The organism is Bacillus cereus group sp. BfR-BA-01430 (genome assembly GCF_022663115.1).
Lineage (GTDB): Bacteria > Bacillota > Bacilli > Bacillales > Bacillaceae_G > Bacillus_A > Bacillus_A cereus_BD.
In genome coordinates, this window is the sequence record NZ_JAKUEW010000011.1 from 57,672 (window position 1) to 115,342 (window position 57,671).

Sequence of the window (57,671 nt, forward strand, 5' to 3'; positions counted from 1 at the left end):
GAAAAAGGGGCTACTGAAAAAATAGAGTCTTAAAAAGCATCAGGTGATGATGCTTTTTCTTTTATCCTGCTATTTTAGTGCAGTAAGGCTCCCATCTGAGCCTTACTGCACGATTGGTGAGGGTTCATAATCAGTGGGGATGAAAAAACTACTAATTAAAGTTTCACTTTATAACTTAATTCCATATATGCCATACTGTAAGAAGAATACAAATAATTGGGGTGAAGGAAATGTCTATCAATGAAAAGGTAGAGCTTGCGACATTTGCGGGAGGTTGCTTTTGGTGTATGGTTTCACCATTTGAAGAAATGGAAGGGGTTATAAGAATCGTTTCTGGTTATACAGGGGGACATAAAGAAAATCCAACTTATAAAGAAGTTTGTTCTGAAACGACAGGACATTATGAAGCAGTTCAAATTACATTTGACCCAGATAAAATGCCGTACGAAAAATTATTAAATATGTATTGGAGACAAATTGACCCAACAGATGTGGGTGGGCAATTTCATGATCGTGGGCAATCATATGAAACAGCTATCTTTTATCATAATGAAGAGCAGCGGAAACTAGCTGAAGCATCGAAAAAGGAACTTGCTGAGAGCGGGCATTTTTCTAAACCAATTGTTACGAAAATTATTCCAGCATCTACATTCTATCCGGCTGAGGAGTATCATCAAGATTATCATAAGAAAAATGCATTCCGCTATGCATTATATCGCCAAGGATCAGGACGTGATGCGTTTATTAAAAAGCATTGGCCAAAAGATAATGCACATTTAAAAGAACGATTAACGGAGAGGCAATTTTATGTAACGCAGGAAAATGGGACAGAACCTCCGTTTCAAAATGAGTATTGGGATCATAAAGAAGAAGGGCTATATGTAGACATCGTGTCTGGTGAACCGCTATTTACTTCTTTAGATAAATTTGATAGTGGCTGTGGTTGGCCGAGCTTTACAAAGCCTGTTATGTCAGCCAGTGTAAAAGAAAAAATTGATCTTAGTCATAACATGACGCGTACAGAAGTGAGAAGCAGGGAAGGCGATTCACATCTTGGTCATGTTTTTCCAGATGGACCAGGTCCAAACGGCCTTCGCTATTGCATTAATTCAGCAGCGCTTCGATTTATTCCAAAGGAAGACTTAGAAAAAGAAGGATATGGAGATTTCCTAATCTTGTTTCATCAAAAAAAATAACCTCGCGATTGCGAGGTTATTTTACTGTTTTCTTTCTAAATTTGCTGAGCACTTCATATACAATTGGAACAATGAGAAGTGTTAGTAATGTTGAACTTGTCAAGCCGCCAATTACTGTTACTCCAAGTCCTTTCGAAATTAAGCCACTACCTTCAAATCCAAGTGCAAGAGGTATTAAAGCACCAATTGTTGCGATTGCCGTCATTAAAATCGGTCGTAAGCGCGTTGAACCAGCTTCTAATAATGCCTCACGTGTCGATAGGCCTTCTTGTTCCTTATGAATGACACGGTCGATCAGCACGATTGCATTCGTGACAACAATACCGATTAACATAAGCGCACCAATCATTGCCGATACACTTAATGTTTCACCTGAAATGAGTAGAGCAACAAGTGCTCCGATAATTGTAAATGGAAGTGAGAATAAAATCGCAAATGGTGCAAGTGCGCCGCCAAATGTCACAACAAGAACGAAGTATACAATGGCAATTGCCGCTAACATCGCTAATCCAAGTTGTGAAAAAGATTCTTGAATATCTTTTGTAACACCGCCCATAGAAACTTCTACGCCAGAAGGAAGGTCCATTTTATCTACTTCCTTTTGAATTGCCGCAGATGCTTTAGAAACGTCATCAGATGTTACTTTTGCGCTTACGGATGCGTAAATACGACCATCGCGATGTGTAACTGTATTGGAAGTTTCGCCCTCTTTCACAGTCATAACGTCCTTAACAGTTACTTCGTTACCAAGTGGTGTTTTCATTTTACGATTTGTTAAATCATCAATTGCTTCATAATCATGTTTGTCTGCTTCTACATAAACATTGATATCTTTACTATCTTTTTTAATTGTCGTAAGGACAGGACGATCATGTTGATTAGAAAGTTCCATGCCAACTTGAGCAGCAGTTAGCCCCATTTTACTTAGTTTTTCTTGATCTGCGACTAACGTGTATTCTGCATATGTTTTGGCAAGGCTAGAATCGATATCTTTCAAATCGTTTTCTTTTTTCATGATATTTTGAATATCTTTTACGACAGGTTTAATGTCTTCTAAGCGATCTCCGTATACGTATAGCTTAATTTCATTACTGCCTCCGCTATTTCCGAAGTCTTGGCTTTTCCATTCACCTTTTCCTGTCATCTTTTGTAAATCTTTAATCACTTGTTCTTTTTCTTTCTCAAAGTTTTTTGTGTCATTATCGTATTGAACAAAGAACATAGCTTGATTTGTTTTACCTGGACTCATTGGGTTTTCTCCGCCTAATGAGAACTGAATTGTTTTTACATCTTTTTTATTTTGAAAGTGTGTTTCTGCTTTTGTTGCGATTGTTTTAACGTCTTCTAATGTTTGCCCTGGATCAGGGTTATAGGTTGCAATCATCATTTTTTCTTCTTCAGCTGGTAAGAAGCTTACGCCGATAACTGGTACAAGTGCAAGACTACCAACTAATAGAAGAACAGCGATACTAGATGTAATGATTTTATGGTTGAGTGCCCAATTCAGCACGCGTTTGTAGCCATTTGCTAATTTACTTGGTTTCTCTTTATGGTGTACTTCTTTTTCTCTCATACTTTCTTTTTTAAATAGAGAATGAGCTAACATCGGTACAATGGTGATGGCTACAAGTAACGAAGCGAGTAATGCAAATACGATCGTTAAGGCAAATGGTAAGAACATTTCACCAATCATACCTTTTACAAGCCCAAGAGGTAAAAATACCGCAATTGTTACAATTGTCGAAGACATAATAGGAATAAACATTTCTTTTGTTGCTACGCGGATTAAGTCTTTTCCGCGTAATGGTTCTTCTAATAAAGACATGCGGCGGTAAATATTTTCAATTACAACGATTGAATCGTCGACAACGCGTCCAATCGCAACTGTCATTGCTCCAAGTGTCATAATATTGAGCGTAATGTCCATTTGCTTCAATACTAAAATAGCAATGAGTAAAGAAAGCGGAATGGAAACAACAGAAATTAATGTTGTTCGAATGTTTCGTAAGAACAACATGATAATAATGATAGCAAATATGGCACCAAATATCGCTTTGCTAAGCATTGTATCAACTGATTTTTCAATCGGTGTACCTTGATCAAATGTCGAGATAATCTCTAAATCTTTATATTTTTTTTCAATATCTTTCACTTTATCTTTTACAGCATTTACGACATCAACTGTATTTGCATCAGCTGCTTTTACAACTTGAATACCGATCGCTTCTTTACCGTTTGTACGAGAAATGGATTCAGCTTTCCCAACTTCTTTCACATCAGCAATTTCTTCAAGTTTGACAGTTGGAATACTAGCAGTCATGGCTGGATTCATTTGCGGTGCTTCTGTTTGAAGAGAAGAAGCTGCTCCGGCACCACTTTGGCCGCTTGCTGCTGAAACAGTAGGGATTTTCATTTCTTTCAATGCTTGAACTGTCGTAATATTTCCATCTACAACAACTGATTTTTCGCTATCTTTAAATGTGTATAGGCCAAGTGGCAAAGATACATCAGAACCTTTAATGATATTTTTAACTGTATCCTCACTTAAGCCTAATTCTTTCATTTTATCTTTTTTAAAGACTAGTTGCACTTCATCTACTTGTTGTCCTGAAATTTGAACAGAGGCAACACCATCAAGGCCTTTTAACCCTGGAACAATACTTTTTTCAACCTTTTCCGTTAAAGTAGCTAAAGGTTCGTCTTTACTCGCCGCACTTAATGCAATAACAGGAAAGGCATTAAAGTTTATGCGAGAAACCTTTGGGTCCTTTACACTTTCTGGTAGTTTTACATTAGCGATTGCTTCTTTTACTTCCGTTTCAGCTTTCTCCATATTTTTATCAAAATCATATTCTACTTGAATAGAAGATGCATTTTGATAAGAGGAGGAACTTACAACGTTCACGCCGTTTAAATTTTGCAGTTGCTCTTCCATCGGCTTCGATATTTTATCCGCTACTTCTTGCGGAGTAGCCCCAGGATAAACCGTTGTTACTGTTACGACAGGGGTTGTGATATCAGGAATTGTTTCTAATTTCATATTTAAACCAGAGTAAATTCCCGCTGTGGTAACAATGATGGTTAATAGCCAAACTGCGAACTTATTTTTTAACGAAAACTTAATGATTTTGTTCATGTTTGCGCTCCCTTATTATGTATTGACCAATCGGTCAGTCTAACACATAATATAACTGACTGAGTGGTCAGTCGTCAATGAAAAGAGATGTTATAATACTGTTAAGATAAAGTGAAAATAACAACCGCAATGTAAAATTATGTTGTAAAAGTCTATTAGGAGAGAAAATATGAAAGAAAAAGAACGCTTAATTATTGAAATAGCAATGAAGTTATTTGCAGCAAAGGGTGTGAATGCAACATCAGTGCAAGAAATCGTAACAGCATGCGGGATATCAAAAGGAGCTTTTTATTTATATTTCAAATCAAAAGATGAATTGCTTCTAGCTACTCTTAAATATTATTATGAAAAAATTCAAAGTAAAATGACGAAAATTGAAAAAGAATCATTACTACCACGCGAAAAATTTATAAAACAATTATATTGTCAGTTTCATGATATACAAAAGCATAAAGAATTTATTATTATGCATGCAAGGGAGAATGCGATTCCATTTAATAAAGAAGTAGAAGCATTTATGAGGAACATGAAAATGGAGTCACATGCATTTTATCGAAATAGTATATTGTCTATTTATGGTGAAAAGGTCACTCCGTATTTGTTAGATCTTGTAGTGATAGTAGAAGGGATTTCCCGAGCGTATTTAGAATTAATCATTTTAAATGAAACAGAAATTAATTTAACTCATGTTTCCACATTTATTTTAAAAAGAATGGATGACATTGTAGAAGGTCTTGTAAATTCTGGTGAGGAACCTGTTTTGCATGAAGAACAATTAGGGCAACTTCTTTGTAGTTCAGACTTAATAAAAGAGCAAGTGAAGGAACAATTTCTACAGGAAATTATTATGTTTAAACGTAATTTAGCTGATGAATTAGAAAATGATGAGTTATTAGTTACATTAGATGTTTTAGAAGCAGAAATGAGAGTAGCAAATCCAAGAATGCCAGTGATTCAAGGGATGTTAGCGAATTTAAAGCGTTATGATAATTTAACAGATTTTCGACTTCGATTAGCGACATATTATGAGGTAGATGTAATCTAAAATAAATAGAGGTGAATCTGTTATGATCCACCTCTATTTATTATTTGTTAGCTTGCGCCCATTCTTCTACATTCCAAACTTTTGTTACCCAATCTTGGTAAAAGTCTGGTTCGTGACATACAAGAAGAATCGTTCCTTTGTATGCTTTCATTGCTTTTTTTAGTTCCTCTTTTGCTGTTACATCAAGGTGGTTTGTCGGCTCGTCAAATAGTAACCAGTTACTTTCTTCACCCATGAGCTTACATAAACGAACTTTTGCTTGCTCGCCACCGCTTAATTGATTTAATGGGCGCGTAATATGTTCGTTTTTTAAACCGCATTTCGCTAACATTGCTCGAATTTGATGTTGATCTAAATTCGGGAATGTATTCCAAACATCATCGATAGGTGTTATATGATCAGCTTTTACTTCTTGTTCGAAATATGCTGGCTCTAAGAAGTCACCAAGGCTTGTTTTTCCGCTTAATGGTTTAATTTTACCTAAAATTGTTTTTAATAATGTTGATTTCCCAACACCATTACATCCAACAATTGCAATTTTCTCACCGCGTTCAATTGTCATTGTTAGTTTCGGCAATAGTGGATGTGTGTAACCAATTTCTACATCTTCTCCTTCAAAGACAAAGCGGCTACTTGCGCGAGATTCTTTGAAAGAGAACTCAGGTTTAATCGCTGTTTCTGGACGATCGATTCGCTCCATACGATCAAGCTGTTTTTGACGGCTTTTTGCTCGGCCTGTTGTAGAATAACGAGCCTTATTTTTCGCGATGAAATCTTCTTGCTTTTTAATAAATTCTTGTTGTTTTTGATACGCTTGTAAATGTTGATTTTTATTGATTTCAGCTAGTTCTAAAAACTTCTCATATGTCGCTGTATAACGCGTCATTTTTGAGAATTCTAGATGGAAAATGACATCCACACATTTGTTCATAAACTCTGTATCATGAGAAATTAACAGGAATGCATGTGGGTATTCTTTTAAATAGTTTGTTAACCATTGAATGTGCTCAACATCTAAATAGTTAGTAGGCTCATCTAGTAATAATACTTGTGGTTGCTCAAGCAGTAACTTTGCAAGCAATACTTTTGTACGCTGCCCACCACTTAATGCAGAAACATCACGATCTAGACCAATTGCATCAAGACCAAGGCCACGCGCAGCTTCTTCCACTTTAATATCTAGTAAATAGAAACCACCAGCCTCAAGAGCATCTTGAATATTAGCCATTTGGTCTAAAAGCTCTTCCAATTCTTCCGGTGTCGCTGTAGCCATTTTTTCTGTAATCATATTTAATTCTTTTTCTTTCTCAAATAAAGGTAAGAAGGCATCCGTTAAAACGTCACGAATTGTTCGACCAGGTGTTAAGATTGTGTGCTGATCTAAATAGCCATAATGTGTACCAGGCGTCCATTCGATGCGCCCTTGGTCATGAATAAGTTGTCCAGTAATAATATTCATAAATGTGGATTTTCCAACGCCATTTGCGCCGACTAGTCCAACATGTTCATTCGCTAATAAACGCATGGATACATCTTTAAAGAGAGTACGATCACCAAATGTGTGTCCTAAATTTTCAACTGTTAATAAACTCATAGTGTCCTCCGTCCATTTCAAAATAGTATCTTGAATCATGATACTAAATTCTCGAATATAATGCTATCCTTTCGAAATGTATAATTTTGAAAGGAAAAGGTTGTGTATTTTATAAAAGGAAGTATATATGAAGAAAAACGGTATGTAGAGATTAGTATAGTAAAAAGTTACTCCTAGATGATATAGAAGTAACTTTTCCTTTTTCTTATTAGACTGTTTGTTTTACTTCACTTACTTTTTTCTCTGCCACAATAAAATGTGGTCTGCGCTTTGTTTCATAGTAGATACGGCCAATATATTCACCAATGACGCCTAAGAAGATGAGCTGGATACCACCGATGAATAGTATAGCGGAAATTAAAGTGAAGTAACCGGGTACATCAATTCCATCAATAATAATCTGTATAAATGTCGTGATTACGTATAAGATTGCTAAAAGAGTTGTTAGTAATCCAAGGTATATAGATAAGCGTAATGGTTTATTATTAAAAGAAATAACGCCATCTATTCCGTAATTCAACAACTTAGAAAAAGTCCATTTACTTTCTCCATCAGAACGTAATACATTTTCATATTCAATGATTAATTCTTTAAATCCAATCCAAGAGAATAAACCTTTAGAAAATCGATTGTATTCACTTAAAGAGAGTAATGAATCTACGGCTCGTCTACTTAAAAGTCTAAAATCGCCGATACCATCGACTAATTCAATATCAACAAATTTATTCATAACTTTGTAGTATAGACGTGAGATGAAAGACCGTATAGGTGAATCACCTGTTCTTGTTCTTTTTGCAATCACTTGGTCATATCCGTCATTGTAACCTTCTATCATATCCTTTATTAAAGAAGGCGGATGCTGCAAGTCAGCATCCATAATAACAACCGCATCGCCTGTAGCATATTTTAAGCCAGCCAACATGGCAGCTTCTTTTCCAAAGTTTCTGCTAAATGATATATAGTGTACAGCTGAATCGGAATTTGCTAAATCTCGTAAAATATTCAATGTATCATCTTTACTACCATCATTAACAAAAACAAATTCATAATCGGTATCTAATTTATGTACTTCAAGAGAAGTTTCTGAATAAAAAGATCGAAGTACTTTTTCTTCATTGTAACAGGGTACTACTATTGAAAGAGTCATTTTTGACCCTCCTTGTTTGTGATAGTGCTATGGATTCAGGCTATTCCTTATTAGATAAGAAGGAATAGCCCTAACTGGATGTATGTTTACTTATTGTTGTGTAAAAAGGTAAGCTCATTATTTCCCTTTTTGCGCCCAAAAAATAACAAAGTGGAGCAAATGATGAATGAAATAATGGATATAATCAAACCTAATTTGAAGTAAGGTGTAACATAATTCATTTCAATTACATGTGATCCTTTTTGAATTGGAACGCCTATGAACGCAGAGTTTACTTTCGTAAATTCTGTCTCTTTCCCATCTACCTTTATAGTCCAACCTTTACTATATGGAACAGACAGGTAGAGTAATCCATCTTTACTTGAGTTAACTTGACCTTTTAAATAGTTATTTTTATAAGAGATATTTTGGAGTCTATTTTTAGTTAATTTTTTAGTTTTTTCTTGGATGCTTTCATAATTCACAATGTTGACTTGCAAGTCTTGTAACTCATATTCATCTGGTCCAGGGATTTTATCAGTAATAGAAATCGTCAATTCGTTTGGATGGTTGTTCTTTCCAAAATTATAAACAAATCTCTCTAATGGGTATGCATATGCACCTGCATCATTTCCTTTACTCATGTCTTTCCCATTCACAATCGCATGGAAGGAGCCTTTATTTTTAATTTTTAATTCCACAAGAAGGTCTCCTACAACATTAGGTGGATCGATAGGCACTATTATACGACCATCTTCATGAACCGTAAGCACATTGTTATTGTTTTCGATGTTTTCGAATTGGATCTGCTCGGTTTTAATCGGTACTGGCTTGACATCAAGCCTCTTTGTATCAAAATGTTTTAATGAAAAATCTTTTATGTTATCAACGACTACAGCATCCAACAATAATTGATCCCGCTCAGCAAAGTTTAGTTTAGAAAACTCTTTATTATCTATCCCTGATTCATACACATATCCTAATGGTAACGCATATTCATTTTTATAAATTTTATATGGGCCTACTTGTTTTAATTGTTTATAGCCATAAGGAATGTTAGCTGCATCGACATCTGCATGTAATATGTAATATTTCACACCTAACATATTCTCAAGAAGGAGCCGATTATCTAATTGGAAAAACATGGATGGTGTATCGAATCCTTGAAAAACATTGTATTTATTTTTCATAAAGTCATGAACATAATAATTGATTAGGCTATGATAAGCACTTGCACCATGATATTCCTGAAGCATTGGTGTATTACGGAGGCTGCCCGGATTAATAATACGGTAAAAGTCTTTATCATGATTTTGAATATAGCGAATGGCAGCAATTTCTTCTTGATTATCATATCCAGGTGCATGTAAAGATTCTTTTGTAACATTTCGCTGTCCAAAGGGTTTACTTAGTACATTTTCTGAATACATGTAATTGATAAAAACTACATTGATAAGAACATTTAGGATTACTAAGAACTGTAAGAAAATTTTAGACAGATAGCGCCATAGACATATTGTAAGAATAGAAATTACGATGACACTTATCAGCATATGATCGACTTCGTCTAATGGCTGATCATTGATGTTTACCTTTCTTATGAACGCATAAATGAAAAAGCCAGTAGCTAACAATGCGCTTATGAGGTACATCAATTTATTCTCTTTTTTATGAAGGAGCATCCAGTCTAAAATGTATGCGACCGTTTGGGCAATTATAAATGCGAATAAATAGTACCAGCGATATTGAATAGCAGAAAAACCATTAAAAACAGAATAAGTATATGGAATCATGTAAAGAACAAGCATAAAGAATGTAAATAATACTTTATTCAATACGAATTTATCACGTATAAATAATCCGATTACAAGTAAGAATAAAACCAAGACAGGAAATGCTAATTGATAGTATTCTGCATTATTGATGAAGAAAACGCTTTCTAGCAAATTTTTATAAAATGTATTTTCAAAGAATAAAGGAATATCGAATTTCTTTGTGAGTCGATCGGCATTAAATACAGCATTTACAGATGGAAGAAAGAATACGGCTGATAAACCAAGTGATAATCCATATAAGAAAGCAATCCTAATATAGTAAGTTAGGAAGGATCGAATCGTTTTATTTTGCTGTGTCGTAAAGTATTGAAAAAATGCATAAATGTAAATGAAAATACTTGTTATAAAAGCAAAATAAAAGTTAGACGCTAGCATTAAAGCGGTAGCAAATAGAAATAGTCCTTTTTTTCTTTCTATAATATATCGATCGAATCCCCATAATACGAGTGGTAGAAAAACGATAGCATCCGCCATAAAATCCCAAAGTAAAGAGTGACGAATAAAAGTAATACATCCACCGTATATAATGGCAGAAATAAAAGATGAAAAGATTGTTTTATGGTGATAACGCAAAGAACCGTACATAAAGAGCATCGCTAAAAAACTTTTGAAAATGCTCATATATAATTTCATATCATAGATTTGTTCAATATTTAACTTAGGAAGCAATAATGTAATCCAAAAGAATGGCGCCGTACTATAGTAATAACTGAATTCTCCAAATAAGTCGCCGCCTAATCCATAATCCCAGGACCAAAAGAAATTTCCATCTTTAAAAGCATGTTGTAGGAGAAAAGTAAAGAATCCGAATTGGGATAATGCATCTCCTGAGCCAGAAAATATTTGAGCTGATGTTAAAAAGAAATAATGAAAAACAAAAGCACATAGTAATAACAATGGAATGATAATAAGAGTGCTTTTATGGAAAAAGGTCTTATTGTCTTTTTCAAAATACATGAAAATTCAAGTTCCTCCCTTTAAATCAAAGTCATTTCATATCATATTTAATTGGCATCAATTATGTAAAAACACACCATTTATGGAAAAGGTGTGTTTTTAATTTTTTACATGAAAAGATATATTTTATAATCATTGGTTTATGATGGTTATCTGTATTTCAGTATAAATCATTCTCAGAAAGTAAGTCAATTTAACCTAGAAGTTAGAAGCATCATTACAGTGACTTTTCTGTTATTCGTGGACAGTCAGACATCGCTAATATGTATGAGAGAAAATAAAAACTTCAATGTCCTTTTCACATCATAAGATGAATAAAAGGACATTGAAGTTTAAATTTCTTTACGAAGTACCTTTTTATTTACAAATCCTAAAATTAATTTACGTATTTGTGGATCAATAACAAGTCCAATCATACCAAATAATAAGCCTGTAAGTATGAGAGCAACTAATGACGGTAGAGTAACGAATAGCATACGATATGCACAATAGCTAATAGCAAAGGCTAAGGAGTTAAAGAGAATACCTTTGAATAGAAGCTCAATACCTTTATGAACAAATAGAGTAAATCCTATTAATAAGGTAACTTCTGTAAGAATAGCTGCAGTGGCAGCCCCCATCATTCCAAATTTACTACCTAATACAATATAGCTAATGATGGCAACGACTAAACCAATTGCCATTGTTAATGTACGCTTCCATTGTTGACCAATCGTTGTTAAATTATCAGCAAGTGGATAGTTAATGGATTGTAAAATAACCATAAATGCTAAAATGGCGAGGGCATTACCAGCTGGTGCATACTCTTCGCCCAATAGGCTAACAATCCAAAAACTTGGATCAGCAATAAATGGAATCGAAATCCCCATTCCTAAAAATGACATCAACTTTAATTCAAAATGTGATAGCTTTCGATGTTCTTCCACATTTTTCTCATTTCCAAAAGAAAATAGTTTCGGATAAAATGCTGCGGCGATAACACCAGGGATTTGGTAGAGAACAGCTGGGATTTTGGATGCAGCACCGAAAAATCCAACCTGTTTTAATGTTGATACCTTTTCCAAAATAATCGGACCAAGCTGCGGTAATAGCATAATAATAATGCCATTAATTGTGAAAACGAGCAGTTGATCTAAAATTCCAGAGTTCCACCCCTTATGAATCGTTGTATAGCGAATAACCATTATAAAGGCAATCAGCCCTGTTACAAGACTTGATGCTCCATACATTGCTGCAACCATCATAAGTGACCACTTAAAGCTCATTCCTAGTAAAAGTGCTGCGGCTGCTGTTACACCTTGTAATACAGAGATAATAGCAGTAAATTGCATGCGTTCTGTTACTTGGAAGTAAGCCATTCCGACGCCTTGTAAAGTTGCTCCAAACATTGTTGGCAATACGACTAAATATACCATTGCACGTAAATAAGCATTATCATAGAAAAATTGTGCGAAAATGGCAAAGAGAATCGAAATAATCACGGCTAAAATGAAGCGAACGCGCAGATAACTACTAATAAGCTCGCTAATATTAGCACCTTGCTTTGTCCCCTCGCGCATAAAAGTATGTGTTAAACCAGCATCTGTAAAGTAACAGATGACAGCAGAAACAGCTAATGCAGCTGTAAACATACCGTAATCATGAGGTGAAACATATCTTGCAAAGAGAATGGTTGCAATCGCAAGTACAAACCGAACGATAATATTTCCTACAAAAAGATAGGACGCATTTTTTAGGATTTTATTTGTTTTCATTGCAAATACCTTTCTATTCTTTGGACTCTATTTGTCCAGTTTATAAAATGGAAAGAATGTGTAGCATGGTCCCGTTTTAAGAAAATAGAAATTTCATTCGAACAAACCAAAGCATTGCATATAATTTTTTGCTTCGTTTTCCATTTTTAGAATAAATTTTACGGCAATATTTCTTTATATCCCGTTTAATCAATTGAACCTGTGACTTTTCTAGCTTTGTATTCTCTTTAATATAAATACAAGCATTATTGATAACAGTATATGGGAATAGATATGTCTCAATCATTTGAATAAGTTCCTCAGAGTCTTTTGTTATCAAATCTGAAGATTTTTGATGAATCCAGTCATTCATTCGATGAAATACTTCTAATTCTTTTGTTGTTTTTAATTCATAATCTTTATATTTAGAAGATAGATTTCCTTCTGATAAAATTCGATAATAGGTTAAATATTCATCTACATAGCACACGTTTGTAACACTCATGAGCTTAAATAAAAATTCTAAGTCTTCTCCCCAACTGCAGCCAGGTGTAAAACGGATATCATGATCCATAACGATAGAGCGTTTAAAAATCCACGTACTTGTTTGGGCAACAACTTGATGTGTTAAAAAGGATTTTGTCATATCACCTTTAATAAAGTTGGTCACATGCGCTACCTTCTCACCTGTTTCTTCATAGAAGTTCATATAGCCGCAATAACAAGCATTCATATTGTTTATATGCATACTTTGTACTTGTTTTTCTATTTTACTTGGATGCCATAAATCATCGCTATCAAGAAAAGCAACATATTCACCATTAGCGTGCTCAATTCCTGTATTACGAGCAACTGATACACCTTGATTTTCCTGATGGACATAGCGAACTTTCTCTGGATGTTTTCGCTGAAGTTCTTTTACAATTATAGGTGATTGATCTTTACTACCATCATCTACAACTACAATTTCAATGTTTTGATACGTTTGATTTAGTATAGATTGCATCGTTTCTTCGATATACTTTTCCGCATTATATAGCGGGATTACAACAGAAACGAGTTGTTTTTGTTCCATCATAGCGTTTTATCTCCTCTAGTTTTTTATGTTTTGTATCATATATACAAGCCTTTTATAAAGGAAGAAGATTACAAGAACATCTGTATAAGTTTACCGCATATAAACTTTGTAAATCAACTTTCTAATTATTATATCTTGTTTAAAAGGTTGGATGTTATATAATAGTAATAATTTGAGTGGAAATGTAATTTGCTCTTTTGTAATAAGGAGATATACGTATGTAACTAAAGGAGGATTTCTATGTTAGACCAACCGACTCAAAAGGTAAAATGGGCCCTTTTGAGTATGATTTTGTTTATAGGATTTTTGTTTCGCTTTTTGACCTTAACAACGTATGGTGTAGACTTAACAATTGCTAGTGATGATATAGGTTATCAAAAGAGTGCAAAGGTTTTATTGGATACTGGTATGCTAACATATCATGACCCAGCTAAACCAACTATTCATATTATGCCGGGGCAATCGATGTTATTAGCCTCTATATTTTATTTTTTTGGTAGTGGGGATAGTGGACTATTTATAGCTAAATTCATAATGATGCTTTTTGGTGTAGCTAGCATTTATATGACTTATAAAATTGCCACGTACATCTTAAATCCAGCAGCGGGATTCATAGCTGCGTTTCTATTAGCTTGTTATCCTCCCGAGGTAGTAGTGGAAAATTTAACATTAACAGAGGGTCCATTTTTATTTTTTTCACTTGGTTTATTATATTGGAGTTTAAAATTAGCCAATACTCACGCAATGAAAGACCTTTTCATTGTATTACTCTTTTATTTTTTCGCTTTGTATTTTCGGGTGCAAATTGCATTATATCCGATTTTACTCTTTGTTTACCTTTTAATAAAGCGCTATCCATTTCGTATTATGATGAAGCAAGCGATCGTTAGTTTCGTATTATTATGTATCATTCTTGGTCCTTGGTGGGTTCGCAATTATATTCAATTTCATCAGTTTATTCCTTTAACTGGTGGAGCAGGAAATCCTTTATTACTTGGAACTTATCAAGGAGAAGGGTATCCAAAAGAAAAGGGTATGGATGAAATTGAAGCGGAATTACATGAGAAATATCCTCATATTGAGGCGCATGAACTTATGCAAATGGAAAAAGAGATTGCAGTGGATCGTATGAAGGAATGGTGGCGTACAGATAAAGAATCTATGCTAAGAAGTTATCTTGTTTTAAAACCAGAAATTTTGTGGGAAAAGCCTTATTATTATCCGGGGCATAATATAAAGATATTTGATATTTCAGGGGAAAATATGAAAGGATTTTTTGAATCTATTAAACAATTATTTTTCATTTGTACAATTCTTTCATTCGTATTATTTTGGAGAAAATGGAGAGAGTATGTATTTTTATGGGGTCTTCTTCTTTTTCAAACATACTTTACGTCTTTATATGTTGCCTATGAACGTTACGCGCTACCGTTAATGCCACTTTTATTTATTATAATAGGAATAGGAATTACAGTAGCTATAATGAAAGTGAGCAAACTCTTTTTAAAGAAAGAGTTCATTGTGAAAGGTTAATAAAACCCCCTTCTATTTGATGGAAATAGAAGGGGGTTATTTAAATTTGGAAATAAATTGTTTATTGTTCGTTTAAGCGAGATAATTGTTGTTCTTGGCTTTTTAATTGTTGTTCTTTATGCTCTAATTGTTGTTTTAATAATGCGTAATCTTGCGTTAATGTGACAAGTTGATGATGAAATTTAGAAATCTTTCGCGTTAAGTCAAAAATTAACACAAAACAGAATAAAAGACCAAATAGAAATAAGACGGATGGAGGATACTCCACTTTTAACAACTGGCCAATCCAATTTATAATCTTATCTGTAGAGCTTAAAATAGCCATAGAGATACAAACAAAAATCCATAAAATAGAGTATTTCGTTTCCAAAGTTCCCTGACGGATAGAATTAATAATTAGAAAAAATAATAATAGAATAAAGATAAATGAAAAGGTAACTATAGGCATTCATGATCAACCTTTCACGATTTTTTGCATTAAGATAGCTAGACTTACTTTAATCATGTAATATGCGGATTTAAGAGGTGTAATAGAAGATTGTCCACCTTGTCTTTCTTGCATATTGACAGATATTTCGTTAATGCGAAGTTTTTTCTTTTTTAAGTGAATAAGAACTTCGGGTTCTGGATAATCTTTTGGATAATTATGTGCAAAAATTTTAATCACTTCACGATTAATAGCACGGTATCCAGAAGTTGGATCCATAAATGTTTGTTTTGTTAATAGTTTTAATAAGGCAGTGAAATAGAAAATACCAATTCTTCGTGAAATACTACCTTTATATGCTGTTTTTTCTGTAAAGCGAGAACCTAACACCATATCACATTCATCTTCAGCAATTGGTTTGATAATTTTGTATAAATCATCAGGATTATGTTGCCCATCGGCGTCGAACTGAATGGCAATGTCATATCCATTTTCATAAGCATATTTGTAACCAGTTTGTACAGCGGATCCAATCCCTAAGTTGTATGGTAAATTTACAAGATGTACAGGAAAATTTTTTACGATATCAGATGTTTTATCTTTTGAACCATCATTTATGACACAAATACTTAGTTGTGAAAAATGTTGTTTTAATTTTAAAAGTCTAGTTAACGTATCAGCGATTGCTTCTTCCTCGTTATAAGCAGGAATAATAATCAATGTTTTTGGTATTGAAATTGGCACCTCAACAGACATTATCGCACCATCCCTTGTATATTTAATATAGTATAGTTCTTTTTAAATGCACTTTATCTAATATACCATTAATAGTATACCAAAATAAAGGACAAGCTGAAGTGGAATTTGTAAAGAAAAGGAGATACTTTCTGTTATTTTTAGCTGGTAAGACTTCACTTCAACATTCTGTGAAAGTAAAGAAGTTAAATGGGTGGAGAGATATAAAGCCTTAGGATAAAGAAAATTCTACTTCATCAATCTTGATTTCATGTATTATCACTTTATTGAAATAAAAAAATACACGCAAAGAAAAGGAATCATCTTTGCATGTACGAGAAATTATATATTCCACGGTTTATTTAAAGTTAATACTTCAGCCATTTCTTTACTTTTCAAACGCCCTTTTTTACGATTTTCTGCACGCTCTGCACCAGTTGTATAGAGCCAATGTTCTTCATCAGTTTCCGGAAGTACTTGTGGCACAGAGGATGGTTTGCCGTCTTTTAGTGCAACGAATGTGATGAAACAAGTGGCAGCAATACGACGTTCACCAGATAATAAATTTTCTGCAACGACCTTTACGAATACTTCCATGGAAGATTTCCCTGTGTAACATACAAACGCTTCATAACAAACAGAATCAGCTTGATGAATAGGTGTTAAGAAATCGACAGAATCAATAGAGGCTGTTACACAATGCTTACGGCTATGTCTAGCTGCTGCAATAGAAGCAACGCTATCAATTTCTGCTAATAATTTTCCGCCAAATAAAGTTTGATGATTGTTTAAGTCATTTGGAAAAACTCTTGTTGTTTTAATTGCTTTTGATTCCCTCATAAATTTTTTTTCCATATAAACAACTCCTATTTTCTGTTTTCAATCAGAGTGACATGTTTTTTAGTATAAAAGGAATGTAATATTTATCGGATTTTACTTCCGTTATAAATAAGTAAAATATGATAGGAAAGGAAGATTAACACTTTCGTATTTGTATGCATGTAACTGAAAGAAAATTTATTTTTATATAGATTGTAGTGTAAAAGAGGTTTCGCTTACATTGCAAGTAAAAAATGATGAACTCCTTATTTGTTATATAAATTCCCTATCAGCTATGTGCTCATTCATGATAGAATCGTTTTGTCATAAATGGAAATAGAGGTGCTATGGACATATGAATCAAATCCAAACAGGTTTTTCATCTTTTTTTAGCAAAATGATTATTGGGTTACTGCTCATGTTTTATGGTTATTCTTGGTGGTCATCTTTTGAAGCAGCAAAGCAATTTTTTGGTGGAAGTACAACGAGTATAATTATTGTATTTATTATATTTGTTATACTTCTTTTATTAATTGCATCTATTTTGCAATATCGTTTTACACATCAACAATTTCTTATTTTTCTCATTAGTATAACGATCCTTGTTAGGCTTGGATTCGTTCTATTTGGAGACGCCCCGCTTATAGGCGATATGAAATCGATGTATGAGTCTGCAAAACAAGTTGCGCTTGGAAATAGTATTGGTGCTGTTGCACAATTGCCTTTTATTATTTACCAATCACTATTAATTCGTATATTTGGGGATACAATCTTCGTTTTACAATTATGCAATATTTTATTTTGTACCGGAACTGCATTTTTCATTTATCGAATCGCATCTATCGTATTTCAAGAAGAGTGCGGACGTATCGCGGCAGTTGTGTATGCTTTCTATATCCCAAACATTCTTACGAGTGCTTTATTAACAGCTGAACCGTTAGCGACATGTTTATTTTATTTTGCTTGTTATATTCTTTTACATAAAGGTTTAAGTCATTCTTATATGTGGGGCTTTGTTGCAATTTTATTAGCATTCAGTAATATGATTCACCCTGTAGGTATATTTTTAATAATTGTTGTACTCGTATATGTCATGTTAGTAGAAATGTTTCAAGCATCACCAAAACAAAGTGTGCTTCTAAAAATGATAGGGATAGTTGTTATGTTTTATGTGATGCACTTTGGAATCAGCTATTGGATGCAAACGATAGGAATGCCTCAATATACAATCTCTAATGAGGCATATGTACAATCAGTCTTAATCGGAGATCATAATAATCAGCAGCAGGAAATGAAAAATTCAAATATAAAGAAACATATAGATCAACAGCTGAATGAGATAGAGGTTGAGCGGTATGCTTTTCTAAAGCCAAGCATAGATCAATTATCAAGTGAAGGAATGAATTTTGTACTGTTTAAGTATGAGAAGCTTACATATATCGTTATTACCTTATTTACAGCAATTGCTCTGCTGCATTTGATGATTAGAAAGCAGCAAAATGAAGGATACATGCTATTTATATTGCTTATTGTTGGATATATTGGTATGAAACTTTTTCATTCTAATACCGTATATGAAAATTTAATACTACCTGGGTTCTTTATTATACAAAGCCTCGGGGTTTATATGAGTTATTTCTATTGTCAAAAAATCTTTTTTAAAAAATAAAAGAATCCTAAATGGATTCTTTTATTTTTTTCGCTATTTTCGGGCGGTAAGACTCCTTATTTAAGATTTGGAGTAGGCGGAATTACATTTTTTTATCAGTAAGAAGGAGAACTTCAACTGATATTATCTAGTTAATTCCATTTGTAAGTTCTCTGCGGTTAAAGCCATTTGCGAAGAATCGTCTTGGATCCTCTTCATAACTTGAGATATAACTTTTAGTTCATTTTCAATTTTTTGGGTTTGTTCTTTTGAATTTGACATATCATTAACAATTTCTTGGAAATAATGGTCCGTTTCATGCATACTACCTGTTCCCTCAGTTACAAGGGAGCTAATTTGTTCCACAGATGAGGAAACATGTATGATTTGCGTATTTGTTTTTTCAACTAGCTTTGTAACATTTGTGATAGATTCCTTCGTTTGTTCAGATAATTTGCGAATTTCATCTGCCACAACCGCAAATCCTTTGCCAAACTCTCCCGCACGTGCAGATTCAATGGCGGCATTTAATGCAAGTAAGTTTGTTTGTTCAGCAATTGATTTTACAATATCAATAATTTCATTGATTTTTTTAGAAATATCAAGAAGTTCCCTTGTGTCTGTAATAATTGTTTCCATATTAGATTGAATGCTTTCCATTCGCTTATTTTGAGTGCCTAGTTGATTTTTTCCTTTATTTGCTTTTTCTTCAGAAGTTATTGCTAACTCTGTACCTGTTTTGGCGATTTCAACAATCTTTTCCGATTGTGTCGTTAATTGATGAATAGAGGCACTATTTTTTTCGGAAATTGCTGCGAGCTCCATGGCAATATGTTTAATCGTCATTGCTGTAATTTCTTTTTCTTTCTCATGTTCTTTTTGAATCTTTTCATATTCTGATTCATAGGCTGCAATAACAAGTTCTTGTTCGAGTGTGAACAATTTATTTATTACATTCAGAGAATAAGAGAAATCATCTATCGTTGAAATGTTTGCTTTTAAAATTTTCATGACGGAACGGAATAGTTCTTGATAAGCAGCTGTATACCATTTTCTATGTAAGCCAATTTTGACATGTTTTTTAGCAATTCGAATACGGCGTTCAATAAACTCTTCATCGATATTGCCACTAAATAATTCCTTAATATGTTGCATTAAAGTTTGCTTTAATTTTGTTACGGAACTATAGCGTTCAATGATTTCGATTAAGTGTGGCTGCTTTGTAATATTGCTATAGAATTTATCTGTTATCCATTCTATTTGCTCGTAAATAAATGGTTGTAATACTTTCACAACTTGTAGGTCTTCTTTCGTAATATGAAGCATATCCATCTGCATCTTTAATGCAGGATTTGTAACATTGAAGGTTATTTTCTGTTGTTGACTTAATTCGATAATACTTGTACTGCTATGTGCATCCTTTTTCTTGAAAGCCCCAAACATTGCTCTTTCCCCCTGTTATATAAAGCGTTTTCATTTTGCGTTCTTTTCTAATTATAACCATTTTTTGAATATTACTCTATATTAATATTGAACATAACAAAATAAGAGAACTTCTTTTGAAATTCTCTTACTGACCTTTCGTTATTTTCGCATGCGTTTTAAAGAAAACGGGGAAATGTACATTATATATAACTGTGACTACGCGTATGATGAATGTTACGAGTAAACAAATATAGAAAGCTAATACGTGTGCACCTAGCTCATATGTAATCAAGAAACTAATTGCACCGAGAATGGAAGCAATGGCGTAAATTTCTTTGCGAAATACATAAGGGATATCTTGCGCACAAATATCACGCATAATTCCTCCGCCAATACCTGTAATCACACCCATTGACACAACTAAAAAGGAAGCATCAACATGATGTAACATTGCCGCATTAGCGCCGATTGCAGTGAAAACGCCTAAGCCAACCGCATCAGAAAGCATAATCACAACTTGTAATTTGTTAATACGCTCGAAAAACATACAAGTAAAGAGTGCAGATAAGACACTAACAAAAAAGTAAATTGGTTTTATAAATGCAACGGGAGGTAGGTTACCAATCAAAATATCACGGATAATTCCGCCACCAAGTGCAGTAGCTACAGCTAAACAAAGGACACCAAAAAAATCTAGATCTTTCTTTAAACCAACTAATGTACCAGAAATAGCAGCGGCAATAATACCAAGAAACGTAAAGATATCGATTAATAACATGGCTCTAATCCCTTCCTCCTAAAGATGTTCCAGAGAAAAAATATACACTAAAGTTATCGAAATAACAATTACTTTTCGTTACATGTCAAAAAACGTATGAAATACATAAAGAAAGCGTTTGAAAATGTTATAAAAAGAGGATAAATCTTGGAAGGGGAATGGATGGATAGTTGAAGGTAATATGACATAAAATGAATAGTTTTATAGGTATTTTAAGTAGATGTATTTCAAAAAATATAAATAAATAGATTTTGCATAGAACTTATTTTATATTATAGTTAAAAATGGAAATTAGTAGTATATCGATAGTATTTATTGTTATTACAAGAAGAAGGAAGGAGGTTTTTTATCCTAATGGAGAGAAGCAGGGACTGGAGCTAGGATAAAAATATTTCTCAATTTAAATATGAGTTATGTTATAATTGCTAGGTATATTTAAATGGAATAAATAACGTCTACATGATAATGTAATGATTTTTTATGGAGGTCTAAGAATGTTGACAAATCAAACTAGGATTAGGTTTGAGCAATTTTTGCTCTTTTTTATTATTTTACAACCTGTTTTAGATTTATTAACTTCGCTTAGTATTATCGTATTAAAAATAAATACAACATTCGGGGTAATGGCAAGATTTCTTGTTATGGCTGTTTGTGGTATTTATATTTTATTGCAGGCAAAAGAAAAAGAGAATAGGAAGTTTTTGATTTATCTAGTAGTACTAGGTTTCGTATTATGCCTAGGTTTTATAAATAATAAGCTAAATAAGAATCCAATTATAATGGGTGAGGAAGTTAAATTCTTCGCAAAAGCATTGTATATATATATTATGCTGTCTTCATACATTTTAGCCTTAAAATCATTGAAGAAAATTACAAATATTGGTGAAAAAGTTAGAAATAATATTACGTATTCTACATTAATTATCAATATTGTTATGGTTGTTTCTATTGCAACATCTACAGACTTTGGTAGTTATCAATGGATGAAAGTTGGCTCTCGTGGATGGTTTTATGCTGGAAATGAGTTAGGATCTATTTTGGCTATCATCTTCCCGATTGTAGTATTATACTCTGTTCAGAAGACAAAAGGGATTACGAGTATTTTATACTGGATTCCGTCTCTATTGATGATTTATTCTTTAATTCAAGTTGGTACAAAAGTAGGTATGGGCTCAATTGGTGCAACATTGGCAGCAGCTATTATCATTCTTCTCCTTCAAGTATTATTTGATAGAAGAAATCCAAACAAAAAGGCATTATTACTTAATAGTATCATTGCTATTGTTCTATTAGCAGGTGTGATTGGAACGTTTAAGAAGACACCTTTAGCACAAAACATGGGTATTCATAATAACTATTTAGCAGAACAAAATGCGGCACAACAAGAACAAAAGGAAAAAGAAATTAAAGAAAAATTAAAAGAACAGAAACATAACAAGGAAAAAGCAGAAGAAAAAGAGAAAGTTGAAGAAGAAGTTAAAAAGGAACTTCAGAAAGAGCAGCAAAAGGAAAATCAAGAGAACCTCATATTCAGTGGACGTCAAGTATATGCGGAAAGACATCAGCAATTCTTTAAAGAAGCTCCAATGTCACAAAAGTTATTAGGAATGGGTTACGCAGGTAATTTTAAATACAACGAACAAAAACAACCAGATCCAAAGTTAATTGAAATGGACTTTCATGATTGGTTTTATGATTTTGGAATCATTGGCTTTTTGTTAATGATGATCCCATTCATTTACTATGGATTCAGAATCTTATTCCGTATGATTACAAGATTTAAAGACATCGTTAATATAAAATATGGAATGCTTGCAACGAGTTTAGCTTTAGCTTTAGGTATTGCATATATTGCGGGACATATTTTGACAGCACCAGGGGTTGGAATTTACTTTATAGTGGTGTTAGCTTACCTCATTGTAGATTTAGAAATTGAATGATAAAAATAAAAGCTAACTTTTGTTAGCTTTTATTTTTTAGTACAGTAAAATAAAAGGTAGATGGAAATGTGGCGAGGATTTAAAGGAGGAAAAAAGAATGAGGATATTGCATATGAATGCAGGAGCAGAAGACGGGGGAGGAAAGACACATATTATTTCACTTCTCGATCAGTTCCCAACCGATGAAGTAGAACTGGCAGTATTTGAAGACGGAATTGTTGCGAGGGAAGCAAGGGAGCTAGGGATCAAAGTTCATGTGTTCTCACAGAAGTCTCGCTACGATTTATCTATTTTAAAAAATATAAGTAGATTCATTAATGAGGAACAATTTGATGTTGTCCATACACACGGTCCTAGAGCAAACTTTTACGTTTCTCTTATGAAAAAAAGGATTGCTGCAAAATGGGTGACAACAATTCATAGTGATCCGTTTCAAGACTTTACAAAGCAAGGTTTAAAAGGATGGATTTTTACGAAATTAAACTTAAAGGCTTTAAAAGATATAGATTTATTCTTTGTTGTAACAAATCGCTTGAAAAAGAGTTTGGAACAATTGGGGATTTCTAGTGAAAAGATGCGTGTTATTTATAATGGAATTGAATATGATAAGGAAAAAGCGCAAGGTTACGATAAGAAAGAAAAGTTTCATATTGAAGAAGATGTGTTTACGGCTATTCAAGTTGCGCGGCTCCATCCAGTTAAAGGACATGAAGTATTATTTGATGCATTAAATCAGACTTCATTGTCTAAAATTAAGGTGTTATTAGTAGGTGATGGTCCATTAGAGGAAGACTTAAAGGCTTTAGCGAAAGAAAAAGGAATTGAAGATAAGGTCCAATTTTTAGGACATCGTCAAGATGTGAAACAGTTATTTGCATCGGCCCATATTAACTTATTAACATCTCACAGTGAAGGGTTTCCGTTAGTTCTATTAGAAGCAGCAAATCAACGTGTACCATCTATTGTAACGAAAGCTGGTGAAATTGAACCGTTAATCGTAGATGACACATATGGATGGGTTGTTCCAGTAGGTGATGGGAAAGCTTTAGCTAATGCTTTAGAACAAGCGTATGAAAAATGGAAAACAGGTGAACTTGCTGTAATGGGTAAACGGATTTACGAGCATGCTGTAGCAAATTTCTCACTGCACAAGTTATATGAAGATACGAAAGAAACATATAAACAATTAATAGCGAAATAACCTTGAATAATAGAGAGGATTGTAATTATGGCAGTACAAACAGTTGATATTTTAGGTGTTCCTTTCTCTACAATGACGATGGAAGAAACTGTACAATATCTTATGAAACAGCTGGAAGTTGGACAAGATCATACATTTCAAGTTGTAACAGCAAATCCTGAAATTGTTATGTGTGCAAAAAAAGATTCAAGTTTCCAAAAAACACTTTTACAAGCAGATGTAATTACCCCAGATGGCATTGGTGTTGTAAAAGCAAGCGCTATGTTAGGGACACCACTTCAAGAACGGGTAGCAGGCTTTGACTTAATGAATTATTTATTTGGAGAACTTTCAAAAGAAAATAAATCTGTATCCGTGTTCTTATTAGGTGCAAAGCCGCATGTTGTGAAAGGGGCTGCAGATCACTTAAAGAAAACATATTCGGCTATAAACATCGTTGGTTTGCAGGATGGATACTTTAAGCCTGAAGAAGAAGAGAATATTATTTCTCGTATTCAAGAAACAAAACCAGATCTATTACTCGTTGCACTTGGGTTTCCAAGACAAGAAAATTTCATTCAAAATAATAAAAATCGCTTACAAGCAAAGATGGCAGTCGGTGTAGGTGGAAGTTTTGATGTTTGGGCTGGTGAGGTAAAGCGTGCACCAAAATGGATTCAAGCCATTCACTTAGAGTGGTTCTATCGTTTATGTAGTAACCCAACTCGTTGGCGCCGTCAGCTTGTATTGGTAGAGTTTTTAAAAGAAGTAATGCGTTCGAAGAAGTAGCGAAGCCTCGCTGCTTTTTTTTTTATACATATGAACATGGCAGAGCCGGCTACCATCCATTTAGGACGTTTATCTACGAAAGTAATGAAAGGATAAGTCTAGGGGAATGATAAAGTGAAACGTTAATGAGTAGGCTCTCTCCATATTCATGAATCAAACCTTTACAGATAACTATATCCTCACTTAACTTCTTTGTTTTCACTTGAATGTTTGAGTGGAGCCTTACTATAGCTAAAATAGCGGGATAAATTTGTTTTACTTATGTAGTACACATGTGTAAAATTATGTGTAAAGACACCTGTGTTAGGAGGACTTCTAGTGGGGAAGGTAAAAGAAATTTCAAAGCGAAAGCTTCTCGGGATAGCGGGGCTTGGATGGCTATTTGACGCAATGGATGTCGGAATGCTTTCATTTGTCATTGTAGCTTTACAAAAAGAGTGGGGATTAACAAGTCAGGAGATAGGTTGGATTGGTAGCATAAACTCTATCGGTATGGCAGTAGGAGCCTTTTTATTTGGAATAATGGCAGATAAAAGGGGACGAAAATCGGTCTTTGTTATCACATTATTACTTTTTTCGATCGGTAGTGGTTTGACGGCTTTAACAACAACAATAAGTGCATTTCTTATTTTACGTTTTTTAATTGGTATGGGGCTTGGCGGGGAACTCCCGGTTGCTTCTACACTTGTATCTGAAAGCGTAGAGGCGCATGAACGCGGAAGAATTGTTGTTTTGCTCGAAAGTTTTTGGGCAGGAGGATGGTTAATCGCTGCTCTTATTTCATATTTTGTCATTCCGAAATATGGTTGGGAAGTAGCGATGGTTTTAAGTGCAGTGCCAGCCATTTATGCTCTGTATTTAAGATGGAAGTTGCCAGATTCACCTAAGTTTGAAAAAGTAGAAAAGAGACAATCTGTTATGACCAATATAAAAGCTGTTTGGTCTAAAGAGTATCGGAAAGCTACTGTTATGCTATGGGTTTTATGGTTCTGTGTTGTTTTTTCTTACTACGGTATGTTTCTTTGGCTACCAAGCGTAATGGTATTAAAGGGATTTAGCTTAATAAAAAGTTTTGAATATGTATTGATTATGACGCTAGCACAACTACCTGGATATTTTACAGCCGCTTGGTTTATTGAACGTGTGGGTCGGAAGTTTGTACTGATCACATATTTAATTGGTACAGCTTGTAGTGCTTATATATTTGGTATTGCAGATTCTGTAACTATATTAGTGGTAGCAGGTATGTTTCTATCTTTCTTTAATTTAGGGGCTTGGGGTGCCTTGTATGCATATACGCCTGAGCAATATCCGACAGTGATTCGTGGAACAGGAGCAGGCATGGCTGCTGCATTTGGTCGTATTGGAGGGATTTTAGGTCCACTTGTAGTAGGATATTTAGTTGCTTCGCAAACGTCCCTTTCATTCATTTTTACAATCTTTTGTGCTTCTATTTTAATTGGAGTACTTTCGGTAATCGTACTTGGAAAAGAAACGAAGCAGCAAGAATTAGTATAAGAAAAAAGGAAGTTGTGGTGACTTCCTTTTTTCTATTTTTATGCGGAATAATGGTAAGTAGAAAATAAAGCTTAAAAAAGGGTTTATTTCCAATGAAAGCGAATGTATAAAACAAGACACATGGACAAAACAATTAGGTGGTTGGGCAAATGAAAATTTTATTTATTATGGACGAGGTAGAAAGACGCAATAGATTAATTGAATTATTTACAGAAAATATACGAAATGTAGAATGTCTGGAAGCAATCACTGGAACGGAGTCTTTACATATCGCAAAAAAGCATGCTCCAGATTTCGTTTTTTTAGATACGCAGCTAAGAGACGGAACAGGATTTGAGTTTTCCAACTTGTTGCGAGAGCAAAATTGCAATATAAAATTTGTATTTATAGGGGAGAATGTTGAGGGGGCTGTTATGGCTTTTCGTTTTCGAGCATTTTATTATTTGCTGCGACCATTTCATCAAGATGATGTATTATTTTTAGCGCACAGAATGGAGCAAGAAATTGGAAAGAAAACGAGAAGTTATTTACGAAAGCTGCCAATTGAAAGTCATGAAGGCATTACGTACATTTTTCCCGAGGATATCGTATATGTAAGTAAGAATAAAGAAAATAAAACAGTTTCTATTTATACAATAAATAATCATTATATTTCAACATATACACTTCAAGAGTTAGAAAATAAATTGAGTACATATGATTTCTTACGCGTTCATAAGAGTTATTTAATTAATGTTATATATGTACGGGAACTAAAACCTTATTATAATGGAACGTATAATCTTTATTTGGAAAAGTATGATGAACGGCCGATTCCTGTTAGTCGAAACTATGTAAAACGACTTCGGAATAAAATTGAATTGTAACAAGTTGTGAGAGAATATGAACATGATAACATAAGAATCCTTCATGATAAGGAGGATTCAAATTAAATATTCAGAAAATTTAGTACAATCTCCACTAAGAAGTTATATTGGGGGGATTGTATGTGAAGGCATTCAAATCAATTTTGCTTTGGGGGATAATCTCAGTATTAGGAGCTACCGGATTTGGGGTGATTGCTCTATCACAGGGGGAAACGATTAATGCCATTTGGTTATTAGTCGCTGCAGTTTCAGTATATGCCGTTGCATATCGATTTTATAGTAGATTTATAGCGAGAAAAGTATTTGAACTAGATCATAATCGGCAAACACCTGCTGAGACATTGAATGATGGAAAAGACTATGTACCAACGAATAAATGGGTGCTATTTGGTCACCACTTTGCAGCTATAGCAGGAGCTGGTCCTCTAGTAGGCCCCATTTTAGCAGCGCAGATGGGGTATTTACCAGGAACGATTTGGATTATTGTTGGGGTTGTTATTGCAGGAGCAGTACAAGATTTTGTCATTTTGTTTGCTTCAATGAGACGAAATGGAAAGTCGTTAGGGGAAATGATTAAGGATGAGATTGGTCCTATTACAGGGTTAATCGCAATGATTGGGATTTTAGGCATTATGATTATTTTATTAGCTGTATTGGCTTTAGTAGTTGTGAAAGCGCTTATTGGAAGCCCGTGGGGGATGTTTACGATTGCAGCAACAATCCCAATTGCTATTTTAATGGGAGTGTATATGCGCTATATTCGTCCAGGAAGAGTGGGAGAAGGATCGGTTATTGGAATTATTTTGCTTATTTTAGCCCTTATTGGTGGACAGTATGTAGCTGAAAATCCTACCCTTGCAAGCATGTTCACGTTTAGTGGCGAAACAATTGCTATCATGCTTATTGTATATGGCTTTATCGCATCTGCACTTCCCGTTTGGATGCTGCTTGCACCGCGTGATTATTTAAGTACATTTTTGAAGATTGGTACAATCGTTGGATTGGCAATTGGCATTGTCATTGTTGCACCACAATTACAAATGCCTGCTGTTTCAAAGTTTATTGATGGAACAGGCCCGGTATTTTCAGGGAACTTATTTCCATTTTTGTTTATTACAATTGCTTGTGGTGCGGTATCAGGATTTCATGCTTTAGTTTCTTCAGGTACTACGCCAAAAATGATTGAAAGAGAAGGGCATGCACAACCAATTGGTTATGGGGCAATGTTAATGGAATCATTCGTTGCAGCAATGGCAATGATTGCAGCATGTGTGTTAACACCGGGAACTTATTTTGCGATTAATAGTCCAGCGGCTCTTATCGGTACAGATGTAACCCAGGCTGCACAAGTTATTTCATCATGGGGATTTGCGATTACACCAAATGAGTTAAAAGAACTGGCTACAAATGTAGGAGAACAAACGATATTATCTCGAACAGGTGGTGCACCAACATTAGCAATCGGAATGGCTTATATCTTTTCACAAATATTGGGCGGTACAGCGATGATGGCATTTTGGTATCACTTCGCCATTTTATTTGAAGCACTATTTATTTTAACGACAATTGATGCAGGAACACGCATAGGCCGTTTTATGATTCAAGATATATTAGGGCATGTATATAAGCCGTTTGCAAGAACAGATTCCACAGTAGCAAATGTGACCGCCACAACATTATGCGTATTAGGATGGGGTTACTTCTTATATCAGGGAGTAGTGGATCCTCTTGGTGGCATTAATACATTATGGCCACTCTTCGGTATTGCTAACCAAATGCTAGCTGGAATTGCTTTATTACTTGGAACAACTATTTTATTCAAAATGGGTAAAAAGCTATACGTTTGGGTAACGCTTATCCCAACAATCGGATTGCTAATTGTAACAATGACAGCTGGTTATCAAAAGCTGTTCCATGAAAATCCTAAAATCGGATTTTTATCGCATGCAAAAGTATTTCAAGGTGCACTAGATGAAGGAAAAATAGTAGCACCAGCAAAAAATATCGCACAAATGAAACAAATCATTTTCAATGATTATATTGATGCGGCACTTTGTGGAATTTTCATGTTAGTCGTCATAGCAGTTCTAATTTCTGCAATTCGTATATGGATTCGTGTGTTGCAAAACAAAGCTACACCATTAAAAGAAGCACCATATATTCCAAGAGATGAAAGTGAGTCGAGAAATTATGCTTAAAAAATTAGGAAACATATGGGGAGCAAGAAAACAATTCATTAGCTTGCTTGTTGGCGTTCCAAGTTATGAAACATATGTCACTCATATGAAAGAAAATCATCCTGGAGATCCCATTTTATGCCGAAAACAATTTTTTGCAGAGGCACAAGAAGCAAGATTTAATGCAAAAGGCGGAAAAGTATCAAGATGTTGTTAAGAAGAAGAGCGGGGTTTCGCTCTTCTTCTTCGGTTTACGTTTCACGTGGAACAGAAAAAAATAAAGCTACCGTTTGATAGCTTTATTTTTGCGTCGTTATACAAGTTCTTTTCCGGCAAATTTACGATATGCACCGTGATGTGTTGGGCCTACATATTCGTTGATTTTAAACGAATGACGAATCGCCGCAGTAATGAATTCCTTCGCAACTTTTACAGCTTCTTTTACAGATTTACCTTTTGCAAGTTCAGCTGTAATGGCTGCTGAGTATGTGCAACCTGCACCATGTGTATTTGTTGTATCAATTTTTTCTGATTCTAAAAGTTCAAATGTTTCACCATCATATAATACATCAATTGCTGTTTCTGTACCTAATTTGTTACCGCCTTTAATCAGTACATATTTTGCACCTAAAGCATGAATTTTTTTCGCTGCTTCTTTCATGTCTGCAAGAGAAGTAATTTTTACACCGCTTAATTGATATGCTTCAAATAAATTTGGTGTTACAATTAATGCTTTTGGTACAAGAACATCACGTAAGCAGTCATTTGTTTCAGGATGTAAAGCTTCGTCTGCTCCTTTACAAACCATAACTGGATCTACGACAACGTTTTTTAGATTATGTTTTTCGATTGTTTCAGCAACCATTTCGATAATCTCTACTGATCCAAGCATACCTGTTTTTAATGCATCTACACCGACACCTTCAATTGTTGTTTCTAATTGTGGTTTTAATGTAGAAACAGGGATAGGAAATACGTTATGTGCCCAGCCATTGTGTGGATCCATTGTTACGATTGTTGTAAGAGATGTCATTCCGTATACACCAAGTTCTTGGAATGTTTTTAAATCCGCTTGCATTCCGGCACCACCGCTTGTGTCAGAACCAGCAATTGTAAGTGCTTTATTTAATGTCATTGTAAAAGCCCCCTCAGGTGATATAATGATAACTGCATTTTTAATCATTATATCAATGTTGTGAATAAGTACAAAGTAAAAAAGTGGATTGTTCCCTTGAAAGGATATCTATTTTTTATTATAAACTGGAAATTTATGTTCATTTAAATAAAAAGTTGCTTTTTATATATGTAGCAGGATAAAAATGTTGATGGTATCTACAGATTCAGTACCAACAAAAACGATTACAGGCATTTTTGGATTCATAACGGGAAGTGTTGTTCAATAAAGATTTAAAGTCAATTGTTGAGGAAGAACTAGTAGAAATACTAGAGGATTTCTAAGAAAATGGTAAAAGGACGTTTGGAGAAAGAGACAAAGATTAGGGGCCAATGCTATTGTTGGTCTGCGCTTTGAGATGACCGCTGGGCAAGGGTTGACAGAGTGAATCGGTTATGGCACAGCTGTGATGATAAAGTAGTTACTAAGAGATACTTGTTTGTTATTGTTATATAGGATATGAAAAACAGTATAGTTATATAATTTTAATTTTTTGAAAAGAAAAATAAACAGTTAATATATTGTTTTGTAAAGATTCAGTAAATAAATTGACATTAGAAAATAATTGCTATAAAATCATTGGTAATTGCATAGTCTTATCAAGAAAAGGTGGAGGGACAGGCCCTATGAAGCCTTGGCAACAGCCGAATATCGGAATTGTGCCAAATCCTGCAGGTAATAAATCCTGAGAGATAAGAAGGAATTTTAGAGCGTGTTTTTAAACTGCTTCTTTCTCATTCAGGAAAGAAGCAGTTTTTTTATTTGTTTTATATAAGAAGGGAGTATGAGAAATGAGCGAATCATGGGGAAAAGGAACAATCTGTGTGCAAGGGGGATATACACCAAAGAATGGGGAGCCGCGCGTTCTACCACTTTATCAAAGTACAACATATAAATACGACACATCAGATGATTTGGCGGCGCTTTTTAATTTAGAAGCAGAAGGGTATATCTATACACGTATTGGGAATCCGACAATTGCAGCATTTGAGCAGAAGTTAGCGGAACTAGAGGGTGGTGTAGGCGCTGTTGCAACAGCTTCTGGCCAGGCTGCTATTATGCTTGCTATTTTAAATATTTGTAGCAGTGGTGACCATTTACTTTGTTCTTCAACCGTTTATGGAGGGACTTTTAACTTGTTTGGAGTTAGTTTGCGTAAGCTTGGGATTGATGTTACATTCTTTAATCCGAACTTATCCGCTGATGAAATTGTGGCACTTGCCAATGATAAAACAAAGCTTATTTATGCAGAATCACTTGGAAATCCAGCTATGAACGTTTTGAACTTCAAGGAATTTTCTCGTGCTGCAACAGAACTAGACGTACCGTTTATTGTTGATAACACATTAGCAACGCCATATTTATGTCAGGCGTTTGAGCATGGAGCAAATATTGTAGTTCATTCTACAACAAAGTATATTGATGGGCATGCAAGCTCATTAGGTGGCGTTGTAATTGATGGAGGGAATTTTGATTGGACGAATGGAAAATATCCCGAACTTGTAGAACCTGATCCAAGTTATCACGGTGTAAGTTATGTACAGGATTTTAGGGAAGCGGCATATATTGTGAAAGCGCGTGTTCAATTATTAAGGGACTATGGAAATTGTATGAGCCCATTTAATGCATATATTAGCAATATTGGTTTAGAAACGTTGCATTTGAGAATGGAACGTCATAGTGAAAATGCTCTTGCAATCGCAAAGTGGCTTTCTAAGCATGAGCGTATTGAGTGGGTCAATTATCCAGGATTAGAGAGTAACGAAAACTATTCATTGGCGCAAAAATACTTATCAAAAGGTGCAAGTGGAGTTTTAACGTTTGGAATTAAAGGCGGACTAGAAGCGGCGAAAGAATTTATCGCAAATGTGAAATTGGCAACGCTTGTAACACATGTCGCAGATGCAAGAACTTGTGTGATTCACCCTGCTAGTACAACACATAGACAGTTAACGGAAGAAGATCAACGTTTAGCCGGTGTTACGTCAGATTTAATTCGTTTATCAGTTGGTATAGAAGATGTTTCTGATATTATTGCTGATTTGGATGCAGCTTTAATTGGGGGCAAAACACATGCCAATCATAATTGACAAGGATTTACCAGCTCGTAAAGTGTTGCAAGAAGAAAATATTTTTGCCATGACAAAGGAGCGAGCAGAAACACAAGATATTAGAGCTTTAAAAATTGCAATTTTGAACTTAATGCCCAAAAAGCAAGAAACCGAGGCGCAATTACTTAGATTACTCGGTAATACGCCCCTTCAATTAGATGTGCATTTACTTCATATGGAATCGCATATCTCTCGCAATGTAGCGCAAGATCATTTAACAAGTTTTTATAAGACATTTCGCGATATTGAAAAAGAGAGATTTGATGGGCTTATTATTACAGGAGCTCCGATTGAAACTCTTCCATTTGAAGATGTGGATTATTGGGAAGAGCTCAAGAAAATAATGGACTATTCGAAAACGAATGTAACGTCTACATTGCATATTTGTTGGGGAGCACAAGCTGGATTGTACTATCATTATGGGATTCCTAAATATCCGCTTGAAGAAAAAATGTTCGGTGTGTTTGAACATGAAGTACTTGAGCAACATGTGAAATTGTTACAAGGATTTGATGAGCTCTTTTTTGCACCGCATTCTCGTCATACAGAAGTACATGCAAAAGACATAGAAAAGGTAGAAGACTTGAAATTGCTTGCAACTTCAGAAGAAGCTGGTGTCCATCTTGTTATCGGACAAAATGGAAAATATATTTTCGTTCTTGGGCATAGTGAATATAGCTGTGATACATTAAAACGAGAATATGAACGGGATATACAAAGAGGATTGGATATAGCAGTTCCAAAAAACTATTTCAAGTATAATAATCCAGATGAAAAACCACTTGTTAGATGGCGAAGTCATGGGAATTTACTATTTTCGAATTGGCTTAATTATTATGTATATCAAGAAACCCCTTATATTTTGTAAAGGATGCGATAACATGTGGTGGCGTTTTCTTTGCATAGACCAATTTCTATTTTTGTAATGTTCAAAATACATTGTTTTTCAGAATTTTAAATTATATAATGGCATCTAAATACATTTTTTTAGAGGGGTGGACAGTGTTATGAATGAGATTCAGGTAGGGTTATTAGGACTTGGAACAGTCGGAAGCGGTGTGGTTCGTATTATCGAGAACCATCAGGATCGATTAATGCACCAAGTAGGTTGCCCAGTGAAAGTAGCAAAAGTACTCGTGCAAAATATAGATAAAGAACGTGAGATCCAAGTATCCCCTAATTTATTAACGAAACGTGCAAATGAAATTATAGATGATCCGAATATTGATGTTGTTATTGAAGTAATGGGCGGGATAGAAGAAGCAAAAGCTTATATTTTGCAAGCTTTAAAGAATGGAAAACATGTTGTGACTGCCAATAAAGATTTAATGGCTTTACATGGGGCAGAACTTTTAACAGTGGCAAAAGAAAACAGCGCTGATTTATTTTATGAGGCAAGTGTTGCAGGTGGTATCCCTATTTTACGAAGCATTGTAGAGGGGCTTTCCTCAGATTTGATTACAAAAGTAATGGGGATCGTGAATGGCACAACAAACTTTATTTTGACAAAAATGTCTGACGAAGGGAGAGCGTATGACGACGTGTTAAGAGAAGCGCAGCAGCTTGGATTTGCTGAAGCAGATCCAACATCAGACGTAGAAGGTTTAGATGCGGCAAGAAAGATGACGATTTTAGCGACTCTTGGTTTCTCTACCAATGTAGAACTTGGGGATGTGAAAGTGAAGGGGATTACTTCTATTACGGAAGAAGATATTGCATATAGTAAGAGTTTAGGCTATACAATCAAGTTAATCGGACTTGCAAAGCGTGATGGCGACAGGCTAGAAGTAACAGTTGAGCCAACTTTGCTTTCCAATACACATCCTCTAGCAGCTGTTCAAAATGAATATAATGCTGTATATGTATACGGGGAGGCAGTAGGGGAGACGATGTTTTACGGTCCTGGTGCTGGAAGTTTACCAACAGCAACGGCGGTTGTTTCTGACCTCGTTGCCGTTATGCAAAATATTCGCCTTGGTGTAACGGGTAATAGTGCAGTTTCTCCACAGTATGAGAAAGTATTAAAAGAGCCTCATGAAATTTTTGTGAAAAAGTTTTTACGATTGCATGTAAAAGATGAAATTGGTGTATTTGCAAAAATTACATCGCTATTCTCTGAACGAGGTGTAAGCTTTGAAAAAATTATTCAAATGCCACTTCAGGAGAAAGGAAAAGCTGAAATTGTTATCGTTACTCATCGTGCATCTCTGGCAGACTACGAATATATTTTATATACACTGGGATCATATGAGGAAGTAGATTGTGTGAAAGCAAACTATCGAATCGAAGGGGATGCGAAGTAATATGGAAAGGCTAGGGGCTGGTTTGAAAGATTTGAGTATTGCGATTGATACAAAACAGCTGAATCCAGTTGCCAAATAATGAGAAGGTTGTGTCTGATTATATTCGGGAAGTTGTTTTACAATAAAGTAGAAAAGGCCTATTGAGTTTTTCATAACTCAATAGGCTTTATTTATGCGGAAAAGTTCGGTCACAATGAAGAGAGTGAGAAACAACATAATGGGCAAAATCGCTTTTCAAATTGTGGTTTGGTATAATTAGGAACAATCTAAGGGAACGAAAAGGAGTTTTCATATGAGGGCAAAATTAGTAAAGGGAATATTACTTCTTACGGTGGCGTCTTTTTGCTTATTTGCATACGGTTTTCTTTCAGGTATTAACGATGTATTGAATCCAAAAGCCTCGAATTTCGTCATGAAACGAGAAGAAGTGCAAGGAAAAGAAAAAAAGAAATTTGAGGCGTTGCAAGTCGTTAGCTTAGGGGACTCGCTAACGAGAGGTGTTGGTGATAAAGAAGGAATTGGTTATGTTGGACGCATGAAAGAAGAGTTGGAAAAAGGGAATAAGACAAAAGTTGCATTAACGAATTTAGCTGTTAGTGGAGCGAAGATGCCGAATTTGTTACAGCAAATCGAGAGTAGCGGTGCTAAATATTCCATTAAGCGTGCGGATCTTATTGTGTTAACAATTGGAGGGAATGATTTATTCCCAGGTTGGGAATCGCTTGGGAAAATAGACTTGGAAACATACCGTCCAGATACGGAAACGTTTCAAAATCAAGCGAAAAAAATTATAACAGAAGTGCGTAAAGTAAATGCGGATAGTCCTATTTTTTGGCTTGGGTTATATAATCCTTTCGAAGATGTAGAAGATTTAAAAGGCTCATCAAATATTGTCGTAGATTGGAATGCATCGTTAGAAAAAATAGCAGTCAATCATAAAAATGTATACATTGTACCGACATTCGATTTGTTTCAAAGTCGCGGAAAAGAACTATTGTATTCAGATCATTTTCATCCGAATGAAATAGGTTATTCATATATGGCAGATCGCTTAGTGAAAAATGTTATAAGTAAGTTAAAGCTACAAGGGGGAGGAGCCAAATGACGACAATCCTTTCGGTAAGGAATGTAAAAAAGGTTATCGGAAAGAAGACGCTTGTAGAAAATATTTCATTTGATGTGAAACAAGGAGAAGTGTTTGGATTTCTTGGACCAAATGGTGCAGGGAAAACGACAACCATTCGAATGTTAGTTGGACTGATTCAGGCAACGGAAGGTGAAATTTCTATCGGTGGTTATCATATTAAGGACAATTTTCGAGAAGCAATGCGACAAATTGGTAGTATTGTTGAAAATCCAGAGCTTTATACGTACTTAACAGGCTTTGAAAATTTAAAGCAATTTGCAAGGATGTTAGGCGATATACCAGATGAACGTATTTTTGAAATTGCAAAGATGGTTCATTTAGATGAACGGATTCATGATAAAGTAAAAACATATTCTCTTGGAATGAAGCAACGCCTTGGAATTGCACAAGCTCTTCTTGGAAGACCAAAACTTCTTATATTAGACGAGCCAACAAATGGTTTAGATCCCGCTGGTATAAGAGAGTTAAGAGAATTTATACATAAGCTTGTGAGAGATGAAAAGATGAGCGTATTTATTTCAAGCCATTTATTGAGTGAAGTGCAAATGATATGTGATCGCGTAGCCATTATTCATAAAGGAAAAATTATTACAGTTGCTCCTATTGAAGAGTTAATAAAAGCTGCAAGCGACCGCGTAGAGTGGATTGTTACACCCATTTTGAAGGCGAAAGATCTATTGGAAAAATCAGAAGAAGTGAGTGAAGTTAGCATGGATCACCATCGTTTACTATGCCGTATGGATGTGAAATCCATTAGCAGTTGGAATAAGCGGTTTGTAGAGAGTGAGATAGAGGTACATAGTGTGAAAGAACTTGTGTTTACATTAGAAGATCTATTTATTGAACTCACAAGAGGTGAGGCACATGCGTGAATTTGCTAATCTTGTTTTGAATGAATCTGAGAAAATTTATCGTAAGAAACGTATTTTTGTGGTGATGTTAATATTAGTCATTCTCATTCCGCTTTTTGTATACGCGCAGTATAGAGAGATACAAACAACGCAAAAGAGGCTTGGGACAAATGATTGGAAAGTTGCACTTCAGCAGCAAATTGTCGATTCACAAAATCGTTTGAACAATTCTAGGTTGCCAGAAGAGTGGCGAGATTGGCTTAAAGTTAGAGTAGAGCAGCAACAATATTATTTAGATCATAACATTAATCCAGCAGCACCGGGAGCGCCAACTTTTGTAAGGGCGTTCATTGAACAAGGGATTACATTGTTTATCCCACTTCTTGTCATGATTGTGGCAATTGATATTGTATCGGGTGAAAGAAGTGATGGGACAATGAAAATGCTTTTAACTCGTCCAATTAGGCGCTGGAAAATTCTCTTGAGTAAATATGTTACGATGCTTTTGTTTATTTCACTTATATTATTGCTTGTTGGTCTTTTCTCTTATGTACTATCTGGCATTGTTTTTGGATATGCAGGATGGAATTTACCTGTGTTAACAGGGTTTGTCATTGATAAGGAAACATTAAATACGAATTTTGTGCACTTAATCCCGCAATGGCAATATAACTTAATGGCGTATGGGTTAGCTTGGTTTGTAGCAATAGTTGTCGGGACAATCTCCTTCATGGTTTCCGTTTTGATTCGTAATACGCCCGCTGGTATGGGAATCATGTTAGCAGCTTTAATTGCTGGTGGTATTTTAAGTTCTTTCGCAACATCATGGGAAGGTGCAAAATATATATTTAGCGTCAATTTATCATTAACAGATTATTTATCAGGAAAGTTACCAGCGCTACAAGGTTTATCGATGGGATTTTCGTTAATGAATTTAACAATTTGGGCAGTGGTCTCTCTCGTTGTTTCCTTTGTAGTGTTTACGAAGCAAGATATGATTAATTAAATGAATCAGGAGTGAGGGTAATGAAGAACATTTTAAAGAACGATTGGGAACCAATACTTGGACCAGAGTTTGAGAAGCCATACTATCAAAACTTGAGACAATTTTTAAAAGAAGAGTATAGTACGCGGGTCATATATCCAAATGCAAATGATATTTTTAACGCATTACATTATACGAGTTATGAGGATACAAAGGTTGTTATTTTAGGACAAGATCCATATCATGGGCCAAATCAAGCGCACGGATTAAGTTTTTCTGTACAACCAGGAGTAAGGGTACCACCATCTTTACAAAATATGTATAAGGAACTTAAGGCGGATATTGGATGTGAAATTCCGAATCATGGCTATTTAGTAAAATGGGCAGAGCAAGGCGTATTATTGCTTAATACTGTTTTAACAGTTCGCCAAGGAGAGGCGAATTCTCATAAAGGAAAAGGATGGGAACAGTTCACAGACCGTGTCATTGAGTTGTTAAATGAGCGTGAAAAACCAGTAATCTTCATATTATGGGGGCGTCACGCACAAGCAAAGAAAAAAAGAATTACGAATCCAAATCACTATATCATTGAGTCTGTACATCCAAGTCCGCTTTCAGCAAGCCGCGGTTTTTTTGGAAGCAAGCCATTTTCAAAAGTAAATCACTTTTTATCTACCATTGGTGAAAAAGAAATCGATTGGCAAATTCCAAATTTATAATGTAATCATAAAAAAGGTAGCTTGTGTGAGCTACCTTTTATTGTTCATTCTTTAATTTTGCATCTAATACAAATGTACCAAACGGAATAACGGATGCAAGAAGTGCGCCAAGAACCCATAAAATAGATTTACGGTTTGCAATCGTTACTTGAATGACTGCAAAGATAAATAAAATAAATAATACACCGTGAGCCATACCTGTAATTTTCACAGCTGCTGCAAATCCTGCAAAATATTTTAATGGCATCGCTACAAATAATAGTAATAGAAAAGAAATCCCTTCGACGAATCCGATTGCTCTTAATCGTCCAACTGGTGTAGATAACATGAGATAGCCTCCTTAAATATAAGCTTGTATATAATAAATTTGTATTCGTTTCCAAAATAAAATAGTCTTTTTTGTTTCATTATATACAAAAACGAAGTTTACACTATGATAATGTTGTAAAGTTCAAAATATCTTCACAAAATCTCTCAAATGTAAAGAAAACCCCTTTGAAGTATTTGACTTCAAAGGGGAGGTATGAATGCTTAAATTAAGCAATTACTTCATTTTCTAGTACAAATTTCTCGACTACTTTTGCAACACCGTCGTTCATATTCGTATCTGTTACATAGTTTGCGATGGCTTTAATATCATCTGGGGCATTGCCCATCGCAACGCCAAGGCCAGCAAATTCAATCATTGTCTGATCATTATAGCTGTCGCCCATCGCAATGACTTCTTCGCGCTTAATACCAAGCTTTTGAATGAGTTGGTTTAAGCTCGTTCCTTTTGTAACACCAGCTTCTGTGAACTCCAAGAAGTATGGTTTGGAACGCATAACACTTAGCTTTCCTTCTAATTGTTTTTGGAGCTTCTTCTCTACTTCAATCAGTCGCTCTGCTTCTTTATTCATTAATACTTTGACAACAGGTTCTTGTACAGCAGCGACAAAACGATCTACTTGGATAATTGGCATACCTGTAAGTTGTCCCTCGATTTCTGTATAGGGATTATTTTCTTCCGTTATAATATCATCACCCATATATGTGTGAATCCAAACGCCTTCTTCTTTACTAATCTCATATAAATTGTGAACGATTTCAGGTGATAACGTACTGCTAAATAGTTCTTCATCTGTTTTACAATTAATAATTTTTGCACCGTTAAATGACAAGATAAAGCTTCCGTATTCTTCTAAACGAAGTTCTTTAGCAATATGACGCATACCAAACGTTGGGCGCCCTGAAGCAAGTACGACTTTAACACCTTGTTCTTGAGCTATCATTAAAGCCTGCTTTGTACGCTCTGAAATCGTGTGATCATCACGTAATAAAGTATCATCTAAATCTAAAACAATCATTTTATAAGACATATAGAAAGTTCCTTTCTGTATTGAAATGATAAATAACAGTACTAGAAATAAAAATATGAAGAAGTAAATTGTAAGACATCGAACTTCTTCTTGCATAAAGAAAAGGTAGATTACATTGTTAGTATAAATTATCAAGGGCGATATGCCCATGATAATTTATAACTATCGTAGCAACTTGAAAAGTAGAGTGCAATAATGGAAGTTCTCCTATTTACGAAAATTGTTTGTCTTTTGAACGGGAAAATAGAACTTCAAGTAAAATGGCCATAACGGAGCCAAGGACGAGACCGTTACTAAAAAATGATGCGAAAACGGGTGGAAGGGCGGAGAATGCTTCTGGTGGTACAAACATAACCCCAATTCCAGTAAAGAGCGACAACCCAGCAACGCGAAATAGACGTTCTTTATTTTGTACTGAATCATATTCACGAAAGGCAAGGCCAATCATACTTGCAAATACGGGATAAATGGCTGCATATCCAACGGCGATAGGGATAGCTGCAAAGAATGAAGTAATCTTTGGGAATATGCTAATGAGAATAATAAAACTTGATCCTAATATAAAAGGAATTCGCTTATAAATATTTGTTGTTGCGATAAAACCAGCTGATCCTGAAATAGCTACAGGTCCTACCGCTGAAAACAGACCGCCTAGCAATTGATTGATACCCGTTATAATACCAGCTTGCTTGAAGCGATTTTGTACTGCATTTTCTTCGTATTGGGAAACTACTTTTTGAACAACGCGAATACTTGCTAACATGTTTGTAAGAAGAAGTAGTGTGACAAACAGAACTGTGATTGCCATATTCCATTCAATACGAGGCGATCCAAAAACAAATATAGATGGAAGCCGAATGATCTCTGTTACGGGTGGAATAGGATTTGATAAACCGAAGCACGCAAATAAAATCCATCCGAAGACAATACTAAAAAGAACAGAATATTGCCCAATAATAGGTAGCTTCATAATGAAAAAAGATAGTACAATAACAATAAGTGAGAGAATAAATACGTTTATTTGCACTTTCGTATGACTTCCATCAAGCCCAAACATTCCTTTTAAGAAAGCACCGCTCAGCTGTGCAACAAGAAGGAATAAATACGTTCCGATTACTGTTGGTGTAAAATAATGAACGAGCTTATCAATAAGTCCAAAGACACTAAGAATAATACAAATAATACCGCTTAATAGGAAAGCGTATTGTAAGACGCGGAGCGTTTCAATGTTTGATCCGAATAGTACGATACCTAAACTTGCATAAAGAGAGAAGACTCCCCACCAAAGGCCAGCCGGGCCTTCTTGAATAGGTAACTTATGGCCAAACAGAGCTTGCAATAAGCCTGCAAATCCAAGAACAAATAATGTCCTTTGTATAAAAGCAATCGCTTCAGCACCATTCAATCCATAACTGGTGGCAACACTAATCGGTACAATTAGGCTACCCGCCAAAATAAATAATGCCCACTGCAGGGCAGAAAGAAATGTTTTCATGATATCAACCTCTTTCATAGATTCCATTTCTAGTATATACGTATTTCATTTTACCTGGCAAAGATTTGTAGATTGAGAAAAGAGTTGAGGAACAGTATGAATGCACGCAGGCAATTGTTAATAGCGATTATATGTATGTGTTTTGTTGTAATACTTGGAACAATTGGATTTATGGTAATAGAAGAAATTAGTTTGTTTCAAGCTTTTTGGATGACAATGATTACAGTATTAACAGTAGGGTATGGAGATGCAATTCCAGTAACACAAGCTGGGAAAATTTTCGCACTTTTAATTATACCTATTGGTGTAGGGATTGTTACATATGCCATTGGGGTAGTGGCAGCAATGATTATAGAGGGAAATTTATTTCATGCAGTGCGGAGGAAGAAAATGGACAAACAAATAGCAGGATTAAAAGATCATATCATTGTATGCGGCTGTGGTAGAGTAGGACTTCAAGTTGTACATGAATTACAGGAAAAGAAAGTTCCTTTTGTTGTTATTGATAAAGATAGAGAAGTACTAGAAAACGAAAAAATTTTATATGTACATGGTGATGCTACGGAAGATCAAATATTAATGAAAGCTGGAATTAAGAGAGCTGCTGGCCTTGTGGGGATTGTTGCCAATGATGCTGAAAATGTATTTATTGTGCTAACAGCAAGAGGACTCAATCGTAACATCAAAATTGTGGCTAGAGCTGAAAAACCAGAAACAGAAGAAAAGTTATGTCGCGCTGGTGCGGATAAAGTGATTAATCCATCTAGTATGGCTGGAATTCATATTGCAAAAGGTATTGCAAATCCATTGGCGGTTCATTATATTGATACAGTGCTATATGGGACAGAACAATCATTTGCAATAGAAGAGTTTCAAATTGGAAAAGATGCGATTTTGATTGGAAAAACATTGCTGGAAAGTAACGTGAGAAATCAATTTGATGTCACCATTTTAGCGATTTTAAGAAATGGAGATATGATCCATAATCCGACAGGACAGGAAAAACTACAAGAACGTGATATGATAATAGTATTTGGTTCGGTAGAGAAACTGGAGCAATTTAAGAAAGAAATATAAAGTAAGAGGTGACGATGTATGCAAGTGTCTAGTGATAAAATTTTAAATAAAATGGCAAATGAGATTGCAAAAGCAAAAGGTAGTGAAGGGCAGAAGGTAAAGGAGCATTTGTCAGTTGTTCGTGCACTATGTGATTTACTATTAGATGAACAGGCTGAAACAAGTGTGTATGTAGAACCGAAATTACAGTCACAAGTAATTTCGTCTCATCCGATGACAGCACCAGTAACGCAACAAGTCACGACAGTATCGGCTGGGGAACCTGTATATATGAAAGAAGATGATGCAAACGGAAGTTCTTTATTTGATTTTTAAAGGGTAAAACGTTTGGCTTATATGTGAAAATTTCTTATCATAAAGATAAAAAGGGGAATTCTTATGAAAATTTTCTTCTTATTAGGTTGTATTGCAGCAGGACTATCAGTTGCATTAGGAGCTTTTGGCGCACATGGTTTAGAAAACAAAGTCTCCGCTAAAATGTTAGAGGTGTGGAAGACAGGAGTTACATACCAAATGTTCCATGCAGGAGGATTGTTGATTGTTGCATTATTAATGGACAAAATTCAGTCATCTCTTGTAAGTGCAGCAGGTTGGTTTATGGTAGCCGGAATTATTATGTTTTCCGGAAGTCTGTATGCATTAAGTATAACAGGCATTAAGTTTTTTGGGCCAATTACTCCTCTTGGCGGTGTCGCGTTTATTGTAGGATGGATTTTACTAGGAACTGCAATTGTAAAAGGATTATAAAAAAAAGCTGGCATTTGCCAGCTTTGTTTATTATCTTGGAGCATAAGTCGCTTGTTGACTAGGTAGATACGTAATTTCTTCGGGGAATTCAACATAATCTAAATAAATCATAAGCAATAAATAGCGCTTTCCAGACTGTGGTTCACTAATCACGATATGGTCGCGCCCAGCAGCTTCAATAATACCAGTATAAGATTGTGTCCCTAAAGTACTACTGCGTTCATATGTCATAACGACAGTCGCTTGTTTCCCTTTATTTAAGCGAAGAATATTTTCAATATAGGATTGCTCTAATGGGAGCATTCCTTGAGATATTGCATATTGTGCTTGTGCAGCTTGTTGTTGTAGAGCTTGTTGTTGCTGCAGAGCTTGTTGTTGTTGCGGAGTTATTTGCTGTTGCTGTGGTTGTTGCACATAACCTCCTGAAGGTTGATAGAAACCTGTTCCGTAGTATGGATTTTGTTGCTGTGCCATTCAAAAATCCCTCCTCAGTTTATCCTTTAATACACCCCTGGGCAGTCCGAACCGGAAGGTTGAAAGAAACAATGTTTTTTAAAACGGCCAGAATTTTGTTGGTTATACCAAGTTGGTGGACAAGCGCCTTCAGGTCTAAAGAACCATAATGCAAAATTTGCAGGCCAAAAACGCTGACCTTGAATATTCCGTCTGGCAAGCGCAATATCTTGCTCGCGTGCTCGTTGATAGAAATAACCTTTCTGGGTTGCTTCAAATCCACCAGGTCTTTGATAAACCATTTGGCGTAAATTTCGTATGCTTTTAAAGTCTAAACAGTTTCCACGAACACGATTTACTCCAACATTCCCAACCATTAGCATACCTTGTTGTCCTTCACCTTCAGCTTCGGCGCGCATCAGCCTAGCTAATAATTTCACATCTTCTTCTGTATACGGAATAACAGCCATTATGTCTCACCTCTCTGTTTGGAATGCATTAGAGAAAGAGGTTTATTTCTGGATGAAGTTTAGAACAATTACTAGTTCATACGTATGAGGAAAAGGAAGCGGATATGACAACCAAACAAAGTTTTAAGAAAGAGAATTTTAACTGTACAGGGAGGGAAATAATAAAAAAGGCTAGCATTTTGCCAGCCCCTTTATGATTCGAATATTTTTGACCATATATTTGAAAAGAAATCACCAATAGATCGCAACGTTACTATAAACCAATTTGCTTTTTCCACTTCTTCTGTTGTTTTAGCCGTAACTTTCAGCTGTTTACTACCATCTAAGAACCCATATCGATCGGTTGTTTCTAAGACAATTGAACCTACTTTAGCATCCTTTTTAATAGGAGCAATTAGCTTTCCCTCTTCAGCAAGGGAGGGAATGGCTTCGGTAGAAATTTTGTAAGGTGGTTTACTTCCTTTTTTTGTGACAATTTCTATTTCCTTTTCAGGTGCTATTGATACGGCATCTTTTTTTCCTTTTACTACAGAAATCGTATTATTTTTATCTAGTTTTAATTTTTTCTTTTCAAAGTTATGAAAGCCGTAATCAATTAATTCGCGAGATTCTGTAAAACGTTCATCCATTGATTTTGTTTTTATAATTACAGAAATAAGACGTAAGTCGCCACGTTTTGCTGTAATGGTAAAGCCATATCCCGCTGTGTCAGAGCTTCCTGTCTTTAATCCATCTGTTCCTTCATAAGCGAATGCAGCTCCAGGTAGCATCCAATTCCAGTTTTCCATTCGAATTGGTTTTGGATGATGATCAGGGAAGTTTCGAAATCTCTGTTTTGTATCCTCTAACATTTCTGGATACTTTGTAATTATTGTTTTTGCTAGAATACCCATATCGCGAGCTGATAAGGAATTTTCTCCATTTGGATCGGTTCCTTCAGGATGTTTTCCTTTTAAATCAGCATTATTTAACCCTGTAGCGTTTACAAATTTATATTTCTTTAACCCTAGTTTTTTTGCATATTCATCAGCAAGCTTTAAGAAGTTTTTTTCACTTCCTGCAAGAAGTTCAGCAAGTGCAATGCTAGATCCATTTGCGGAAAAGATAACAATAGAGTGATATAATTCTCGCACTGTATATTGTCTTCCCTTTTCAAATGGAACATTAGAAAATTCATTATTACGCGATACTTCATAAGCGTAATCCGAAATATTTACTTTTGTATCCCAAGTAATTTTTCCTGCTTTCATTGCCTCTAAAACAGCATACACAACCATCAATTTCGACATACTTGCAACAGCTAGCAATTCATCAGGGTTTTGTTCATGTAGTATCTTTCCTGTGTCTGCATCAAATAAAATAGCAGCGGCAGCTTCTATATGTATGTTTTCTTCTGCATGGGAGTTAGTTGCTCCCAAGGAAGAAAATAACAATAGAAAAGCTAGTAAAATAGATAAGATTTTCCTCATATACATGATCACCTTCGCATCGTTATTAGCATATAGCTTGTATCATTCTAGCATGATTTTGTGAGGATTTTGACAAAAATTTATCTATTTTGACTTAAAATTGCGGAAAAATGAGGATTTTAATAGGATATGAAAAGATATAAAGTGAAACTTTAATCAGTGGGGGTTTTCTTCATCCCCCACTGATTATGAGCCCTCACCAATCGGGCTGTTACGGGCAGCCCTACTCCCACCTATCTTCCTTGCTTTTCTCTGAATCTTGAGGTGGGAGTCTTACTGCCCTTAAATAGCGGGATAAAAAAATGGGAGGAAGGGGTATCCCCTTTCTCCCGTTTTACATTCAACATTTCTTATCATTTTTTCTAAAACGACTTGTCTCATCGTAAGAAGAAATCTGTCTCCAAAAGGTCGGTATGTAAGACTTTTTGGCGTAAGCTTTCGTTTCCTTATACATGTAAAAAGTTTGTTACTTTTTCGCTTGGTAAAATGTTTCCGACAAAGAATGTTCCAAATTCGCCGTAGCGTGCGCTTACTTCATCGAAACGCATTTCGTATACGAGTTTCTTGAACTGAAGGACATCATCAGCAAACAGTGTTACACCCCATTCGTAATCATCAAAGCCGACAGAACCTGTAATTACTTGACGTACTTTACCAGCATATTGGCGGCCAATTTTACCATGGCTATACATAAGTTTTTTGCGTTCTTCCATCGGAAGCATGTACCAGTTATCATTACCTTGGCGACGTTTGTCCATTGGATAGAAGCAAATGTGATTTGCTGTTGGTAATTCAGGGTATAAACGTGCTAGAATTTGTGGATTTTGATATGGATCTTCATCAGCTGGAAGATAATTACTTAGTTCAACAACAGATACATAAGAATATGCTGGAATCATATATTCAGCTAATGTTGTTTTATTTAATTCTGTTTCAATTTCATTTAACTCTTCCATTGTTGGACGTAGTAGCATGAACATAATATCAGCCTTTTGACCAACGATTGTATACATTGCATGGCTACCTTGCTTTTCTGCAGCTACTTTATTCCACTTTTCAATGATATTTAAAAATTCAACGATTGCTTGTTCACGTTTTTCGCTAGATAATGTTTTCCAAGATATCCAATCGATAGAACGTAAATCATGCAAACAATACCAACCATCTAACGTTTTTGCTGCTTCACTCATTTCTTTCACCTCAGTTAATGATATTTTATACGTTAACTATAGCATATATAATTTTAAATTTATCTATGTAACGCTTGGGTGCATAAAATTGTCACATTTTAAGATGATAGAAATAAGAGTGAACTTATATTTAATAAAGCTGAATTTTATGAAAATATAATCATTTCGTTTTTCCCTATTTTTTAGGAGCTATAAGTTTAAAATATATGTGAAAAGAAGTATTCTTAAAGGTAGAGTTTTTTAACATTTGTAGGAGGGTTTATTCGTGAGCGATTTATTTACAACAGTAAAAGAAAAAGTTCAAGGAAAAGGCATTTCTATCGTACTTCCTGAAGGAACTGATGAAAGAATTTTAGGCGCTGCAGAGCGTTTAGCAAAAGAAGAAATTGTAAAACCAATTCTAGTTGGTAATAAAGAAGAGATTAGCGCAAAAGCTGCTAGCCTGAATTTAACATTAGCAGGTGTTGATATTTATGATCCAGCTACATATGAAGAAATGGATGCAATGGTAGCATCTTTCGTTGAACGCCGTAAAGGGAAAGCAACAGAAGAAGATGCTCGTAAAATCCTAAAAGACGAAAACTACTTCGGCACAATGCTTGTATATATGGGGAAAGCAAACGGTTTAGTAAGTGGAGCAGCTCATTCTACAGCAGATACAGTTCGTCCAGCACTTCAAATCATTAAAACAAAACCAGGCGTTACAAAAACTTCAGGCGTATTCATCATGGTACGTGAAGATGAGAAATATGTATTCGCTGACTGTGCAATCAACATTGCACCAAATAGCCAAGATTTAGCTGAAATTGGTATTGAAAGTGCAAAAACTGCTGAACTATTCGGCATTGATCCACGCATTGCTATGTTAAGCTTCTCTACAAAAGGTTCTGCGAAATCTCCAGAAACTGAAAAAGTTGTAGAGGCAACTCGTATTGCAAAAGAAATGGCTCCTGAATTAACATTAGATGGAGAATTCCAATTTGACGCAGCATTCGTACCATCTGTAGCTGAGAAGAAAGCTCCAGGTTCTGTTCTAAAAGGTGATGCTAACGTATTCGTATTCCCAAGCTTAGAAGCTGGTAATATCGGTTACAAAATTGCTCAACGCCTAGGTAACTTTGAAGCTGTAGGACCAATCTTACAAGGTTTAAATATGCCGGTAAACGATCTATCTCGTGGTTGCAACGAAGAAGAAGTGTACAAGTTAGCTTTAATTACAGCAGCTCAAGCACTATAATGAAAAAGCCCCGCTATTAGAGCGGGGCTTTTTTCGCTATTTCTCGAGGCCAAGCGCTTTATTATTACGATCAATAATGCGCTGTAAGTTCATCTCATATAGTGGAACTTCATCTATCGTTAGTTGTGAAGGTGTTAACTTTCGTGCAAACTGTTGCAATGTTTTTAACAGGCGCAGCATTAAGTCTTGAACAGTAATTGTTTCACCTAGTAATTCAGATAATGAAGCCATTGTACTCGGTACAATGTTAGGATACGTAAACCTTGTTTGTTCCCCTTGAATCGCTATATTGTAAAAATCACGAACAAGAGCTGCGCGCTCAGCGCCGCTCCCTGTAGCGCATAAATAAATTTGTACAGCTACCCCTCCGCGAATACGGCGCTGTGAAATACCAGCAAATTTTTGATCACGAATGCTTAAATCATAGCTTCCAGGACAATAAGAGCCTACGATTTCCTTTGCTTCAATATTGACATCGTAATCTTTTAGCATTTCTTTAATTAAATGCCACATTGTATCATATCCAAGGTCAATATCGATACCTTTATCAGCTTCTTGGAATAAAAGTGATACATTTAAAACCCCTTCATCAAGCACGACCGCAAGGCCGCCGGAATTGCGGACAATGACATTGAAATTTTTCTCTTTTAAGAAAGAAACTCCTTCTTGTAAATGAGGAAGCCGTGAATCCTGGATTCCGAGAACAATTGTATTGTGATGAACCCAAGAGCGCATTGTTGAAGCTGAAGCACCATTTCCAATTGTTGTACATAGCGTATCATCCATTGCAAATGATTGCAGAGCGTGGAATGTAGGTCCTAAACTAGACTGATCAATAATGCGCCACTCTGGTTGAGATAAAATCGAATGGGAATTGCTCATATCATTAACCCCTTATCTATAAAATGACAATCTTTATTATAGCAAAAAAAGGTTGCGGGGGAGATTGTAAAAGAAACTTACTGGGGCTAAGATGGCCGAAGATATAATAATGAAAGAGAATGTGATCAATTAGAGTGAAATATGGAAATTGAATTGCAGAATAAAAAGGATGCCTTTTTCGCATCCTTTTTATTCTGCAATTTTTTCTAAATTACCGTTTCGATCCATTCGAAAAGAGGTTTGCGTGCGTTCTTCTTCGTCCATCAGTGCTAATTTACGGGCACGATTCATAATATTCATCAATGTTTCGTAATCTTCTTGCACTGTATTCGATTGTTTTTCTAATTTTTCTAGTTTCTTCTCTAACTCTTCGTTGCGAAGGATTTGCTCTTTTAATTCTTGGTTTAATCTCGTATTCTCGTTTTCGAGTGCGGTTACTTTTACATTGGAAGATCCTACTGTTTGTAAAAATTGAATGACATCTTGCATTGTGATAGAAGATTCAGAAGCAGTTGGTTGTACTTGTACTGCTTGTTCTTCATGCGACGTGATCACTGATGGAGTTGGCGGTGTATAAAGTAGACGTTTTTTTGCATGTTCACCGCCAGCAGCGCGCATTTTATCTTTGCGATGTTTTTTTGCTAACTGAAGAGCTTGTTCATAGCTATAGCGAACAACAGCATTCCAACGAAATCCACAAGCTGCTGATGTCCGGTTTAATCGATCTCCAACTTCCTCAAATGCATTTAACTGTGTACTTCCTTCTCGAACATGACGGAGGACTGTTTCGGCAAGTAATAAATCATCCTCATCTGTCCAAGCATCTTGTCTTACTTTCATAGATTCAACTCCCTTTCTTTTTATGAACTTCCTATTTTTATATTGGGCAAAAAGAACTGCTTTTATACAAAGCTTTTAAAATTATGGTAGATTTTGATGATTTATCCCGCATTAACGGGCAGTAAGACTCCCACCTCAAGATTCAGAGAGAAGCAAAGAAGATAGGTGGGAGTAGGGCTGCCCGTAACAGCCCGATTGGTGAGGGCTCATAATCAGTGGGGGATGAAGAAAACCCCCACTGATTAAAGTTTCACTCTATTTCGCCTCTTTACTGTGGATACGATATAAGGTTTGAATGAAGGGTATTTATGTAGGGAAAAGTAAAAATAAAGCAAAGGTTTTCTGTGCTTGTGAAGCGATAGAGGAAACTTGCATCAAGCTTAAAAGAGCGGTAAAATACCATTTAGTGTTTATGTTAAATGTACTTGTGAAAAGTTTAAAATAGAGGAAGTGTTATATAAAATGGGAAACGAATTTCGTGTTTGTGATGATTGCCAAGCAACGAACATTAAAACGTTGATACCGAAGCTTAAAAAAATAGATTCATGTGCAAGTATTGAAATTGGATGTCAATCTTATTGTGGGCCGGGTCGTAAAAAATCATTCGCTTTTGTAAACAATCGTCCAGTTGCAGCACCTGATGAAGACGAGTTAATTAAGAAAATTGAAGCAAAGTTAAGTAAGTAAGAGGAAGAGTGGGCGTTTCACTCTTCTTTTTTTATATTCAAAGGGCAGTTCGATCCGAATGTTTGTAATTGTATATTGTAAAATAATAGTTGACAGTCTTTTATGGTGCTAGGTAGAATAAATAATATGATTATGAGAATCATTATCAAAAAAGGGTAAGGAAGTCAATTTTCTTTTTATTATTTCTTGAGAATCAATCTCATTTTGTTACATATATATTATTGGTTAGGATGGTTGAAGGATGGGAGCAAGTGCGAGGAGTATAGAGCAGCAAGTAAATATAAAAGAGATTAAGAGCAGACCGCTTATTGCTTCTATTATTTTAATAGCAGGCACGATTTTGTTGGCTTTAAGTATGGCAGTTTCCATTTCATTTGGAGCTGCAGATATTAGCTTAAAGACGGTATGGCAAGCTGTTTTTCAATTCGATGATTCAATGACACATCATAATGTTATTTGGGAGCTTCGCATGCCGAGAGCAATTGGAGGCGTCGTTGCAGGTGCATTTCTAGCGGTATCCGGAGCAATTATGCAAGGGATGACACGAAATCCACTTGCATCACCATCTTTAATGGGAATTACAGATGGAGCAGTATTTGGAATTGCGATTATGTATGCGTTTTTCCCCAATTCACCATACTTAATGTTTGTGATTGCTTCGTTTGTTGGAGCGGCATTTGGTGCAAGTATTGTATACGGTGTGGGAGCTTCTTCACCAGGAGGACTAACACCTGTTAAGTTAGCGCTAGCTGGAGCGGCAATCAGTGCCCTACTTGGTGCGATCTCATCTGGTATTGCACTTTATTTTAATCTCGCTCAAGAAGTGAGTATGTGGAATGCAGGTGGCGTTTCAGGTGTGAAATGGGCAAGTATTAATATGTTGTTACCAATTGGACTTGTTTGTCTTATTCTAGCAATTATCATGTCTAGATACATTACGATCTTAAGCTTTGGTGAAGAAATTGCAATCGGGCTTGGGCAAAATACAACTTTAATTAAGTTCATAGGAACTGTACTCGTACTTGTTTTAACAGGTTCAGCCGTGTCGATGGCTGGATCAGTCGGATTTGTAGGGCTTGTTATTCCACATATGACACGCTTTCTCGTTGGGTCTGATTATAGATGGGTCATTCCGTGTTCCGCTGTATTAGGGGGCTTATTAATTGAATGTGCAGATATGTTATCTCGCATTATCAATCCTCCATTTGAAACACCAATTGGTGCCATTACAGCCTTAATCGGTGTTCCATTCTTCCTTTACTTAGCTCGTAATGAAGGGAGAGGGAAAATGTGAGGACAAGTATTTTAACAAAAAAGAACATTTCTGTTTTAACGATTTTAGCTGGGTTAATTGTTTCCATATTTTTCATTAGCTTAAATACAGGAACATTTAAAATACCGCCGATAGACGTATTGAAATCGTTAGTCGGATTAGGGGCTGAAGAGCAATCTGTTATTTTATTTGAATTTCGTATGCCTCGAATGGTTATTGCTATTTTAGTTGGCTCCGCGCTAGCAATGTCAGGAGCGATCATGCAAGGTTTATCACGAAATCCACTTGCTGACCCTGGAATTATTGGTATTAATGCTGGGGCAGGATTAACAGTTGTAGTTTTCGTCTATTTCTTTTTTGGAAAAGTAGGAACTGGTACGTTCCTATCCGTATTCATTCTTCCATTTTTTGCGTTGGTTGGTGCGATCTTGGCGGCGGTTATTATTTATACACTCGCATGGAAAAATGGCGTTTCATCAACGCGTCTTATTCTTGTTGGGATTGCAGTTGCAGCAGGATTTGGAGCGGTTAGTTTAATTTTCTCCATGAAGATGACTTCAAATGACTTTCGCTTTGCAACGATTTGGTTAGCGGGTAGTTTATGGGGGACGGATTGGAAGTTTGTATTAAGTGTACTTCCATGGATGCTCATTTTTTTACCGATTGCAATCCGAAAGGCTCATGTACTAAATGTTATGAATTTAGGTGATGCAGCGGCAGTCGGTCTCGGTGTCAATGTTGAGAAAGAAAGACGTAAATTATTATTTATTGCCGTTTGCTTAGCTGGTGCATCCGTAGCTGTTGCAGGTGGAATTGGGTTTATCGGACTGATGGCACCACACTTAGCAAGGCGTCTTGTCGGAGGGAAACACCAAATTATGTTACCGACCGCAGCGTTAATTGGAACTTTTCTGTTACTGTTTGCAGATTTGATTTCTAGAAGTGTACTTACAACTTCAGAAATACCAGTCGGTCTTGTTATTTCTGTTATTGGTGCACCATATTTTATTTATTTACTAATGAGGACAAAATAAAGGGAGGCGCGTTTTGAATGGTAACTTTAGCAGTTGACTCGGTATCCGTTGGCTACAATGAAGGATTAATTATTGATGGATTATCAGTGGAAATTCCCGAAGGAAAGATCACGACAATTATTGGACCAAACGGATGCGGGAAATCCACATTGTTAAAGACAGCTTCTCGTATTTTAAAAGCAAAACGAGGAACTGTTTATCTGGATGGAAAAGCAATTGAGAAACAGCCAACAAAAGAAATTGCAAAGAAAATGGCGATTTTACCACAGACTGCAGAAGTGCCAACAGGCCTTACTGTGTTTGAACTTGTTTCGTATGGTCGTTTTCCCCATCAAAAAGGATTTGGAACGTTGAAAGACGAAGATTATCGTTATATTCATTGGGCGCTTGAAGTGACAGGGATGACAGAATTTGCGCATCGGCCAGCAGAGGCATTATCAGGTGGTCAACGTCAACGAGTATGGATTGCAATGGCGCTTGCTCAAGGAACGGACTTACTTGTATTAGATGAGCCAACAACATATTTAGATATGGCTCACCAGTTAGAAGTATTAAATTTGTTGAAGAAGTTAAATCAGGAGGAAGGTCGTACCATTGTTATGGTCATTCATGATTTGAATCATGCTTCTCGTTTTTCTGATCATATGGTCGCTTTAAAAGCTGGTAAGCTCATTAAGCAAGGAACTCCAGATGAAGTAATGACAAGTGAGACGCTGCGCGAAGTGTTTGAAATCGAAGCGCAAATTGTTCCATGTCCTGTAAATTGTAAACCGATTTGTTTAACATACGATTTAATGATGATTAATCAACAATTACGTAAAAAAGCATAAATAGGGAAGCTTCCCCTCTTCAGCGGTTAGAGGGGAAGCATTCTAATGGATGTTGAACTTCTCGCTTTCATGTGGGAAGTTGAACACCCGTTAGAATGGGTTATACGAAACTTATAATAGTAATATATTGATAAATTGTTATTATCGTTTCGTATAGTGATATACAGCTAATAAAGAAAATGATATCCGGGAGGGGCAAAACATATGAAGAGATTCAAATTGACATTATTAGCAATGGTACTCGTTGTTACTTCTGTCCTGTTTGCAGCTTGTTCTTCTGATAAGAAGGAAGAAAAGAAAGCTGACGCAAAAGCGGAAGAACGTACTGTACAGCATGCAAAAGGGGAAATAAAAATTCCTGCAAAACCAAAGAAAATTGCTGACCTTAGTGGTTCAACAGAAGAATTATTAATCTTTGGAATGAAACCAATTATTACGGCAAATACATCTCAAGAAAAAATTGATGCTCATATTGCAGATAAATTAAAAGGCGTAAAACCAGTTGGCTCTGCTTGGGGCGACAAAATTAACATTGAGGCAGTAGCTGCTGCAAAACCAGATTTAATTCTTGTGAATAATCGTCAAGAAAAAATTTATGATCAATTATCTAAAATTGCACCAACTGTTATGTTAAAAACTCCGTTAGATCAATGGCGTCCGAAGTTTGAAGAATTAGGTAAAATCTTTGATAAAGAAAAAGAAACAAAAGAATGGTTTAAAAAGTATGATGATAAAGCAAGCAAATTACATGATAAAATCGTTGCGAAAACTGGCGATGCGAAGTTCATGAAAATGGCTGCATATCCAAATGCATTCCGCATATATGGTGATTACGGTTACGGTAGCGTAATTTTTAAAGATTTAAAATTACCGGCAGTTGCAGGGACACCAATGGATAAACCGTTAGTACAAGTACAAAAAGAAGCATTAATCGACTACAATCCAGATTACTTATTCGTATTTACAACAGGTGATGGTTCTCAGCGCTTAAAAGAATTCCAAGAAGAAACAATTTGGAAAAATATGAACGCTGTTAAGAACAACCACGTATTTACAATTAAAAATGATGCAGTAAACAAAGGATACTTCCCACTTGGTAAAGAAATGATTTTAGACGAAGTTGCGAACTTTGTTTTAGGGAAATAATCAAAAAGAAATCACTTTCGGAATCCCGAAAGTGATTTCTTTTTATATAACAGTATTTTTATACAGTCTTTCATTTCTTTCTCTTTCCTATTTCGTTTATAATATAAAGTAAGAATGTAGTAAAGAAAGGGGGATGTCGATGGTATATTTAAACGACAAACTCAGCGAAACGAAAGTATTTAAAGACCCAGTACATAAATATGTGCATGTACGTGATCGCGTCATCTGGGATTTAATTGGGACAAAAGAATTTCAACGTTTACGCCGTATTAAGCAGCTTGGAACGACGTTTTTCACATTTCACGGCGCGGAACATAGTCGCTTTACTCATTCATTAGGTGTATATGAGATTATTCGTCGTATGATTGATGATGTATTTGATGGCAGACCAAATTGGAATGCAGAAGATAGATTATTATGCTTATGTGCTGCGCTCTTGCATGATGTTGGCCACGGACCATTTTCACATTCATTTGAAAAGGTGTTTTCACTTGATCATGAGCAATTTACACAAAAAATTATTGTTGGCGATACCGAGGTTAATAAAGTTTTAAGCCGTGTAGATCGTGAATTTCCGCAGAAGGTAGCAGATGTGATTGCGAAAACATCTCATAATAAATTGGCAATTAGTATGATTTCAAGTCAAATTGATGCAGATCGTATGGACTACTTATTGCGAGATGCCTATTTTACGGGTGTAAAGTATGGGAATTTTGATATGGAGCGTATATTGCGTGTAATGCGTCCATATGGTGACCAAGTTGTTATTAAGAGCAGTGGTATGCATGCTGTTGAGCATTATATTATGAGCCGTTATCAAATGTATTGGCAAGTGTATTTTCATCCTGTAACGCGCAGTGCTGAAGTCATTTTAACGAAGATTTTACACCGTGCGAAAACATTGCACGAACAGTATTATACATTTAAGTATCATCCCGTACATTTCTATTCTTTATTTGAAGAAGAAGTAACAGTAGAAGATTACTTAAAACTAGATGAAAATGTGATGTATTACTACTTCCAGGTATGGCAAGAGGAAGATGATGCAATCCTTAGTGATTTATGTCGTCGTTTTATGAACCGGAATCTTTTTAAATATGTAGAGTTTACCGAGAAACACGGTTTAGATAATTGGATGGAGTTAAGTAGTTTATTTAAAAAGATTGGTCTAGATCCAGAATATTACTTAGTTGTTGATTCAACGTCAGATTTACCATATGACTTTTACCGAGCAGGAGAGGAAGAGGAACGTCTTCCGATTTTACTTCGTATGCCAAATGGAGAACTTCGGGAACTTTCTCGTGAATCAGATATTGTCGAGGCTATTACTGGTAAGAAAAGAACGGATCAAAAGTTATTTTATCCACATGATTTAATCTATGAAGATGGACGAAAAGGAAAGTATAAAGAGAAAATTATCCAGTTATTAGAAGGGAAAAAGTAAGAAGCAGCTATCAGACTGCTTCTTACTTAAACAGATTGAAATTATTTGTCGCTTAAGCGTTTTCCACCAACTGCATAATGATTTTTAGACATTTCTTCGATGAAAACAACGATGTTTTCTTCTGGAGCACCAGTTGTTTCGCTTACTGCTGCAGTTACTTTTTCAGCAAGAGCTTTCTTTTGTTCTTCTGTGCGTCCTTCTAGCATTTTCACTGTTACGTATGGCATGTATAATCGCTCCTTTATGTAAGTTACAATCTTATTATAACGGATTTTAAGAGAGAACAATCGCAAAAAAACAAATATTTTCTTTTTTGACATAATGAAGAGGAGATGAAGTATGGATCAGTTATTTAGGTATCCGTTGCACCAAATTCCACTAGTAGCAATGGCTATTATTATCGCTTTATCTGTGCATGAATTTGCACATGCATATATTGCATATAAGTTTGGAGATGACACAGCAAAAAGACAGGGGCGTTTAACGTTGTCCCCAATGTCTCATTTAGACCCAATTGGTATGATTGCTGTGCTTATTTTAGGTTTTGGTTGGGCACGTCCTGTACCTGTTAACCCGTATAATTTTAAAAGGCCACGTCTTGCCGGCATTTTAGTATCTATTGCAGGACCGATTAGTAACTTTCTTTTGGCGGCGATCGGCTTAATCATTTGGTATGGTCTATTAAGGATTGGTGTTTTAAATGCAATTCCATTTGCAGTAGCAGATACATTAGGACAATTTTTTGAAATTTTTATCGTTCTTAATGTTGTTTTACTTGTTTTTAATTTATTACCGATTCCGCCACTTGATGGATATCGTGTGATTGAAGATTTAGCGCCAGCAAATGTTCGCGCCAAAATGACGCAGTATGAAAAATATGGAGCAATTGCGTTATTAATTCTTGTGATTACACCGCTTGACCGCTATACGATTCAACCTATTTTTAGCGTGGTCATTCCGCAAGTATTAGGGTTTTTAGAAAGTATCATTGCGCCTATCTTTGGGCTTATATAATATGTGAGCGAGGAGGAATTGTCTATGACAGAGAAAAAGAAAAAAATCGGTTTTAATATTGTAAAGAATGATTCAACAGATGGACATGGTGGTTTTGGTGTTGGCGCGCTAAGTTTAGAAAATATTTCACCTGTTTTTGTAGATGTAATCGAGCAAACAGCCTTTGTTGATATCGGTGCGATGCATGCGCGTAGTACCGT

The 57,671-nt window shown here is 35.5% G+C and carries 53 protein-coding genes, 3 pseudogenes and 1 riboswitch (2 of these 57 cut by a window edge); of the genes and pseudogenes, 33 read left to right on the forward strand and 23 right to left on the reverse strand.

All coding sequences use genetic code 11. The annotated features are described in order from the left end of the window. The 3 genes and pseudogenes from MR058_RS17100 to msrB form a co-directional block, all read left to right on the forward strand. A protein-coding gene (locus MR058_RS17100) for an AI-2E family transporter (protein WP_242145102.1) crosses the window boundary here: on the forward strand, window positions 1-33 show its 3' portion. Its footprint begins 1,011 nt before the window's first position; 33 of the gene's 1,044 nt are visible here — the last part of the coding sequence; its start codon lies beyond the left edge, outside the window; it ends in the stop codon at window positions 31-33. Between the two features lie 197 nt (window positions 34-230). Continuing rightward, window positions 231-695, forward strand: a pseudogene (gene msrA, locus MR058_RS17105) (peptide-methionine (S)-S-oxide reductase MsrA); the annotation flags it as partial. A 48-nt stretch (window positions 696-743) separates the two neighbouring features. Then, entirely contained in the window at window positions 744-1,196 is a 453-nt protein-coding gene (gene msrB, locus MR058_RS17110) for a peptide-methionine (R)-S-oxide reductase MsrB (protein ID WP_242145184.1), read from the forward strand. A 16-nt stretch (window positions 1,197-1,212) separates the two neighbouring features. Here msrB and MR058_RS17115 read toward each other — a convergent pair whose 3' ends face one another. Next, window positions 1,213-4,332 carry an efflux RND transporter permease subunit gene (locus tag MR058_RS17115; protein WP_242145103.1) on the reverse strand — a complete coding sequence of 1,040 codons (3,120 nt, stop codon included), beginning with the start codon at window positions 4,330-4,332 and terminating at the stop codon, window positions 1,213-1,215. 169 nt (window positions 4,333-4,501) lie between these two features. Here MR058_RS17115 and MR058_RS17120 point away from each other — a divergent pair, with 169 nt between their 5' ends. Next, window positions 4,502-5,377 (forward strand): TetR/AcrR family transcriptional regulator, encoded by an 876-nt coding sequence (locus MR058_RS17120; protein ID WP_242145105.1) that lies wholly within the window; start codon window positions 4,502-4,504, stop codon window positions 5,375-5,377. Between the two features lie 40 nt (window positions 5,378-5,417). Here the strand turns inward: MR058_RS17120 and MR058_RS17125 are convergent, their stop codons facing one another. The 5 genes from MR058_RS17125 to MR058_RS17145 all read right to left on the reverse strand — a co-directional run bounded on the left by MR058_RS17125 (window position 5,418) and on the right by MR058_RS17145 (window position 13,700). Further along, a complete protein-coding gene (locus MR058_RS17125; RefSeq protein WP_242145185.1) occupies window positions 5,418-7,028 on the reverse strand; it encodes an ABC-F family ATP-binding cassette domain-containing protein in 1,611 nt (536 codons plus the stop codon). A gap of 151 nt (window positions 7,029-7,179) precedes the next feature. After that, window positions 7,180-8,118: a glycosyltransferase family 2 protein gene (locus MR058_RS17130; protein ID WP_242145106.1), complete on the reverse strand. Its 939-nt coding sequence runs from the start codon at window positions 8,116-8,118 to the stop codon at window positions 7,180-7,182. A gap of 86 nt (window positions 8,119-8,204) precedes the next feature. Beyond that, entirely contained in the window at window positions 8,205-10,889 is a 2,685-nt protein-coding gene (locus tag MR058_RS17135) for a YfhO family protein (RefSeq protein ID WP_242145107.1), read from the reverse strand. 332 nt (window positions 10,890-11,221) lie between these two features. Further along, window positions 11,222-12,643 carry an oligosaccharide flippase family protein gene (locus tag MR058_RS17140; RefSeq protein WP_242145108.1) on the reverse strand — a complete coding sequence of 474 codons (1,422 nt, stop codon included), beginning with the start codon at window positions 12,641-12,643 and terminating at the stop codon, window positions 11,222-11,224. A gap of 76 nt (window positions 12,644-12,719) precedes the next feature. Continuing rightward, entirely contained in the window at window positions 12,720-13,700 is a 981-nt protein-coding gene (locus MR058_RS17145; protein ID WP_242145109.1) for a glycosyltransferase family 2 protein, read from the reverse strand. A gap of 240 nt (window positions 13,701-13,940) precedes the next feature. Between MR058_RS17145 and MR058_RS17150 the strand changes: the two genes are divergently transcribed. Beyond that, the gene (locus tag MR058_RS17150) at window positions 13,941-15,233 is read left to right on the forward strand and encodes an ArnT family glycosyltransferase (protein WP_242145110.1); all 1,293 of its coding nucleotides are present in this window, start codon (window positions 13,941-13,943) and stop codon (window positions 15,231-15,233) included. A 61-nt stretch (window positions 15,234-15,294) separates the two neighbouring features. Here MR058_RS17150 and MR058_RS17155 read toward each other — a convergent pair whose 3' ends face one another. From MR058_RS17155 to MR058_RS17165, 3 genes are all read right to left on the reverse strand, one after another. Further along, window positions 15,295-15,681 (reverse strand): DUF2304 domain-containing protein, encoded by a 387-nt coding sequence (locus MR058_RS17155; protein WP_242145111.1) that lies wholly within the window; start codon window positions 15,679-15,681, stop codon window positions 15,295-15,297. A 6-nt stretch (window positions 15,682-15,687) separates the two neighbouring features. Further along, complete coding sequence (locus MR058_RS17160) at window positions 15,688-16,416, reverse strand: glycosyltransferase family 2 protein (RefSeq protein ID WP_012096391.1); 729 nt, start codon at window positions 16,414-16,416, stop codon at window positions 15,688-15,690. A gap of 321 nt (window positions 16,417-16,737) precedes the next feature. After that, window positions 16,738-17,250, reverse strand: a complete 513-nt coding sequence (locus tag MR058_RS17165; protein WP_242145112.1) for an acyl-CoA thioesterase — start codon at window positions 17,248-17,250, stop codon at window positions 16,738-16,740. Between the two features lie 319 nt (window positions 17,251-17,569). Here MR058_RS17165 and MR058_RS17170 point away from each other — a divergent pair, with 319 nt between their 5' ends. Then, the gene (locus MR058_RS17170) at window positions 17,570-18,883 is read left to right on the forward strand and encodes a glycosyltransferase family 39 protein (protein ID WP_242145114.1); all 1,314 of its coding nucleotides are present in this window, start codon (window positions 17,570-17,572) and stop codon (window positions 18,881-18,883) included. Window positions 18,884-19,006: 123 nt separating this feature from the next. Here the strand turns inward: MR058_RS17170 and MR058_RS23715 are convergent, their stop codons facing one another. The 3 genes and pseudogenes from MR058_RS23715 to MR058_RS17180 form a co-directional block, all read right to left on the reverse strand. After that, window positions 19,007-19,708, reverse strand: a complete 702-nt coding sequence (locus tag MR058_RS23715) for a methyl-accepting chemotaxis protein (protein ID WP_396021456.1) — start codon at window positions 19,706-19,708, stop codon at window positions 19,007-19,009. Window positions 19,709-19,810: 102 nt separating this feature from the next. Next, window positions 19,811-20,305 (reverse strand): annotated as a pseudogene (locus tag MR058_RS23720) (protoglobin domain-containing protein); the annotation flags it as partial. A 127-nt stretch (window positions 20,306-20,432) separates the two neighbouring features. Then, a complete protein-coding gene (locus tag MR058_RS17180) occupies window positions 20,433-21,065 on the reverse strand; it encodes a trimeric intracellular cation channel family protein (protein WP_242145116.1) in 633 nt (210 codons plus the stop codon). A gap of 494 nt (window positions 21,066-21,559) precedes the next feature. Here MR058_RS17180 and MR058_RS17185 point away from each other — a divergent pair, with 494 nt between their 5' ends. From MR058_RS17185 to MR058_RS17215, 7 genes are all read left to right on the forward strand, one after another. Continuing rightward, window positions 21,560-23,005 carry an O-antigen ligase family protein gene (locus MR058_RS17185; RefSeq protein WP_242145118.1) on the forward strand — a complete coding sequence of 482 codons (1,446 nt, stop codon included), beginning with the start codon at window positions 21,560-21,562 and terminating at the stop codon, window positions 23,003-23,005. Window positions 23,006-23,102: 97 nt separating this feature from the next. Then, window positions 23,103-24,206, forward strand: coding sequence for a glycosyltransferase (locus tag MR058_RS17190; protein WP_242145119.1), 1,104 nt, complete (start codon window positions 23,103-23,105; stop codon window positions 24,204-24,206). 27 nt (window positions 24,207-24,233) lie between these two features. Continuing rightward, window positions 24,234-24,974 (forward strand): WecB/TagA/CpsF family glycosyltransferase, encoded by a 741-nt coding sequence (locus tag MR058_RS17195; RefSeq protein WP_242145121.1) that lies wholly within the window; start codon window positions 24,234-24,236, stop codon window positions 24,972-24,974. Between the two features lie 318 nt (window positions 24,975-25,292). Beyond that, window positions 25,293-26,492 (forward strand): MFS transporter, encoded by a 1,200-nt coding sequence (locus MR058_RS17200; protein ID WP_242145122.1) that lies wholly within the window; start codon window positions 25,293-25,295, stop codon window positions 26,490-26,492. A 149-nt stretch (window positions 26,493-26,641) separates the two neighbouring features. Continuing rightward, on the forward strand, window positions 26,642-27,358 hold the full coding sequence (locus tag MR058_RS17205; protein WP_242145123.1) for a LytR/AlgR family response regulator transcription factor: 717 nt from the start codon (window positions 26,642-26,644) through the stop codon (window positions 27,356-27,358). Window positions 27,359-27,480: 122 nt separating this feature from the next. Further along, window positions 27,481-29,556 carry a carbon starvation CstA family protein gene (locus MR058_RS17210; protein WP_242145124.1) on the forward strand — a complete coding sequence of 692 codons (2,076 nt, stop codon included), beginning with the start codon at window positions 27,481-27,483 and terminating at the stop codon, window positions 29,554-29,556. Next, window positions 29,549-29,752 carry a YbdD/YjiX family protein gene (locus tag MR058_RS17215; protein WP_242145186.1) on the forward strand — a complete coding sequence of 68 codons (204 nt, stop codon included), beginning with the start codon at window positions 29,549-29,551 and terminating at the stop codon, window positions 29,750-29,752. Before MR058_RS17210 ends, MR058_RS17215 begins: the two co-directional genes overlap by 8 nt. A gap of 96 nt (window positions 29,753-29,848) precedes the next feature. On the opposite strand, the gene pdxK is transcribed toward MR058_RS17215, so the two are convergent. Further along, window positions 29,849-30,670 carry a pyridoxine/pyridoxal/pyridoxamine kinase gene (pdxK, locus tag MR058_RS17220; RefSeq protein ID WP_242145125.1) on the reverse strand — a complete coding sequence of 274 codons (822 nt, stop codon included), beginning with the start codon at window positions 30,668-30,670 and terminating at the stop codon, window positions 29,849-29,851. Between the two features lie 184 nt (window positions 30,671-30,854). On the opposite strand from pdxK, the pseudogene MR058_RS23725 reads away from it, so the two are divergent. From MR058_RS23725 to MR058_RS17255, 8 genes and pseudogenes are all read left to right on the forward strand, one after another. Continuing rightward, window positions 30,855-31,097: pseudogene (locus MR058_RS23725) on the forward strand (heavy metal-binding domain-containing protein). 205 nt (window positions 31,098-31,302) lie between these two features. Continuing rightward, window positions 31,303-31,408, forward strand: a riboswitch (SAM riboswitch). Window positions 31,409-31,500: 92 nt separating this feature from the next. Next, window positions 31,501-32,799 (forward strand): bifunctional O-acetylhomoserine aminocarboxypropyltransferase/cysteine synthase, encoded by a 1,299-nt coding sequence (locus MR058_RS17225; protein ID WP_242145126.1) that lies wholly within the window; start codon window positions 31,501-31,503, stop codon window positions 32,797-32,799. Further along, complete coding sequence (metA, locus tag MR058_RS17230; RefSeq protein ID WP_242145127.1) at window positions 32,783-33,688, forward strand: homoserine O-acetyltransferase MetA; 906 nt, start codon at window positions 32,783-32,785, stop codon at window positions 33,686-33,688. The genes MR058_RS17225 and metA overlap by 17 nt, the downstream gene beginning before the upstream one ends. 139 nt (window positions 33,689-33,827) lie before the next feature. Next, window positions 33,828-35,123 carry a homoserine dehydrogenase gene (locus MR058_RS17235; protein ID WP_242145128.1) on the forward strand — a complete coding sequence of 432 codons (1,296 nt, stop codon included), beginning with the start codon at window positions 33,828-33,830 and terminating at the stop codon, window positions 35,121-35,123. Between the two features lie 292 nt (window positions 35,124-35,415). Beyond that, window positions 35,416-36,228 (forward strand): SGNH/GDSL hydrolase family protein, encoded by an 813-nt coding sequence (locus MR058_RS17240; RefSeq protein WP_242145129.1) that lies wholly within the window; start codon window positions 35,416-35,418, stop codon window positions 36,226-36,228. Beyond that, on the forward strand, window positions 36,225-37,142 hold the full coding sequence (locus MR058_RS17245) for an ABC transporter ATP-binding protein (protein WP_242145130.1): 918 nt from the start codon (window positions 36,225-36,227) through the stop codon (window positions 37,140-37,142). The genes MR058_RS17240 and MR058_RS17245 overlap by 4 nt, the downstream gene beginning before the upstream one ends. Then, entirely contained in the window at window positions 37,135-38,127 is a 993-nt protein-coding gene (locus MR058_RS17250) for an ABC transporter permease subunit (RefSeq protein WP_242145131.1), read from the forward strand. Before MR058_RS17245 ends, MR058_RS17250 begins: the two co-directional genes overlap by 8 nt. Window positions 38,128-38,147: 20 nt before the next feature. Then, window positions 38,148-38,825: a uracil-DNA glycosylase gene (locus MR058_RS17255; RefSeq protein WP_242145132.1), complete on the forward strand. Its 678-nt coding sequence runs from the start codon at window positions 38,148-38,150 to the stop codon at window positions 38,823-38,825. Between the two features lie 37 nt (window positions 38,826-38,862). Here MR058_RS17255 and MR058_RS17260 read toward each other — a convergent pair whose 3' ends face one another. The 3 genes from MR058_RS17260 to MR058_RS17270 all read right to left on the reverse strand — a co-directional run bounded on the left by MR058_RS17260 (window position 38,863) and on the right by MR058_RS17270 (window position 41,678). Next, on the reverse strand, window positions 38,863-39,153 hold the full coding sequence (locus MR058_RS17260; protein WP_012096361.1) for a DUF3817 domain-containing protein: 291 nt from the start codon (window positions 39,151-39,153) through the stop codon (window positions 38,863-38,865). 208 nt (window positions 39,154-39,361) lie between these two features. Then, entirely contained in the window at window positions 39,362-40,183 is an 822-nt protein-coding gene (locus MR058_RS17265) for a Cof-type HAD-IIB family hydrolase (RefSeq protein WP_242145133.1), read from the reverse strand. 211 nt (window positions 40,184-40,394) lie between these two features. Next, window positions 40,395-41,678, reverse strand: a complete 1,284-nt coding sequence (locus MR058_RS17270) for a purine/pyrimidine permease (RefSeq protein ID WP_242145134.1) — start codon at window positions 41,676-41,678, stop codon at window positions 40,395-40,397. A 96-nt stretch (window positions 41,679-41,774) separates the two neighbouring features. On the opposite strand from MR058_RS17270, the gene MR058_RS17275 reads away from it, so the two are divergent. From MR058_RS17275 to MR058_RS17285, 3 genes are all read left to right on the forward strand, one after another. After that, the gene (locus tag MR058_RS17275; RefSeq protein ID WP_242145135.1) at window positions 41,775-42,755 is read left to right on the forward strand and encodes a potassium channel family protein; all 981 of its coding nucleotides are present in this window, start codon (window positions 41,775-41,777) and stop codon (window positions 42,753-42,755) included. An 18-nt stretch (window positions 42,756-42,773) separates the two neighbouring features. After that, on the forward strand, window positions 42,774-43,070 hold the full coding sequence (locus MR058_RS17280) for a YwdI family protein (RefSeq protein WP_242145136.1): 297 nt from the start codon (window positions 42,774-42,776) through the stop codon (window positions 43,068-43,070). Window positions 43,071-43,133: 63 nt separating this feature from the next. Then, window positions 43,134-43,502: a DUF423 domain-containing protein gene (locus MR058_RS17285; RefSeq protein ID WP_242145137.1), complete on the forward strand. Its 369-nt coding sequence runs from the start codon at window positions 43,134-43,136 to the stop codon at window positions 43,500-43,502. A 30-nt stretch (window positions 43,503-43,532) separates the two neighbouring features. Here MR058_RS17285 and gerQ read toward each other — a convergent pair whose 3' ends face one another. The 4 genes from gerQ to hemQ all read right to left on the reverse strand — a co-directional run bounded on the left by gerQ (window position 43,533) and on the right by hemQ (window position 47,084). Further along, a complete protein-coding gene (gene gerQ / locus MR058_RS17290; RefSeq protein ID WP_242145138.1) occupies window positions 43,533-43,976 on the reverse strand; it encodes a spore coat protein GerQ in 444 nt (147 codons plus the stop codon). Window positions 43,977-44,002: 26 nt separating this feature from the next. Next, window positions 44,003-44,425, reverse strand: a complete 423-nt coding sequence (locus tag MR058_RS17295) for a cell wall hydrolase (protein WP_242145139.1) — start codon at window positions 44,423-44,425, stop codon at window positions 44,003-44,005. Window positions 44,426-44,616: 191 nt separating this feature from the next. Then, window positions 44,617-45,900: a serine hydrolase gene (locus tag MR058_RS17300; RefSeq protein ID WP_242145140.1), complete on the reverse strand. Its 1,284-nt coding sequence runs from the start codon at window positions 45,898-45,900 to the stop codon at window positions 44,617-44,619. A gap of 440 nt (window positions 45,901-46,340) precedes the next feature. Then, a complete protein-coding gene (gene hemQ / locus MR058_RS17305; protein ID WP_242145141.1) occupies window positions 46,341-47,084 on the reverse strand; it encodes a hydrogen peroxide-dependent heme synthase in 744 nt (247 codons plus the stop codon). A gap of 265 nt (window positions 47,085-47,349) precedes the next feature. Between hemQ and pta the strand changes: the two genes are divergently transcribed. Next, window positions 47,350-48,321 carry a phosphate acetyltransferase gene (gene pta / locus MR058_RS17310; RefSeq protein WP_242145142.1) on the forward strand — a complete coding sequence of 324 codons (972 nt, stop codon included), beginning with the start codon at window positions 47,350-47,352 and terminating at the stop codon, window positions 48,319-48,321. A 36-nt stretch (window positions 48,322-48,357) separates the two neighbouring features. On the opposite strand, the gene lipL is transcribed toward pta, so the two are convergent. Both lipL and MR058_RS17320 read right to left on the reverse strand, forming a co-directional pair. Next, the gene (gene lipL, locus MR058_RS17315; RefSeq protein ID WP_242145143.1) at window positions 48,358-49,203 is read right to left on the reverse strand and encodes an octanoyl-[GcvH]:protein N-octanoyltransferase; all 846 of its coding nucleotides are present in this window, start codon (window positions 49,201-49,203) and stop codon (window positions 48,358-48,360) included. Window positions 49,204-49,392: 189 nt separating this feature from the next. Continuing rightward, entirely contained in the window at window positions 49,393-50,043 is a 651-nt protein-coding gene (locus MR058_RS17320; protein ID WP_242145144.1) for an RsfA family transcriptional regulator, read from the reverse strand. Window positions 50,044-50,505: 462 nt separating this feature from the next. On the opposite strand from MR058_RS17320, the gene MR058_RS17325 reads away from it, so the two are divergent. From MR058_RS17325 to MR058_RS17350, 6 genes are all read left to right on the forward strand, one after another. Beyond that, on the forward strand, window positions 50,506-50,730 hold the full coding sequence (locus MR058_RS17325; RefSeq protein ID WP_242145145.1) for a YuzB family protein: 225 nt from the start codon (window positions 50,506-50,508) through the stop codon (window positions 50,728-50,730). A 241-nt stretch (window positions 50,731-50,971) separates the two neighbouring features. After that, entirely contained in the window at window positions 50,972-52,024 is a 1,053-nt protein-coding gene (locus MR058_RS17330) for a FecCD family ABC transporter permease (RefSeq protein WP_242145146.1), read from the forward strand. Then, window positions 52,021-53,037 (forward strand): FecCD family ABC transporter permease, encoded by a 1,017-nt coding sequence (locus MR058_RS17335; RefSeq protein WP_242145147.1) that lies wholly within the window; start codon window positions 52,021-52,023, stop codon window positions 53,035-53,037. The genes MR058_RS17330 and MR058_RS17335 overlap by 4 nt, the downstream gene beginning before the upstream one ends. Before the next feature lie 17 nt (window positions 53,038-53,054). After that, window positions 53,055-53,867 carry an ABC transporter ATP-binding protein gene (locus MR058_RS17340; RefSeq protein ID WP_242145148.1) on the forward strand — a complete coding sequence of 271 codons (813 nt, stop codon included), beginning with the start codon at window positions 53,055-53,057 and terminating at the stop codon, window positions 53,865-53,867. Between the two features lie 204 nt (window positions 53,868-54,071). Beyond that, the gene (locus tag MR058_RS17345) at window positions 54,072-55,013 is read left to right on the forward strand and encodes an ABC transporter substrate-binding protein (protein WP_242145149.1); all 942 of its coding nucleotides are present in this window, start codon (window positions 54,072-54,074) and stop codon (window positions 55,011-55,013) included. A 139-nt stretch (window positions 55,014-55,152) separates the two neighbouring features. After that, window positions 55,153-56,457 carry an HD domain-containing protein gene (locus MR058_RS17350; protein ID WP_242145150.1) on the forward strand — a complete coding sequence of 435 codons (1,305 nt, stop codon included), beginning with the start codon at window positions 55,153-55,155 and terminating at the stop codon, window positions 56,455-56,457. Window positions 56,458-56,498: 41 nt separating this feature from the next. Here MR058_RS17350 and MR058_RS17355 read toward each other — a convergent pair whose 3' ends face one another. After that, the gene (locus tag MR058_RS17355) at window positions 56,499-56,684 is read right to left on the reverse strand and encodes a 2-hydroxymuconate tautomerase (protein ID WP_001147171.1); all 186 of its coding nucleotides are present in this window, start codon (window positions 56,682-56,684) and stop codon (window positions 56,499-56,501) included. A 112-nt stretch (window positions 56,685-56,796) separates the two neighbouring features. Between MR058_RS17355 and MR058_RS17360 the strand changes: the two genes are divergently transcribed. Together MR058_RS17360 and MR058_RS17365 are read left to right on the forward strand one after the other, a co-directional pair. Continuing rightward, window positions 56,797-57,471: a site-2 protease family protein gene (locus MR058_RS17360; protein ID WP_242145151.1), complete on the forward strand. Its 675-nt coding sequence runs from the start codon at window positions 56,797-56,799 to the stop codon at window positions 57,469-57,471. Between the two features lie 24 nt (window positions 57,472-57,495). Continuing rightward, window positions 57,496-57,671, forward strand: the start of a protein-coding gene (locus tag MR058_RS17365) for a YwhD family protein (protein WP_242145152.1). It continues 334 nt past the right edge of the window; 176 of the gene's 510 nt are visible here — the first part of the coding sequence; the start codon lies at window positions 57,496-57,498; its stop codon lies beyond the right edge, outside the window.

Bases quoted from the DNA above. Each gene is read 5' to 3' on its own strand.
- MR058_RS17235 (WP_242145128.1), top strand. From the start codon at position 33,828: ATGAATGAGATTCAGGTAGGGTTATTAGGACTTGGAACAGTCGGAAGC.
- MR058_RS17295 (WP_242145139.1), bottom strand. From the start codon at position 44,425: ATGGCTGTTATTCCGTATACAGAAGAAGATGTGAAATTATTAGCTAGG.
- MR058_RS17215 (WP_242145186.1), top strand. From the start codon at position 29,549: ATGCTTAAAAAATTAGGAAACATATGGGGAGCAAGAAAACAATTCATT.
- metA (WP_242145127.1), top strand. From the start codon at position 32,783: ATGCCAATCATAATTGACAAGGATTTACCAGCTCGTAAAGTGTTGCAA.
- MR058_RS17205 (WP_242145123.1), top strand. From the start codon at position 26,642: ATGAAAATTTTATTTATTATGGACGAGGTAGAAAGACGCAATAGATTA.
- MR058_RS17135 (WP_242145107.1), bottom strand. From the start codon at position 10,889: ATGTATTTTGAAAAAGACAATAAGACCTTTTTCCATAAAAGCACTCTT.
- MR058_RS17350 (WP_242145150.1), top strand. From the start codon at position 55,153: ATGGTATATTTAAACGACAAACTCAGCGAAACGAAAGTATTTAAAGAC.
- MR058_RS17345 (WP_242145149.1), top strand. From the start codon at position 54,072: ATGAAGAGATTCAAATTGACATTATTAGCAATGGTACTCGTTGTTACT.
- MR058_RS17130 (WP_242145106.1), bottom strand. From the start codon at position 8,118: ATGACTCTTTCAATAGTAGTACCCTGTTACAATGAAGAAAAAGTACTT.
- MR058_RS17245 (WP_242145130.1), top strand. From the start codon at position 36,225: ATGACGACAATCCTTTCGGTAAGGAATGTAAAAAAGGTTATCGGAAAG.
- MR058_RS17180 (WP_242145116.1), bottom strand. From the start codon at position 21,065: ATGTTATTAATCGATATCTTTACGTTTCTTGGTATTATTGCCGCTGCT.
- MR058_RS17250 (WP_242145131.1), top strand. From the start codon at position 37,135: ATGCGTGAATTTGCTAATCTTGTTTTGAATGAATCTGAGAAAATTTAT.
- MR058_RS17270 (WP_242145134.1), bottom strand. From the start codon at position 41,678: ATGAAAACATTTCTTTCTGCCCTGCAGTGGGCATTATTTATTTTGGCG.
- MR058_RS17165 (WP_242145112.1), bottom strand. From the start codon at position 17,250: ATGGAAAAAAAATTTATGAGGGAATCAAAAGCAATTAAAACAACAAGA.
- MR058_RS17360 (WP_242145151.1), top strand. From the start codon at position 56,797: ATGGATCAGTTATTTAGGTATCCGTTGCACCAAATTCCACTAGTAGCA.
- gerQ (WP_242145138.1), bottom strand. From the start codon at position 43,976: ATGGCACAGCAACAAAATCCATACTACGGAACAGGTTTCTATCAACCT.
- MR058_RS17160 (WP_012096391.1), bottom strand. From the start codon at position 16,416: ATGTCTGTTGAGGTGCCAATTTCAATACCAAAAACATTGATTATTATT.
- MR058_RS17140 (WP_242145108.1), bottom strand. From the start codon at position 12,643: ATGAAAACAAATAAAATCCTAAAAAATGCGTCCTATCTTTTTGTAGGA.
- MR058_RS17190 (WP_242145119.1), top strand. From the start codon at position 23,103: ATGAGGATATTGCATATGAATGCAGGAGCAGAAGACGGGGGAGGAAAG.
- MR058_RS17275 (WP_242145135.1), top strand. From the start codon at position 41,775: ATGAATGCACGCAGGCAATTGTTAATAGCGATTATATGTATGTGTTTT.
- MR058_RS17120 (WP_242145105.1), top strand. From the start codon at position 4,502: ATGAAAGAAAAAGAACGCTTAATTATTGAAATAGCAATGAAGTTATTT.
- MR058_RS17320 (WP_242145144.1), bottom strand. From the start codon at position 50,043: ATGAAAGTAAGACAAGATGCTTGGACAGATGAGGATGATTTATTACTT.
- MR058_RS17185 (WP_242145118.1), top strand. From the start codon at position 21,560: ATGTTGACAAATCAAACTAGGATTAGGTTTGAGCAATTTTTGCTCTTT.
- MR058_RS17225 (WP_242145126.1), top strand. From the start codon at position 31,501: ATGAGCGAATCATGGGGAAAAGGAACAATCTGTGTGCAAGGGGGATAT.
- MR058_RS17285 (WP_242145137.1), top strand. From the start codon at position 43,134: ATGAAAATTTTCTTCTTATTAGGTTGTATTGCAGCAGGACTATCAGTT.
- MR058_RS17170 (WP_242145114.1), top strand. From the start codon at position 17,570: ATGAATCAAATCCAAACAGGTTTTTCATCTTTTTTTAGCAAAATGATT.
- MR058_RS17145 (WP_242145109.1), bottom strand. From the start codon at position 13,700: ATGATGGAACAAAAACAACTCGTTTCTGTTGTAATCCCGCTATATAAT.
- MR058_RS17280 (WP_242145136.1), top strand. From the start codon at position 42,774: ATGCAAGTGTCTAGTGATAAAATTTTAAATAAAATGGCAAATGAGATT.
- MR058_RS17155 (WP_242145111.1), bottom strand. From the start codon at position 15,681: ATGCCTATAGTTACCTTTTCATTTATCTTTATTCTATTATTATTTTTT.
- MR058_RS17325 (WP_242145145.1), top strand. From the start codon at position 50,506: ATGGGAAACGAATTTCGTGTTTGTGATGATTGCCAAGCAACGAACATT.
- MR058_RS17340 (WP_242145148.1), top strand. From the start codon at position 53,055: ATGGTAACTTTAGCAGTTGACTCGGTATCCGTTGGCTACAATGAAGGA.
- MR058_RS17255 (WP_242145132.1), top strand. From the start codon at position 38,148: ATGAAGAACATTTTAAAGAACGATTGGGAACCAATACTTGGACCAGAG.
- MR058_RS17330 (WP_242145146.1), top strand. From the start codon at position 50,972: ATGGGAGCAAGTGCGAGGAGTATAGAGCAGCAAGTAAATATAAAAGAG.
- MR058_RS17195 (WP_242145121.1), top strand. From the start codon at position 24,234: ATGGCAGTACAAACAGTTGATATTTTAGGTGTTCCTTTCTCTACAATG.
- hemQ (WP_242145141.1), bottom strand. From the start codon at position 47,084: ATGAGTGAAGCAGCAAAAACGTTAGATGGTTGGTATTGTTTGCATGAT.
- MR058_RS17240 (WP_242145129.1), top strand. From the start codon at position 35,416: ATGAGGGCAAAATTAGTAAAGGGAATATTACTTCTTACGGTGGCGTCT.
- pdxK (WP_242145125.1), bottom strand. From the start codon at position 30,670: ATGACATTAAATAAAGCACTTACAATTGCTGGTTCTGACACAAGCGGT.
- MR058_RS17265 (WP_242145133.1), bottom strand. From the start codon at position 40,183: ATGTCTTATAAAATGATTGTTTTAGATTTAGATGATACTTTATTACGT.
- MR058_RS23715 (WP_396021456.1), bottom strand. From the start codon at position 19,708: ATGACGATTAAACATATTGCCATGGAGCTCGCAGCAATTTCCGAAAAA.
- MR058_RS17300 (WP_242145140.1), bottom strand. From the start codon at position 45,900: ATGTATATGAGGAAAATCTTATCTATTTTACTAGCTTTTCTATTGTTA.
- MR058_RS17115 (WP_242145103.1), bottom strand. From the start codon at position 4,332: ATGAACAAAATCATTAAGTTTTCGTTAAAAAATAAGTTCGCAGTTTGG.
- MR058_RS17355 (WP_001147171.1), bottom strand. From the start codon at position 56,684: ATGCCATACGTAACAGTGAAAATGCTAGAAGGACGCACAGAAGAACAA.
- MR058_RS17260 (WP_012096361.1), bottom strand. From the start codon at position 39,153: ATGTTATCTACACCAGTTGGACGATTAAGAGCAATCGGATTCGTCGAA.
- MR058_RS17150 (WP_242145110.1), top strand. From the start codon at position 13,941: ATGTTAGACCAACCGACTCAAAAGGTAAAATGGGCCCTTTTGAGTATG.
- lipL (WP_242145143.1), bottom strand. From the start codon at position 49,203: ATGAGCAATTCCCATTCGATTTTATCTCAACCAGAGTGGCGCATTATT.